This is a genomic window from Paenibacillus sp. GQ49, assembly GCF_059759055.1.
The window spans coordinates 1-57,671 of sequence record NZ_JCAXEL010000010.1 but is presented as its reverse complement, the minus strand read 5'-3'; the positions used below and the strand labels follow the sequence as shown (position 1 = coordinate 57,671).

The window sequence follows — 57,671 nt, the reverse complement described above, 5'->3', positions numbered from 1 at the left end:
CTGTTCAGTCTCGGAAATCTCAAACCAAGAACGGTGGTTTTGCCAAGTGAGCAGTTCAACAGCCGTCTGGCACCACCACCGAGCAGTACGATTCAGATCGAGTCGGCTACCAAGATTCCAAATGATTTTGCGATCTTTGATTTTGAAGTGTTAGACCGGAATACGATTATATTTAATCAGCCGGAATTTTCCTATTCAGGGCTCAAGCTGTCTCTTCTGCATCTGGATGATAAGGAAGTGAAGAACATTGCGGCTAATACGGATTACGGTGTAACGATCAGCCCGGATAACAAGAAAATCATTTACTCCCAGTATCGGGCAGGTCAGACGCAGAAGACAACGTATGAGTATATGATACAGAGCGGGGAACGTCGCAAGCTTCCGTACGACAACTCGTATTATCGAGTGTTTGTAGGGAACGAATCCTACATCGGTCAGGATGATCTGTTATTTAAACAAGTTGATCTGAGCCAGGGGACGAGTCATGTCATCTACACGTATGAAGAGTTGATGAGCATGTTCACAGGACCAGGACAAGGGAAAGGTTCGAGTGATACGTTTATCGTTATGGATGTGTTGCAGGTCAGTGAGGATCACCAACAGTTTTATATACTGGTGATGCTGAAAGACAAGTATGCTATCTATCGTGTATCGCTTGAGGATGAGCATGAAGTGAAGGCGTATGCTGCAATGGAAGACATCCAACAGTACAAGTTGCTGAAAAATGGTGACATGCTCATCCAGGGAACGATGAATAAGGTACAGGGGCTGTATCGGTACCACGCAGCAGAGGAGCAGTATGATCTGTTATTACAAGGTTCGATCTGGAGCTTCGATCTGGATGCAGATGAATCCCGAATAGCTTACTTTTTCCCGATGGACAGTCAGAATCAGAAGAATGAGTTGCATGTTGCCTACCTGAATGACAGCAAAATTTCGTCGGATACGGTGATCTATCGCAATATGGATAACTTCATCAGTCTGAAATGGAATGACGATGAATTATTTGCTGTAAGCAGCTCAGTGGATAAAAGTGAAATGTACCGCTTTAGTTTCAGAGCCTGGTAAGCTGCGGAAGGTATACGAATATAAGACCTTGGTCTGATGGAGCGATAGCTGCTCTGCGGACAAGGTCTTTTTGTTATGACATGTTACAAGTTGGATACAACTCCGGCCAGCCCCGATACATCTCCACCCTATAATAAAAGGGAATGAGCTACGCGAATCTTTACATACAAGTTCAAAAAAGACTGGTTTTCAGTACCGAGAAGATGGAATGAAGCTAGAAATGGAGTAGCGGAGCGTAGGCAAACTACGTGAGCAACGGACATTTCGGCTGAATTCTATATTCGATGTTGATGATGTCATTAGACATCCTTCGTAATCAAAAGCGGGCTTTTTTGAACAACCTCTTTACATATTTAGCAAGTAGAAAGGAAGACATGTAGCAATGCTTCAAGTTGAACAATTATCCCATTCGTTCCGCAATGGCCAGGGAACCGTGCCGGTGCTTCAGGATATCAACCTGACGATTGGAGAAGGCAAGATGGTAGCCCTGCTGGGCAGTTCTGGTTCGGGTAAATCCACACTGCTGAATCTGATGGCGGGGCTGATGAAACCGGATCAGGGCAAGATTCTAATTGCGGGACAAGATATTGTACGTTTCAGTGAGAATCGTCTGGCTGAGTTCAGGCGCAGTCACATCGGGTTTATTTTTCAATCCTATGAACTGCTGTCCAATCTTACGATCCGTGAAAATGTAGAATTACCCTTGGTGTTTATGGGGATAAGCCCTTCGAAACGCAAAGCAAAAGCATTGAAGCTGTTGGAACAGGTTGGACTGGGTGAAAAAGCAAGCTTGTTCCCGTCCCAGTTGTCGGGCGGTCAACAACAACGTGTCAGTATTGCACGTTCGCTCATTACCGAACCCTCGGTGATCTTTGCAGATGAGCCTACCGGGAATCTGGATACTGAGACGGAGGAAGAGATCATTGCGATTTTGCAGCAGCTTAACCGGGATATGAATACAACCTTTGTCATTGTGACACATGAAGCAGAGGTCGCGGAGCAGATGCAAGTTGTGCTTACCCTGCAACATGGAATACTGGTCGAAGAAGCAGTAAGGGAAGTTTGAGGCAAAAGGAGAGGAAATGTGAGAATACGGGATGTAGCACGTATGGCCTGGGGACAGATCATTCGCAGAAAAATGGTCACACTGCTGTGCATGATGGGGCTGTCCATCGGCTCTGCCGCCATGATCATTGCACTTAGTGTAGGGCAGTCCGTGCAGACCTATAGCGAGAAAACATTGAACGACAATTACAAGATGGATGAAATTACGATTACGCCCAATGAAGGCATTCGTACGGGGAACGGCAAGGGGAGTGGTCAGACATCGAAGTTTGAACGGGGAGCTTTGACGTTGGAAAAGATTCAGATTATCCAAAGACTTCCTCATGTTGTTGCCGTGGCTCCCATGTTAAAGCTGGATTCGCTGGAAATGGTGCTTCCGGATGGTCGCAGCACGTATGTTGAGGTCATTGGTACCCAGCTGGAGACCCTGGGCGGGTTTGGATACAAGTATGCTGAGGGACGTGGGGCAGAGGATGGTCGTATGGCGGTAACCAGTTATGGGGCTGCATTCGGACTCGTGGACCCCAAAGTAACTCAGAAGTTATTTGAGCAGTTGAATGCTGATCCATATAACAACGAGCTTTTGGAACAGTTTACGGAAATGTCAGCGAAGCAGGATCAGTTGGTTCAGCAGCTGGTTCAGTTCCGATATGAAGATTATGCGAATGCGAGCAAAACCAAAATGAGTGGTTCTATACGTGTGTCTGGAGAGTTGACGAAGCCTTCCAACATGGATGAGATGAGCGCTCAAAACGATAAAAAAGTATATCTGCCGCTCGATACAGCTCGTGCATTGCAGGATGAGCTTGGATTACAGCAGGCCGACAGCAGTGCGGCCAAGCATCTTAACTCGGCTCTGGTCAAGGTTGAGGATAAACGTTATGTATCCCAGGTGGAAGAACAGATTAAAAAGCTGACGTTAAACACACAGAGTAATCTGTTCCAAGAGGAAGCGATGGCAGGTCAATTGGCGATGTACCAAAAAGCGGCATTGGGGATCGGTGGTTTTATCATGCTGCTGGCCTCATTATCCATTATTGTAGCGATGATTATGTCTACGCATCAGCGTCGTAAACAGATTGGTGTGATGAAGGTGCTGGGCGCAAATCTGTGGCAGATCCGTCAGATGTTTATTACGGAAGCAGCGATGCTTGGATTAATGGGCGGCGTGGCTGGTGTGGGGATCGCCTTTGCTGCCCTCGGCGGGGTGAACAGTCTGCTGGCGAGTCAGATGGCAGATCAGATGAATGGTCCGATGACTGTCGTTATTCAGCAGTCGGCTCTGCCACTGGGCATCGTTTTTGCTGTTCTGGTTGGCATTGTATCGGGTATATATCCGGCAATCAGCGCATCTCGGACCAATGCATTAACTGTGATCAAATCGATGTAATTTTATCAGCGAAAGGGAAATTGGGCACATGAAGAAATGGATTAAAATCATCATCACCGTTGTACTTTTGGCAGGTGTAGGGTACTGGTTGTATGAAAAGTACAAGCCAAAACCGGAGGCGCCTATAGAAATTCCGCCCCCGATTACCTTTGATGTGACACAGGAAACGATGACGCAAACGATACAGGTGAAGGGGAAATCCGTATACACCGATCAGACGGATATCTTCGCTCCGTATGCTTCCAACATCAAGCAGTGGCACGTGAAAAGTGGTGAGCAGGTGAGCAAAGGCGATATCCTGTTTACCCTCGATACTTCCACGTTACAAACGGAAGTAGAACAGTTGCAGAGTGATCTGGAGAAAGCTCAGCTGGAAAACAAGATGAATCAGGTTACCCTGGATCAGGCGAATATGAGTGAGTCACTTGGCGTGACGGAAGAGGAGCGCAAGAAGGCATTTGCAGATCGGGAAGGTAAACGCCTGACGAATGAATTGAATCAAAAAGCGTTGGTCCTCAAGGAGAAGGAGATACAGAAAAAGCAGGCAGTAATAAGTAAGTCTGTTGTGTATGCTTCCGCATCCGGTATATTTCAGATGAATGAAGAGGATAGCAAGACACGTGCGGTGACGGAAGGACAGCTAATCGGGTCCATTACAAACATCAGCAAACTGAAATTTATGACGATTGTTGGTGAGGAAGAAATGTTCAGGCTCAAGGTGGGCATGCCGGTTAAGGTACGAATGACAGCGCAGAAAGACCTGCAATTCACCGGGAAGGTGAGTAAGGTGTCCAAATTCGCCCGCAAGAGTACCGATACGGACCTCAAGCAGGCTTCACAGTTTGACGTGGTCATTGATCTGAAGCCGGACGTCAGAATGTATGGAGGCGTGAGTCTGGAAGGCGATATCGAGACGATGCGGAAGGATAAAGTGACGGTTGTGTCCAGCCTGGCGATTATGCGGGATCAGACCGAACCTTACGTACTGTTAGACAAAGGCAATGGACAGACAGAGCCGCTGACCATCCAGGCTGGAATGGAATCGGGGGACAAGACGGAAGTAGTTAGCGGGTTAAAACCGGGAGACATTGTCGTTTTACCGTAGACGTAGGAAACTATGAACAAGGCATTATATGTAATGACTAGCTAGACGAGCGGTCGATTCGACCTTGAAAAACACAAGGTTCATTGTGGCATATGGCCATGATGAGCCTTTGGTGTGGTTAGGGGCAAGGGATGTCCAGATTCCTGCCTGAATTATGGAAAAAAATATAATTAAATTTATATAATTCAATTTACAGTAATATTTACATGTCGTATAATCAGAACATAAGGAGGTGACACCGAACATCATGTTTGTAGATGGATAGGCGAAGACCTTTTTTTTTAACTGTTTGAAGAAAGCGCTTACCCAATTTAGGATTCAGACATCCCATAAGTCATTTTTCACACTTCTTCATGTCTAACACACGTTCAACCACACCCACCATATTATACTCATTCACATGATTCGCCCTCACACACCATTTGTTTGCTCAAGATTCCAGTGATACAACCATTTCTTTTGGAGGTGATACAACCAACTCATCCGAACGTTCTCTTCGTGCTAAGCATCATAATGACACAGAGGATCAGACATGAGTACAACCCAATCTAACTAAAGGAAAGGTGGAACTATGAAGACTAAATTGAAAACCAAATCAAGAGGTAAGAAGATCCTGCGCAAAGGTGTAAAACAAATGCTTGCAGCAACGCTGCTCGCGGCGGGGATTTTCCCTGGACTGTCTCCAGGCTTGACTCAGGCCGCTGAAGCACATGTGGATAATCCATTTGTAGGGGCAACCGCGTATCTGAACGAGGACTATTCAGCTCTCGTGGATACGTCCATTGCACTGACCAACGATGCCTCGTTGAAGGCCAAGATGGAGACAGTCAAATCGTATCCAACCGCAGTATGGATTGACCGGATTGCTGCAATCTATGGCGGCTCGGACAACGCTGGTCGCAAAAGTGTAGAGCAACATCTTGATGCCGTTCTCGCTCAAAAGAAACCGGGTACGCCAATAACGGCTTCATTTGTTATTTACAATCTGCCCGGACGGGATTGTCATGCACTTGCATCGAATGGTGAACTTCCACTAACACAGGCAGCACTGCAGACGTATAAAACGGATTATATTGATGTCATAGCAGATATCTTTGCAGATCCGAAGTATCAGGATATTCGTATTATTGCCGTCATTGAACCGGACAGTCTGCCTAACCTTGTAACCAACCTGAGTACACCAGCTTGTGGTCAAGCCAGCTCAACAGGTATCTATGAGGCGGGTGTGAAGTATGCATTGGACAAGCTGCACGCCATTCCGAATGTGTACAACTATCTGGACATCGGCCACTCCGGCTGGCTTGGATGGGATAACAACCGTTCTGCAGCAGTCGCGCTGTATACAAGTGTTGTGCAAGGAACAGCCGCAGGTCTGAGCAGTGCAGATGGCTTCATTACAAATACAGCAAACACTACACCGCTGGGGGAGCCGAACCTGTCTAACCCTGATCTCAATATCGGTGGACAACCGATTAAATCTGCCAAGTTTTATGAGTGGAATCCTTATTTTGACGAAACCGATTTCACTGCTGCGCTGTATGCCGATTTCGTACAAGCTGGCTGGCCAAGCAGCACAGGTTTCCTGATTGATACTAGCCGGAATGGGTGGGGCGGGGTAGACCGTCCAGCATCTGCTACGGGCAGCAACATCAACGATTATGTGAATTCCGGACGTGTAGATCGCCGGGAGCATCGGGGGAACTGGTGTAATGCCAGTGGCGCAGGTATTGGTGAAGCACCTAAGGCTGCACCAGGACCAGCGCATCTGGATGCTTATGTATGGGTGAAACCTCCGGGTGAATCCGATGGCTCCAGCTCCGAAATTCCGAATAACGAAGGTAAAGGTTTCGACCGGATGTGTGATCCAACCTTCACAACTCGTGATGGTGTATTAACAGGTGCATTGCCTAATGCCCCAGTATCGGGTCACTGGTTCCATGATCAATTCGTGGCACTGGTGAAAAACGCATTCCCTGTACTTCCTGCAAGTAACGGTGGAGGCAATCCTCCGGGGGGAACAACAGCTCCGGCAGCACCAGCAGCATTGACGGCTTCTGCCGGTAACGCTCAGGTCTCCTTGACGTGGACTGCTTCCACAGGGGCTACAAGTTATAGTGTGAAGCGGGCACTGAGTGCATCAGGTCCATTCACAACAGTTGCAGCTAATGTAAGTGGAACATCTTACAGCAACACCGGTCTGATCAATGGTACAACCTATTATTATGTGGTAACGGCAACAAATGCAGTAGGTGAAAGTGTTAACTCTGCAACAGCAACAGCTACACCTGTTGCAGGGGTAACGGCGCCAGCTGCACCGACTGCTCTCACAGCAACTGCAGGCAATGCACAGGTGAGCCTGACGTGGACCGCTTCTACAGGTGCAACAAGTTATGATGTGAAACGCGCGCTGAGTGCAACAGGTCCGTTCACAACGATCGCGGCGAATGTGAGTGGTACGTCCTACACCAACACTGCCCTCACGAACGGCACAACGTATCATTATGTGGTAAGTGCAGTGAATACAGCAGGGCAAAGTGCCAATTCCGCTGTAGCTTCCGCGACACCTCAAAGTGTCGTTGTACCAACGAGTGATCTTGTCGTGCAATATCGTGCCGGAGATACCAATGCTCAGGATAGCCAGATCAAACCGTATTTCAACATCAAAAATCTGGGTAGTACTGCTGTGAATCTGAGTGATCTGAAGATCCGGTACTACTTCTCCAAAGAAGGCTCGGCTACGATGGATTCTGCCATCGATTACGCTCAAGTTGGCGGAGCCAATATCCAGCGTACCTTCACAGATTCCTATGTGGAGCTGAGCTTCACATCTGCTGCTGGCAGCATTCAGGCTGGTGGACAGACTGGAGACATCCAGCTTCGCATGTACAAAACAGACTGGTCCAACTTTGACGAGACGAATGACTACTCCTTCGATCCAACAAAAACATCCTACCAGGATTGGAATAAGGTAACACTCTACCAAGGTGAAAACCTGGTATGGGGTATTGAGCCTTAAGAGGAATCATCGGTAATCTGTAATTCGGTAATTCGGAGTATAAGATAAGCTACAAGCATGTTAACCCGTCAATAGTATGTAACATACCGCCCTTCTCCGTTGAGGAAAGTGGCGGTATTTACATTGTACAGTTGATAGAACTTTCGCCAAAACATGAACTACTCGCCAAAGAAATTTCTACATATATGCAAAATTCCCTCGGCGTATGGATAGGGGGCAACGTTGTGGTGGAATGATTTTGCCTCGGTCGTTGCATTCTGGAGAAGATATCCATGGGTAACCGTCTGAAGCATCTCGATGTCATTTCCACTGTCACCGAAGGCCAATGTATTGGACAGGAGCACCTGATTGTAATCGATCAGGAATTGCACAGCTGCTTTCTTTCCGGTTCCTGCGGGGATAAAATCAACATCATAGGCGTGCTCTGGATCACCCGCCTTGGGATTACACTCATTGATATTGATTCCAATTCCGTGATTGGTAGCCAGATGCCTGATAATATGAATATCATATTGGGTTTTGACTAAAGATTCTGCATAATAATAGTAGTTCATTTTGTAACCGGAATGACCAAATTGAGTCTGTTCGTGGAGAGTAATGTTGTATGTTGATTTCAATTCACCAATTAAATCTTCTACATCTCTACGGGAGAATCGGGATTCTCGAATGATCTTTTGCCATGAAGGAAGAGTAAGCAATTGTCCGTCATGCCGGACTTCCCATAGATCTGTCCCCAGATTGCTTGCTATAAAATGGGGGAACTGCGTCATAGCGGCCGTTTTCATTTTTGCCTGTATTTGCTGAATGCTGCTTCCGGTGACCCAGGCTACCTTTACATGATGATTTTTGGCAAGGTGCTGGATATATCTTTCCAACTCGTATACTCTTCTGAGGTGTTCAGGCGAACATTCATGTGGGTAATACGTTTCGTCAAAATCAAAAAATATCAGATATTCAGTTACAGCCGGGGTATAGGTGACTTCCATTTGTGTTATTCCTCCCTAGAGGTTGTTTTCGATATCATAGTTGCTGGGAACGTTCCCAGGTCAATACTTTTCATATGAGGTGTTTATGTTGCCCACCATAATTGATATTTCACGTGTAAGTGGTCTTTCTAAATCTACGGTATCCCGTGTGTTAAACGACCATCCTCATGTATCCATTGAAAGCAGACAAAAAGTAAAAGAAGCTATCAAGGAGCTGGGATATGTTCGCAATACGCATGGGGTTCAGTTCCGCCTGCAGGCAAGCAATCATATCGGCGTGCTTGTCCCCGATGTGGAGCATCCCTATTTCAGCCAGCTTGTTAGTGCATTAGGTCGTTCCTTAGGCTCCGTGGGGTATCGACTTGTCATCTATCAGACCGAATTATCCCGCGAGTATGAACGTGATGTGTATGCCCGATTGTTACATCGGGAGATGGATGCTGTAATTATTGCGCATTCCCATTTCTCGGAGAGAGAAATAAAAGAATGGTTAGGTTCAGGCATCGGGATCATATGCAACGAAGCGATGGACGGGGAGTTTCTCGATGTCTTTCGAATGGATGAAGAAGATGCGGTTTTTCAAGCGACCTCATATTTGCTCTTGAAGGGACGCCGTCATCTGTTTTTCTGTATGGATTACCTGACACCATTGCAAGAGAAAAGATGGAACGGGTTTCAACGGGCTCACCAACAGTTCGGCCTTCCGTGTGCGAAATCACAATGTTATGCAGGTCTGGTAACTATGGAGGATGGTTATGCCTTGGGTGAACAATTATTTATTTCTACTCCATTGCCGGATGGAATGATAACGGGTAGTGACTTTATAGCTACTGGTTTATTGAGAGCAGCAAAGCAAAGGGGAATATCCGTGCCTCAGGAAATGTCCGTTATTGGGTTTGATAACCATCCTGTCGGATTGATGACTAACCCGGAATTGACCACATTAACCAATTGTATTCCCGAAATGGTCAGGGACGTTACGGAATGTCTTACCGGGCGATTGAAGGGGATGCAATCTGCTCCTATAGTGAAAACCTATAAGACTTCGTTGATTATACGCGAGTCTACTTAGAAGAAAGTAAAAGAAAAAGAAGGATGGTGAAATCCTTTAAAGAATGCGACAGCCCGATGTATGTGAATTGGAAAAGTGTACCCCAAGTTAGTTAGTTAGTTAGTTAGTATGTGCTAATTAATTCTTTGGCGGGATAACCTCACAAACACTGAATATTAATCGTTTTGGACGGATATTTGCCTATGTCATTCCAGGCAGGGTAGCTATAATAATACCCGACGGGCAGGATGGGGCTGCTCAGAGTAAAGAGGGCAGGAAAGGGGGACGGAGCCGAGAAAGTCTGATTAGGAGAATTATTCTTTTATACTTTTGTAAGCGCATTCAGGAAAATATGAACATATGGATTATCGAACGTCTAATCATCATCGACGTGTATATGCGTTACCCATTCTGTCTCAAGGAGCGTGAAGGTGGATGAACTCAGAAACAACAGCGCCGGTACATAAGGGATCGGCTTCAGGTCTGCAATCAGGCCGCAGGAAGGCACGTATGCCACTTGCAGCCAAGGTGCTCTCTTCGGCACTTAGCGTAGCTTTGCTTGTTGGGGGAACAGCAGGAATCACTGGAGCAGAAGCTTCGAATGGGAAGGGTGCGCCGGAAGCCAGCCTGCAATCTAGCAAAGGAGGCAGTCACTTGAAAAGTATTCAACTGGAGTATCTGGATCGGGGACTGGTGGCTGCGTCGACATCCGAAGGTGTGTTTCTCAGTTGGAGATTGCTTGGTGATGAGGCTACAGGGTATAGCGACAAAGGGCTGACAGGTACGGACTTTAACGTCTATCGTGATGGCAAAAAGATCGCTACTGTCACCGACAGCACCAACTATGTAGATGCCACGGGCAAATCATCTTCCCGTTATGAAGTGGCAGCGGTGAACAAGAAGGGCAAGGAGAGCAAACGCAGTGCATCAGTCAAACCTTGGGCGAACGGGTATGTGGACATTCCACTGCAAAAACCCGCCGATGGTGTGACGCCTGCGGGAGAAGCTTATACGTATTCCGCCAATGACATGAGCGTGGGTGATGTGGATGGGGATGGTCAATATGAGTTTTTCGTCAAATGGGACCCTTCCAACGCCAAGGACGTATCGCAAAAAGGATACACAGGTAAAACCTACATTGATGCTTACACCCTGGACGGACAATTGCTGTACCGGATTGATCTTGGGGTCAATATCCGTGCAGGTGCTCATTATACACAGATGCTCATTTATGATTTTGACGGGGATGGCAAGGCTGAGATGATGTTTAAGACCGCTCCAGGCACAAAGATTATCCAATATAACAAAAAAGGAAAAGTAACATCCGAGAAGTACATCACACTTCCCAAGCAGGATCGCAAGGCAGGGTATTCGAATGAAGATGATTATCGTTTAAGTGCTGATGGGTACTACGATCACGTGGTGGATATGTTCAGAAACTGGCATAAACACGACGAGGTTGTGAAGGGGAACTGGCCTGCAACATTAGAAGAAGCTTTTGGAATCGAGAAAAAATATAATTACCCATTATCTCAGGAGGATGCCGAGAGCTTGGCCGACTACTTCATTGATGTGTACGCGGTAGAACGCAGTAACCGTAATGAGCTGCGCAAGTTCGAAGGTTTTATCGTGGATGGTCCTGAGTATGTTACGGTATTTGAAGGCAAATCAGGCAAAGAGCTGGAGACCATTCCATATGAACCCGAACGTCATGATGATGGCCTGATGTGGGGCGATTATGCAATGGCACGGATCGAACCAGGCAATCGGGTGGACCGTTTCCTGGCAGGCGTGGCGTATCTGGATGGAAAGAAACCGTCTGCAATCTTTGCACGCGGATATTATACACGTTCAACGATGGTTGCCTACAATTGGGATGGCAAGAAGCTGAAAAAGGAATGGAAAGTGGACAGCGGCTGGACACCGATGAAGAACCCATTCAATGACGGACCGCACGGCGTGGATGGTACAGATCCGCAGTACGGCTCCATTACCACCCAGGGTGCACACTCGTTCAGTGTGGCGGATGTGGATGGAGACGGCAAACAGGAGATTATTTATGGCTCCGCTACGATTGATCATGATGGCAGCGTGCTGTACAGCTCCACAGATCTGATGCCTGCCGAGAGTGCTGCACCGGGAACCATTGCCCGTCTGGGTCATGGGGACGCACTTCATGTGGCAGATATCGACCCGGATCGTCCGGGACTTGAGATTTTCATGGTTCACGAAGGTGGTCCTTGGGCGCCATACGGCTATTCCCTGCGTGATGCGAAGACCGGAGAAGTAATTTATGGTGGGTACACAGGGAAAGATACCGGTCGCGGCATGGTGGGGGATGTTGATCCGACTCGTCGTGGACTGGAGACATGGGCTGTAGGTTTGTGGACAGCTAAGGGTGAGAAAATCAGTGATCAGATGCCGGGAACGAATATGAATATCCGTTGGGCTGCCGATATGACGACACAGATCGTTGATGGTGCGATTGATGTTACCCCAACCATCAAAGACTGGAATCGTGGCACGTTGCTGACGGCAACAGGCACATTGACTAACAATCACACCAAAGGTACACCTTCTCTCGTGGCTGATATCTTCGGGGATTGGCGGGAAGAGATGCTGGTGAGAACCACGGACAGTTCAGCGATTCGTATCTATCTGAGTACCGAGAAAACGGACCGCAAATTGTACACGCTGATGCATGATGCGATGTATCGTGTGGGCATTGCCGGGCAGAACAGTGGATACAACCAGCCTTCCTATCCGTCCTTCTACATGGCATCGGATATCGACTGGTCGAAGGTAACGCTGCCCAAGTTCTACACGCCAGGTAAGGGCGGAAAGTAAGCAGGTTGATGAAATAGTAAGATAGCATAAAACTGGATCAGATTGTAACGTAAAGAAGCAGCGTCAATGGTTATGAGCAAGTTCTAAAGCATTTTGAAGTGTTGTAAAGCTCTGGATTCTCCCCTGTGTCTCGGCACATGGAGGTTTCAGAGCTTTTTTACATTTGGATCTGCGAAACAGACCTTGGCGAGTTCCCAGCCACCCATGTTACGTCATTCTTTTACATCGTTGGAGTCTAGATGCTTGGTAGAAGCGAACGCTTTAATGGTGTAATTTCCTTGATCATGGATCAATGTGGTAATGGAGCACTCCGGGATAAGTTGGTTCTGCATAGTTATAAAATCGGAATGCCAGACGTTAAGCTCACGCTCAGTAAAGGTTTGCACCAGAAAATCCGTAATGAGTCCACCATGTGCAACCACAATAATGTTACTGTTCTCTGGCTCTTCATTAGCCAGTTCGGTTAGGAGGGAGGCCAGACGTTCACCAGCCTGTTTTGCCGAGTCTCCCACGGGTGGAATGAAATCTGGGTCAGACGTACATCGATCCCACATTGCAATGAATTCTTCGAATGACTGATCTGGGGAATCGCCCCAATTGGCACGTTCGCGCAGGCGAGGGTCTTCGGTTATATGAAAACGGGTGTGGCGGGCAATCATACTTGCAGTTTCTCGGGCCCGTTGAAGTGGGCTGGTCAGGATTTTAGTAATGAGAGAGGTGGCTTTGGCAAAATGAAGTGCTGTGGCTTCGGCTTGTAAAACCCCTTCGGAAGTGAGGGGAACATCCCCGATTCGTCGTTCTTTGAGACCGTGTCTCACCAAATGAAAGGTGGTAGTCATGAGTGGAAACCTCCTTAAGTATAGACAGTTTACATAAAGGATTAGATTATATACTAATTATATATTTATCTAATTAAATAATACAATGAGGCTTTTAACGAAGACAGTTTATATCCACCCGACAGAATTGTTACAATGGTGAAAAGTGAGGATCGATCGTTGCAGGAATGGAGGTATGGATATGAGCATTACGAAGCAATGGACAGGAAGCCTATACCAGGAGGCATTACGAACAGAGGATTGCGGGCCGCGTTTTTACGCGTACTACTACAAGCAGTGGGACAACTATCGTATGTCCTATCACCATCATGATTCCACAGAGATCATGTATATTATTTCGGGAATGTGCCGGGTGGATGTGCAGATGTCGGATGGGAGTTCGGAGCAGGCTGTTTTGAAAAAAGGGCAGTTCATTATGCTCGACGCAGGTGTCCCACACCGTTTGCTGGTGGAAGATGGTGTCCCTTGCCGGATGCTCAATGTGGAGTTTGGATTCTTAGGCTCGCCTCCCGGACAGCTATCCATCCGTCAGCTCGCGCTGGAGGAGGAAGAAGTTCGCACTCTACTCACTAATGCTTCGCCATATCTGGTACTGCCTGACCCGGAAGAGGTGTATCATATTATGAAAAGTCTGGTCTTGGAACTCGACCAGCGCGGTCTGCTGGAGCAAGGAAGGTCATCTTTACCAATAGGAGTTATTCCTACAGAGGAAAGGGCACAACACCGCGAAGCCCGGAATCTCTCGTCCCCGGAACAGGGTATGCTGGTGCGTACACTGTTTATTCAGTTGCTGGTCCGTGTTGCACGTCTGCGCGGAGAAATGAGCCGGAGTGCGCCAGATCAGGCGGAGCTGTATGTCAAACGAACCATTGAATTCATGCATCACAATATGGATCGAAATATTCAGATGAAGGATATCGCGGCAGCCGTCAATCTGCATCCGGGCTATTTACATCGCATTTTTCGTCAGCACACGCAGCGAACACCGACCGATTACCTGACGATGCTTCGCATGGAGAAGGCCAAGATGCTTCTTCAGCAGACCAATATCCCGATTTCAGAGATATCCGATTATGTAGGGGTAGGCAGTCGTCAGTATTTTCATATGTTATTCAAGAAGACGACGGGCATGACTCCGATTGAATTTCGCTCCTCTATGGAACGACATGTCAGTCAGTACCCGTCCGATGAATGAGCCGATTGCAGTTATTTTGAATGCATATCGATTAGTGGAACTGGCGCGTAAAAGTTAGGATTTTTGACAACAAGATCATGAACAGGTCATGATTTTGATAACGCTTCCCTATTTGCGGTTGGTACAATGATTTCATGAAGAGAGTGATTAACCGAAGCAAAAGATTCGGATTAGGGGAGGACATAGGCATGTCGTTTAAAGTGGCGTTTATCGGGGCAGGAAGTATCGGATTTACACGGGGATTGTTAAGGGATTTGCTCACGGTACCAGAGTTTAACAACATTGAAATTGCGTTCTGCGATATTAACCAGCACAATCTGGACATGGTGACTGAGCTGTGTCAGCGGGATATCCGTGAGAATGGATTGAATATTCAGATTCAGCCGACAACGGATCGGAAAGAAGCGTTGAAAGATGCGAAGTATGTACTGTGTACGATTCGTGTCGGGGGACTGGAAGCATTTGCAACCGATGTGGATATTCCACTGAAATATGGGGTAGATCAATGTGTTGGCGATACGCTGTGTGCAGGCGGCATTATGTACGGACAACGCGGAATCGCCGAGATGCTGGATATCTGTAAAGATATTCGTGAACAGAGCGCACCCGACGTGCTGCTCTTGAACTATTCCAATCCGATGGCGATGCTGACATGGGCTTGCAACAAGTACGGCGGTGTGCGGACGATCGGACTGTGTCATGGCGTACAGCATGGTCATCATCAGATTGCGGAAGCTTTTGGCTTGAAAAAGAGTGAAGTGGATATTGTCTGTGCCGGCATCAACCATCAGACCTGGTATATCCAGGCTTCTCATGAAGGTAAAGACCTTACAGGAGATCTGCTCGAAGCCTTCGAGAAACATCCGGAGTACAGCCGCACCGAGAAAGTACGGATTGATATGCTGCGCCGCTTTGGATATTACAGTACGGAATCGAATGGTCATCTGAGTGAATATGTGCCGTGGTACCGCAAACGTCCGGAAGAGATTAACGAATGGATCGACCTGGGCAATTGGATTAACGGAGAGACAGGTGGGTATCTGCGGGTATGTACTGAGGGGCGCAACTGGTTTGAGACTGATTTTCCAAACTGGATGAAGGATGAACCGATGCAATTCATTCCGGAAAAACGGGGCGAGGAGCACGGTTCGTACATTATTGAAGGACTGGAGACGGGACGTGTCTATCGTGGACATTTCAATACCGTTAATAATGGAGTAATCTCGAATCTGCCGGATGATGCAATTATTGAGGCACCGGGATATGTGGATCGTAACGGTATCTCCATGCCACATGTAGGCGATCTGCCCCTTGGCCCGGCTGCGGTATGTAATGTGAGCATTTCCGTGCAACGTCTTGCGGTTGAGGCCGCGGTGAACGGAGACGACAAATTACTTCGTCAGGCGTTCATGATGGACCCACTCGTGGGTGCCGTGTGTAATCCAAAAGAAATCTGGCAGATGGTCGACGAGATGCTGGTTGCACAGGCCCAGTGGTTGCCGCAGTATGGTGATGCGATTGCTGCCGCAGAAGCAAGACTTGCTGGGGGGGATCTAATCCCGACCAAGGAATATGAAGGTGCAGCACGTCTTAAGGTGAAAACGGTGGAAGAAATGAAACAGGATCGCGATGCTGCCAACAAAAACGCAGGTGAATCCGATAAAGGGAAAGATAGAGAGAAAGTGCAGCAATAGATGGAGGCAAGATGTACAATAACGAAATATAAACGGAATATGGAATCAAATGAAGAAAAACGAATAAGAAATATAAAGAGTAGACGGGCCCTCCCCAGTATTGGAGGGCCTGTTTGGTTTTATTTTGATTCAACGACATGAACCACAAACGTAAAAGAAGTATCTCCCAGGCTGATCTGTGAATCTTGAGGTGGAGACCAGCGGAGAATTGCACTGTAATAATGTGTCCCTGGTTCCTTGGGAAGTTGGAAGGTCCCCTCCGTAGAAGTAATGGATTGATTGCGCTTGTTCACATATTCAGAAATATTTATCTCATCTGGGGGGATATCTATACCCATATCTATGGATAAAGTCTCACCGACAAGAACTTGGGCGGGAGTGTTGTCTTCAAAATTTAGGCTAGCGTAATCAGCGCAGGCGCCTCCCCAACAATAACTGCCCTGGATAGCGGGAATAGAGATGCCGCTTTCGCTCTGAATAGTTGGCGTAGGAAGTTTCTGAGGTAAGTTGGATTCCGATTCCTGAACCTGTTCTAATCCCATTTCGATTTCCTTTGTAACATTACTTGGAGTCGAATTACAGCCAGATAATATCAGCATAGTTGAAAGAAATACCAATGTGGTCAAGGTTCTTAACGTATTGAAGAATTTTATTTGCAAGAGAGGAATGTTGTTAAAGTTACTCTTGCGATACATATTTACCATGTGTGAAGTATTACCTTTACAGACATAGTAATATGTCTTATAGTATACGCAGGATGGAAGAAAGTCGGTGAAACTCGCAGATGGATGTGCAAGTGATTAACAGTGATCTGATTCGGGGCAATATTGACCCCATTATTCTGAGTGTACTTATACCCGCAGATAACTATGGCTACAGCATTATTAAGGAGATCTATCGCAAGAGCGGAGAGCAGTTTGAATTGAAGGAACCCACGCTTTATTCCAGTTTGAAGAGGCTGGAGAAGAGTGGATATGTGGAGTCCTACTGGGGGGAAGAGACGCAGGGAGGACGACGCAAATATTACCGAATTACAACGCAAGGCCTCGAAGCCTATAGAGAGCAGGTTCATTCTTGGCAAGCAGCCAAGGCACTGATTGATTGCATGATTGTCACTGGAGAAAAAGGAGATGAAGACCTATGAGATTGGAAGATCGCATCACTCGTCATGTGAATCGTTTGTTCGCTCACGCACAAGATACATTAGACAATCGAGAATTAAAAGAAGAGATTCACAGCAATCTCGCTGCGCGGATTGACGATTATATCTCGCAGGGGATGAGTGAAGAGAAGGCGTTTCAGACCGCCATTCAGCATATCACTGGTATGGATGAAGTGATGAGTGACCATCGAAGAGTACAACGTGTTCCTTACTGGACAGCGTTGTTGCAGTCTGCTCTGATTTATAGCCTCATAGCCTGGATCATTACCATTCCAATGAGAGTGCTGATGCAAGGCTCCGCCATAAACAACCTGCTTATGATCGTGAGTCTCATTGTTGGTGGAACGTATGTGTTGTATATCTTGACCAACAAGACGAAAGATCCTGCAACTTCTGTTAAAACCACGGTTATACGAATCCCTGCCTTAGTGCAGTGGAATCGAAGAATATGGTGGTTGTGGGCGGCATTAATACTCGTCCTATGGGGGACGCAGGCAGCGTTGCGATTCGGAAGCAACATCTGGTTTAATCGACCCATTCAGGTGGATGGACCCTATCAGTTTGCTGTGATCGTCATTGCCTTTGCCATCCCATTACTGAGTGTTATTATTCCTTTGGTTGTGCATCGGGCGTATCGGATCGTTAGTAAGTATGAAGTGAGTGATGCGTTATGAGAATTAGAAACATATGGATTATAACACTTGTTGTGTTGGGCATCATTGGCTTAGTGATTGTTGAAGGTTTCGTTAATCCGAAGATCGAGGCGAAACAGGCTCGGTACGAGGAAGAGCAGCAGAATCCGCTGACACATGATTTTGCCGCGTTAGCCGAATATCGCAGTCCCTACATGGGTGATCATTCAAACCTTAGTCATCTGAATCAGGCTTTACCTTTACGTGAAAGATTGAATGGTTACCAACTGTACCCGGAGACGTTCACGGTCCAAGTGAATTATAGCTTGGATACGCGTGAGATGGATGCAGAGGAACTTGAGCGGATACTTGTATATAATGCGGTTGCGAACTTTGTTATGATTGATAATCTGGAGCAGATCGTCTACCAGTTTGAGAATACCAGCCATACCTTATGTCGTGAATCTGCCCAACAATGGACAGGTACGGAATTAAAGGAGCTTCAGAACCCGGAGCTATGGAATTCGACTGTACGCGAGAAGCTGGTAGAACCGGCACAAGTGAAAAAGGCTTTTTCACAGATTGTTGACAATTAAACTGTATGAAATAGAAGGAAATAGGCAAGAGACTCGACTCTTCTCCCATGCTATGTTATTATAAATCTCTGATAACGTGGTAACGAACTAAAGCGTTTGGGTTTTGGTTATAGACATGGAGGGGTTCGAGAGATGAGAAAAAAAGCGATTCTACTATTATTCGTTAGTATATGTGTATTGATTGTGGCGGGTTGTTCCAGTTCCGCAAGCAAAGACGTTAACACGATTGTTGTAGGAATTGATGACAAGTTCGCTCCAATGGGCTTCCGGGACGAGCAGAATGAAATTGTAGGTTTTGATATTGATTACGCAAGAGCTGCAGCGGAGAAAATGGGTAAAGAAATCACATTCCAGCCAATCGACTGGTCTTCCAAAGAGTCAGAGCTGAACAGTGGCCGAATCGACATGATCTGGAACGGGTACACCATTACGGATGAGCGTAAAGAGAAAGTGCTCTTCACGAAGCCGTATCTGGAAAACAGTCAAGTAGCTATTACCTTGGCAGACTCGCCAATCACAAAGCTGGATGAACTCGATGGTAAAAATGTGGGATTGCAGGCGCTGTCCTCCGCGGCAGATGCACTGGCAGCAAGTCCCCTGAAGGATAAAGTGAAAGCTTCCGAATTTAAGGATAACGTGCTTGCACTGACGGATCTGAAGACAAAGCGTCTGGATGCGGTCATCATTGATGAAGTGGTAGCGAGATACTACATGTCCAAAGAAGAGGGAACATTCAAACTGATGGATGAATCTCTTGCACCGGAACAATATGGCATTGGTATCAAAAAAGGCAATGAAGAACTTCTGAATCAGCTGCAAAAAGCGTTGGATGAGCTGAATGCAGACGGAACAGCTGCTAAAATCTCCGCCCAATGGTTGGGTGAAGATAAGGTTCTGAAATAGACAGGTTACACACCTGATATATAGTTAGAAACAAAACGGACCCCGTATTCCATGCTGGAGCGATTCATGCCCCAGAGGAATGCGGGGTTAACAGATTAGAGGAGACAAAACAATGAGTTGGGATTATCTATCGACCATTTTAAAACCTATGCTAGAGGGTGCGCAGACCACCATTTTCATGTTCTTGCTAGCGATCGTGTTATCTGTACCGCTTGGATTTGCGGTCACGCTTGCGATGAGAAGTCAGATTAAACTGCTGGCGTGGATTGCTCATACGTATGTATATGTGATGCGAGGAACACCGCTACTGCTCCAAATTCTATTCTTCTGCTTTGGTTTACCGTTGCTTCCGGTGATTGGAGAGTATCTGGTGTTTGATCGTTTTGTTGCAGCGGCGATTGCGTTCATCCTAAACTATGCGGCGTACTTCGCTGAAATCTTCAGGGGCGGACTGCTTTCCATTGATAAGGGGCAACATGAAGCGGCGAAGGTACTTGGATTGACAAAGTGGCAGACGATGACCAAAGTCATTATTCCTCAGATGATTCGTGTAGTATTGCCTGCAACGGCCAATGAGTCCATTACGCTCATCAAGGATACGGCACTGCTCTATGCCGTGGCTGTGCCTGAGCTGTTGTATTACGCCCAAGCGGCGGTAAATCGCGACATACAGCTGTTACCTTTCTTCGTGGCGGCGGTTATGTATCTGCTCATGACACTCGTACTCACCGTGCTGTTCAAGGCACTTGAGAAGCGGTTTTCATTTGAATAAATTAAATCTGATCAATCAAAGGACTGTCTGCACATGACACATATAATAGAAGTAAATCAATTGAGAAAATCATTCGGTACACTTGATGTGCTGAAGCAGGTATCCTTCAACGTGGAACCAGGCGAAGTAATTGCCGTGATTGGACCTTCGGGTTCGGGGAAAAGTACGATGCTGCGCAGCCTGATTCATCTGGAGGATATTTCGGGCGGAACGATTCGCATTCAGGACCAGACGTTGGTTGATAATGGCCGTTACGCGGGTGCCGCAGATATTCGCAAGATGACGGATCGTATGGGTATGGTATTCCAGCATTTCAACTTGTTCCCGCATCTGACCGTACAAGATAATCTGGAACTTGCACCAAAAACTTTGAAAAAAGAAAGCTCAAGCGTCATTCGGTACCGCAGTCTGGAATTACTCGGCAAAGTAGGGCTGTCGGACAAGGCTGATGTCTATCCAGCCAATCTGTCCGGTGGACAGAAACAGCGTGTTGCCATTGCTCGGGCACTGATGATGCAACCGGACATCCTCCTGTTCGATGAGCCGACATCGGCACTTGATCCGGAGCTGACCGGGGAAGTGCTGCGTGTCATCAAACAACTTGCACAGGAAAATATGACCATGATGATTGTCACGCATGAGATGGGCTTCGCCCGTGATGTTGCGGATCGCGTTTTCTTCATGGATAACGGGGAAATCGCAGAGGCGGGACCGCCAGAACAAATCTTCGGCAATCCAAAGCTTGCACGTACCCGGACGTTTTTACAGCGGGTGGAAGTGGAAGGATAGAAGAGACTTCAAATCTAAGAAATGTGGAAAGAACGCAATCCTTTGAGTAATAAGGGTGCGTTCTTTTTTTAAAAAATATAGCTTATGTCCACAGGTATATGTTCCAGATCATCAATACAAGGGTCAACACGATATAAGTTACTACATTCCAACGTGTTCGCATTCGATAAGTGGTGTAACTCATGATTCCAAACAAAACAATACTAAAACATAATACAGCTACATTATTTCGATAAAGAGCAATAGGTAGAAGCATCACAATCATAAGTATGTTCATTACTTTATCGATTTTCATCGTAGTGATCCCCCAAAGATATTCAGAAAAGTATTACGACTATAATAATATCTATATGTTAGAGGTATTCTTGATTTGTATCATCACACGGATAAACGGTTCTTAAATTCATATCCTTGAAGTACAATTTATAAGCTTGTGGATGTAGGTATATGCCCGGGGATGATGAGAATAAAATAAATCTAATGGTAATTCATAATTAACACAATATGGATATTATTATTCCTAATAATCGATTATAATGAACATACTTAAAGAACAGGGAGGATTTACCTTGGAACATCACAAAAATGATGTAGATCGTTATTATAACGACACGTTGCCACCACCGCCTTATGTAGTACCAAAGACCAATAGCAAGTCGATTGTATCACTAGTTTTGGGGATTCTGTCCGTCACGATTCCTTACGTGGGAATTTTAATCGGAATCGTCGCGATTATATTTGCATCTTTAGCCTTCAAAGAGATCAGAGTTCGCATGGAGCAAGGCAGAGGATTGGCCATTGCTGGACTTGTTTGTGGAATCATCGGTACAGCGATGTATGTATTACTTATTTTGCTCGTGCTATTGTTTAGTTTCGCTATCTCAAGTTCTGAAATTTACTCTACATACTAGAAATATGAAGTTAGCAAACTTAGATTGTATCTAAAACTAGAAAAGCAAAGGCGTACCTTAGCCAACACCTCTGTTGTCCATAAGAGGGGGGCTTAGGTACACGCCTTTGCTTTTTATTTTACTTTTTACAGGTGAAGTGCGACTTCACTGCTGACGTTTTCGTTCTCCGTGGTATGAGGCATCAGGAAATACGTTAAGGTTCCTCCCAGGCCAATCACGGCGAAGATGCACAGAATACCAATCTGATCCCAAGCCACACCGAACTGTCCACTTGAGATAACTGCTTTATAACCTGTTACCGAATAGGTCATAGGCAGCCATGGATTAAACACTTTCAGCCAATTTGGAATCAGTTCGAGCGGGAAGGTGCCTGCGCTGGTGGTGAGCTGGAAGATCAGCATCAGAATCGCGAGGAATCGTCCCGGATTCTCCAGCCAAGTCACCAGTGCCTGAATGATGTACATGAAGCTTAGACTGGTAACAAAGCTGAACAAGAGGAATAATGGAACGCTCTGAACACCCAGACCCAAGCCGTACAAGACCAGCCATGAAGCAAGCAGGGACTGCACTGCACTCATGAGTGTGAAAGCCAGCGTTTTACTCACAAAACGATTCCAGCCACTTGCCTCACTAACCGTGCTGCCGCGTGTTGGCACTACCAATGTGGCAATCAATGCGCCGACAAAGAGCCCAAGTGACAGGAAGTATGGCGAGAATCCTGTACCATAGTTGGGTACCTCATTATATTTATGCTCATCGACCTGAACAGGCTCTGCATACATGGTTACGAGTTCATCGGTCTTTTTTACACTACCCGTCTGCTCAGCCGCTTCATTCAACTTGGTGGCAAGTTCGCCAGAGCCGTCTGTTAGCTTAAGGGTACCTTCTTTTAACTGACCAGCACCTTCATCCAGCTTATGTGAGCCATCTGCAAGGGTTGAGATTCCATCAGTGAACTGGCTTACACCCGCAACCAGCTTGCCTGCACCAGCATCCAATTGACTTGAACCATCCGCAAGTTTGGCTCCTCCAGCGGCTGCTTCGGATAATTTGGAATTGAATTGTTGTAGACCAGTCGCAAGCATTTCTTGTCCGGCGGATAATTGCGTAGCTCCTTGTACAAGTTGTTGTTCACCCTTTACCAACTGGCTGCTGCCTTGATGCAGTTGTTGCTGCGCAGCATATAGGTTTTGGCTGCCTGCCACCAATTGCTGCCCGCCCTGATAGACCTGCTCGCTGCCAGTGGCTACAGCCTGACTTGCTGCCAGGAGCTGCTGCACAGTTGGACTTGCTGCCAGTTCTGGACTCGCTTCGGCTAATTGGGCAAGACCTTGCGCAACGGCCTTAGCACCCTCGCTAACTTTGCCACTGCCCTCAACAGAACTTTGCAGCCCAGCAGTAAGCTTTGAACTACCTTCCTCGGAAGCCGCCAGTCCTGCATCCAGCTTAGCTGCACCTTCTTGAGCGGATTGAATCCCTGCCTGTAACTGTTTGGCACCGGCTTCAGCCTGCAACGCACCGTTACCAAGCTTCGTGCCTGCTGCTGCCAATTGGGACAATCCATCGGACAGGGCACTCGCGCCAGTATGAAGATCACCTATGCCATGGGAGAGCGTAGTCGTACCTTCTTTTAACGGAACTACGCCCGTTTCCAGCTTGTCGGTGCCTGCCGCCAGTTTGGACAGGTTCTCTTTTAATGTAGCAGCACCCTCATCCAGCGTGATCACACCATCATGAATCTGACCTGCTCCATCCCCGGCATCTGCCAAACCACCAGAAATTTTTTCGACCTGATCCAATAGCGTTTCAGTGTACGATTCTGTGACTTTGGCAGCGACTTTGGAACGAATTTGTTTGACCGCCGTGCCGCCAATCTGACCCGCGAGGAAGTTGTATCCTTCATTGGGTTCATAGATCAGATCTGCCGGCTCGGGGTGCTCATCCATCAGGGTTGTTGCTTTGGTGGAAAAGTCCTCCGGAATCACAATCGTCATGTAATACTTGTTGTCTTGCATACCTTGTTCTGCTTGTTCACGAGTCACGAATTGCCAGTTGAAATCATCACTTTTTTTCAATTCATCGACCAGATTCTGACCGACCTCCAGTGATTTGTCATTATAGACTGCACCCTGATCCGTGTTGACCACGGCTACAGGTAATTCATTCATTTTGCCATAGGGGTCCCAGAATGCGTTCAGGAACAGGCCACTATACAGCACCGGAATGAACAGTACAACGAGAATCGGAATAAATACTTTTGGTTTTTTTAAGGCGGACTTCAGATCCTGCCCAAACACGTGGAATGATTTCATCATGTTCTCTCCCTATCCTTACGCTAATCCGTGTGTTCTATCTCTATTATGTGTTGAATCTAGTGACACGTCTTTCTCTAGGTGGGGGATAAGCCATTCTTGAGAAAGAGGCCCACAAAATCCTTGATCTGATCTTTGTGCAACGTAGGATGCGCTTTGTTCCAATCCGAGGTTAAGGTGACATACAGCTTCAGCAGGACAAAAGAAACCAACTTGGGATCATCCCTGCGAATCTGCTCTAACTCCATGGCACGGCTCACCTGACGCTCCAGGTATTCAAGAATGGCTGTCTCCACTTTCTGCAAACCTTCCTTGGCCTGTGGCGTACCGAACTCGTTGACCTCCTGAAAGAGTTTGATCAACAGCTCATGTTCCTCCCGATACTCCAGCAAAGAATCCATACTCATATGCACGTTATCCAGAAAGGAGTTCTCTTCCTTCACAGTCTGCTCTGTAATCTGTCTCATATCCGCAATGATCGAGCGCAGAATCTCGCTAAACAGTTCTTCTTTATTTTCGAAAAAAGTATAGATCGTTCCCTTGCCCACATTGGCAAGTCTCGCAACCTGCTCCATCGTTGTGGCTTTGTAGCCAAACAAGGCAAAGGATTTCTCGGCAGAATCCATCACCTGTTGCCTTCGATCTATCGTTTTCATGGCATAAACACCTCCTTGTAGGTTGAAAGGATAATGGTAAGGTAAACCCTTTATTGACCGTTTTACTATTGTGGTCAGTTGGTCGTTAACAACTGTAGCACTTGAACAGGGAAGATGGATGTGATCTTTGTCATGGTATGGATAGGGCAGGTGCAAATGTGATGCTCACATGAAAACCCTGGGGGATTCGCCCTTAAGGCAACACGTAGGCATAATTTGAATGAATAATGATATGGAAAGTCATAGAATAATAGTGAAAAACCGTGTTATTAGTGGTCAAATCGTTAAGATACGTACTTTTTCGCTGTCGCACTCCGTATGGAGTGCGTGGATTGAAATATTGTCCTTAATGACCGTGTTAATGGGAAATAACTCACATTAAAGAAGTACATTGGAACGGCAAATACCTACTTATGACTGGGAAGTTTTATAATTCACATGAACATGTAAAACAGCTTTGGGCTTACATATTGACGATGAAATTACTCAGCATTAGAAATTCAATTCCAAATGACTATACTTGGAATGTGTATTACTTGATGTAAAATGTAATACTTTAACATTAAAGTATTACATTGTAGTATAGGTAATAGAGTAGGAGGTAGTAGTGTATGAGTATGTATGAATCAGGTAAGGTAACTTCGAAAGGACAGGTTACAATTCCAGTTGAGGTAAGGAAACAACTAGGTATAGCTACAGGCGACAAAATTATTGTAATTATCCAAAATGGCGAAGCAAAATTAGAAGTTAGGAAACAGAAAAAGTTAACTGATCTTGTAGGGATCTTAAAGACAGGTCAAGAACATGATCTTCAGGAAGCTAGGAAGTCAGCGATTGACTGGGTGGGGAACAGTTACAAAAAAGGGGAATAGCAATGGATTTTTTGGCTGATACAAACATACTAGTACGGTTGTTCACTCAAGACGATAAGGAGCAGTTTGAAAAAGTTTCTGAAATGCTAGATAGCGGAGATTTTCAGATAATTGTTTCATCACCAGTAATTATTGAAACATGTTTGGTCCTGAAATCACATTACAAGCATTCTAATGTTGATGTAGGAAATGCCCTGCTTAGTCTATCGCAAATTGATAACATTATCTTTGAAGAAGATTACATGAAAGATGCGTTAAGGCTGTTTGTTGAAAAAGGTAACGTTGACATTGTGGACTGTTATCTTAGCGCAAAATCAAAAACAATTAACATGCCAGTAGTAACATGGGACAGTGATTTTAAGAAGCTGGGATGCGAGTATTACAAGCCAAATCAACTTTAAATGTTGTTAGGTGATTAAAATTCTGGTAAGAGGACGAGAATGGATTTTGTATCTAACTGAGCTCCTAATTCCTGTAATAAAAACACAGATAGTTGTACTAGCTTTTGCCATTGGAGGTTCAACAATCAGTTGATGACACCGCTGTCTGTTAAATGATACTGGGAAGGTATAGAGCCTACCCTGGTAACAACAAAAAACCAAGGCTTCGAGTTAGTCACTCATGAGCCTTGGTTTTTTTACTGTGTCGTATTCTTGTTATCTGTTTCGTATTGCTTCTATTCTGCGCGTACTTTAAAGAATGAGATCAGTTCTTGCAGTTGCTCGGATACAACCGAGAGCTCATCGGAGGCACTCACAATGGCTGCCATGGAGGCTTCCTGCTCATCAATTGACTGCTCAATTTGTTTACTGCTGCTTGCTGCCTTGCTGACATTGGCAGACAGTTCATCGGCCGTAGCAGACATTTCCTGTGTGCTTGCCGAGATTTCTTCAGTAGAACTGGAGATATCCTGAATCTGGTTTGCAACTTTATTCGTAGCAGTCAGAATATTCTCGAAGAATACACCAGTCTCTTGGGTAACTTCCAAGCCTTTGGTAACTTCCTTGGAACCCAACTGCATCGCTTCGGAAGACTGCATGATATCCCGTTGAATTTCTTCAATTAACTGTCGAATTTGCTTCGCTGATTCCTGCGATTGCTCTGCCAGGTTACGTACCTCACCTGCAACCACGGCAAAACCTCTTCCTTCTTCACCTGCGCGGGCTGCCTCGATTGAAGCGTTAAGTGCAAGCAAGTTGGTTTGTCCAGCAATCTCCGTAATTACGTTAACAATGTTGCTAATCTGGTTCGAGTTATTTTCCAAAGACTGAATCGAGTTTGACGTATTTTGCACTGCACCGGAGATCAGACGCATCTGCTCAATGACTTGTTGCATCACCACATTACCCGTGCTGGAGCGCTGCTCCATGCTGAGTGCTTCATCTGCCACATCTGCTGAGCTGCTGGCGATCGTCTGCACTACCGTTGACATCTCTGTCATGGCACGTGCGTTCTCCACAGTGGCTTTGTCTTGTGACACCAGTCCAGTAGATATTTCTCGAATATTGGTGCTGATGGATTGAATGTTCGCATTATTTTTCTCGGAAATGCCTAGTAGTTGTTTGGAAGATTCCGAGAGGTGATGCGAAGTATTCTGTACTTTATAGATGGTTGTATTGAATCGATGGATCATCGCATTGAACTTCTCGTTGATGATACCCAGATCATCTCGTCCGGTATCGATGGTTACGTCGAGATTACCCGTGCTGACTTCTTCGATCCCTTTCATCAGATTGCGGATCGGAAGCAACGTTCTTTTCAGCAAAATGAATTGCAACACCATGAACAGGATCAGGAAACCGATCAGGAACATCAAACCGTACGTAAGCAGTTTGTTCAGACCTTTTGGAACGGCACTTGCATCTACATCGAAGTAAAGAGCAGCGTACATGGAGCCATCTGCGTTATTAATCGGATAGATCAGAGTGGTCCAGGTTCCGTACTCATCCGTGTAGAAATCACTGAAGGCAGGTTTTCCGTCCTTTTTCATCTGTTCCAGCACTACGACGTTATTCTGAGGCAGCGGGTACATGGCACCTGCAGGCAGATTACCTTCCTCGAATGGTTCCAACAGGTTGGTTGGAATCGCGATGATGGACGTTCCGTTTCCTTCCTCAAGTTCTGAACCAAAAATGTACGCTTGCGCGATGTTTGGATAGAATTCATGGATGGAATCGAGATAAGCTTTCATTTCCAGCTGTACAGGACCGGAGTAGCTTTTTTCCTTAGCCGCTTCTGCTACTTTAGCAGTGTCGAGATCATCGTACCATTTCTGGGTGATGACGGTAGCCTGGTCGTGCAACTGTTCAACCAAGATATTTTTTTGCAATTGATACGCGGCAGTAATCAGGATTACACCGATCAACATGATGCTGCCGAATGAAATCACCAAATTTTTGATGAAGAAAGGCATGGTACTCCAGCGAAGCTTATTTAACAAGATGGTTCACTCCTTCTACGATTGTGAAAATGCACTATACCTGGATGGGATGCTACACGCTATGTAATCTAATGAATATTTAGTGAAAAATTGTTATCGTGCAACTTCTATAATTCTGAATTTTACTGTGGTTACGTGACAATTGCTCATGCTTCAGTATGCTTCTTACATTGTTCCATGGTCTACTTCACTTATAGGACCCCCAGGTAAGTTACTTCGTAGATTATATCGTTATAAAGTCATATTAATATTAGCTTTTAGAGCAAAAATGGTTCTAAGGTACTGGTTCTGTGGGCGTGTTTTTCGTTTTAGATCTTTATTATTACGTTTGTTAATGCAAGGTTCTAGCGAGGTCCCCATTCGTATGGGGGCTTTTTGGGCTTGTTTGTCATGACCTAAAGAAAACACAAGTGAACGAAAAGACAGTCCATTGTTGCCCTTTCGCAGGAACGCTAAGATGAAGTTGTTAAAGCGTTTACATCACGTAATGAAGGGAGCTTAAATCGGATGCCAGAAATTAAGATCAGGCTGTATGAGGGCAGGACGGATGAGCAAAAGCAGGAGATAGTGGAGGTGTTCACACGCGAGCTCTCGCGTATTATCGACCGTGAGCCAGATTACATTTCCATCGAATTCAATGAAATCCCATGGGACGAGAACGTTCCTGATAACTTGAGAAGCACGCAATCACAGAAGCAGGGAGGGGAGAAGACGTGAAGCCGGCAGATATCGTGCCACCAAGCCGGGGTGCAACCGGACTTCACTCGTCTGGTCTGGGCGCTCGGCTCGGAGATGCGGGACGTTATCTGTGGCGATACCGGATATTATATCTGCTCTCCTTACCGGGTATCCTGTATTTTTTCCTCTTCAAATATGTACCTTTATTCGGTTCAGTGATTGCCTTTCAGAACTACAACATTTTCAAAGGCATTACCGGAAGTGATTGGGTAGGTCTGGAGCATTTCCAGAAGATGTTCAGCCATTATGATTTTTTAAGAATTCTCAATAACACACTTCTGCTTGGACTGTATGATCTGGTGATTGCATTCCCGGTACCGATCTTACTGGCGATTCTGTTGAATGAAGTACGGATGATTGTGTTTAAGCGTTTGCTGCAAACGATTGTATACATGCCTCACTTTCTGTCCTGGGTCGTCATTAGCGGTATCTTCATGGGTATTTTCTCGATGGATGCCGGGGTGGTCAACAAGGCACTTGGATTTCTGGGCATGCAACCGATCTACTTCCTTGGAGAAGATTCGTACATTCGTTCCATTCTGATCGGTTCCGGGATCTGGCGTGACTCCGGGTACGGAACGATTATTTTCCTGGCTGCCATTGCGGGCATCAATCCCGATCTGTATGAGGCGGCAGAGGTGGATGGAGCTGGACGTTTGAAGCAAATATGGTCGATTACTCTGCCATCCTTGCTGCCAACGATTATGATTTTGTTGCTGCTGCACATCGGGAAGTTCCTTGATCTGGGCTTTGAGCGTGTATTTGTATTCCTGAATCCGCTCAATCTGGAATCTGGCGAGATTCTCGATACGTACATCTACAAAGCGGGGCTTCTCTCACAGCAATACAGCTATACAACAGCCATCGGGTTGTTCAAGTCGGTGGTAGGCTTGATGCTTATTCTACTCGGTAACTTCTTTAGCAAAAAAACAACCGGCGAAAGCCTGTATTAGGAGGCGAGGTGGATGCGTACCCCCAGTGTCCGTTACCGTATATTTCGCATTGGAAATCTCGTTTTTCTTACGCTGCTCTCGTTGACGATGATTCTGCCTTTCATTAATGTACTGGCCCAGTCACTTAGCAGCTCGGAAGCGATCATGGGCGGAAAGGTCAGCTTCTGGCCTGTAGCTTTTACCTGGATCAATTATGAATATGTATTCGGCGATGCTGCCTTCTGGCGAGCCTTTGCGGTATCGGTTGGGGTAACGTTAGTGGGTACGCTGGTCAATCTCGCCGCAACGGCATCACTCGCGTATCCCGTGTCTCGTCCAGAGTACAAAGGTCGCTCTCTAGTTGTCATGTTTGTCCTGGTGACCGTCGTATTCTCGGCGCCGCTCATTCCGAATTTTATCCTGATGAAAGAGTTACACCTAGTCAACAATCCGCTGGTGCTGATTGTGCCAGGAGCGATTAACGCCTTTAACTTTTTCGTCATGCGTTCGTTCTTCTCACAGCTGCCGGGTGAATTGATCGACGCTGCCCGCATCGATGGCTGTGGAGAGTTTGGCATCATCTGGCGTATCGTTATTCCATTATCCAAACCGGCTATGGCATCACTCGGCATTTTCTATGCGGTGGGCCACTGGAATGCGTATTCTACCGCGCTTTATTATCTGAATGATCCGGCCTGGTGGCCGATCCAGGTTACACTCAAGAAGCTGTTTGAGAGTGACGATATTTCCGTCGATCCGGGTTCTGCCGTCTATAGCACCCTTGCACATACATCGCCGGAAGGCATCAAAATGGCGACCATCATCATCGCCACCTTGCCAATCATTATCATTTATCCTTTCCTGCAAAAGCATTTTGTAAAAGGAATCATGGTCGGCTCCGTCAAATCTTAACTACAAGCAGCATACAGATCTGACGGAAACGGGGGAATGGCGATGTTCAGAATCTTGATTACGGACGATGAACCGATGATTCGGATGGGTCTGGCGAAGATGATTGAGCAAGCAGGACTGTTTGATTGTGAGATTCGGCAGGCGGCGCATGGGGAAGAGGCCCTTCAGGTGGTGAAAGACTTTCGGCCACACATTCTGTTCACGGATATTCGCATGCCAACGATGGATGGTATTGAGCTGTGCCGACGTTTATCCGAGCAAGGCAGTACGATGCGCATTATTGTAGTCTCCGGTTATTCAGACTTTGAATATGCAAGAGCCTGTATGGATTATGGGGTAAAGCGATATCTGCTCAAGCCTGTGGGACGACAGGAGCTTCATGAACTGCTGCTCAAATTGCTGGCATCCGAAGAGGATAAACCTACGGTATCCCTTGTACCCGTGAGGGAGCTGAATGATTGGGCGATGCGTCTGGAAGAGGCCATATGGGAGTTAAGGTATTCCGATGTGACGGAGCTGCTCGCAGCGTGGTCTGAACGTTATCCTGCGTATGCCCTGATGCCTGAGCAGACATCGGAGCTTTTTCAGGAATTGTTGGAATTGATTGTGGCCCGCATGAACGCCCGTGGCAACGGAACGATGAGTACGTCCAGTGAGATAATTGTAAGCGCTTCCTCAAAAGAGTGTTTCGAGGCTCTGGGCAACGAGATCCACACGTTAATGAAGACGATCAAGGAAAAGCGCAGTGGCAAGCGCAAGCATCCAGTGGAAGAAGCAAAAGCCTATCTGGAGAAGCACTTGCGCCGTGAAGTTTCACTGGACGAGATTGCTGCCAAGTTGGGACTGAACCCGTCCTACTTCAGCCAACTGTTTAAACAGACGACAGGTCAGACCTTTATCCAATACCGGATACGCAGCAAAATGGAACTGGCCAAACGCATGCTGGAACAGCCGGGCAACCGGATTACGGATATATCCTACGAAGTGGGGTATGCGGATCATCCCCATTTTACGAAGACATTCAAGAAAATTACCGGACTGACCCCGTCCGAATATCGCAGTAAGTTGGGCATTGAATGATGAAGCGCAGCCTGTCGATCCGCCTGTTCTTTCATTTTGCCATCGTAATTACGTTGTCCCTGTCTGCCATTGGCTTGTTTACCTATACCTATGCCTCGACTGAGATGAACGATCAACTGGCGGACAACATCGCCCAAACGATGCGTAACACGGCGTACCAGACCGATCTGTATTTGCAAAATTATGATCGCGCAACCTACTCCATCCTCTCAAATGGAAGTGTGAAGCACTTCCTCGATATGAGTTCGGAGGATAGTTATGCCTATTACGAGTATAGCCGCCAGATTAAAAGGAACGTGTTCCCGCCTGTTTTTATGTTATATCCACAGATCAAGTTCCTGTATGTTATCGGGGAGAACGGGCGGGTTGTCATCGATGACAACCAGAATTCAGCGGGCATACCCGATATCGATGCTGCACAGCAGTATAAGGAGTTGCTCGCTGCAACCCCTGCGAATGGTGAATCGACTCTGCTCACCCGCAGTATTCGCAGTGGACAGAATGCAAACGTCATTACGATTGCGCGCCGGATCAGGGGGGTATCCTCCTATACACCAAACGGAGTGCTGGCGATGGAAGTGAATGTGCTGGAACTTGACAACATCTGGGGTGAACTCGACCTCGGTCAAGGGGGCTATCAGTATGTGATGGATCAGAACGGAAATGTCATCTACACTCCTGGGGACGAGGAGGCGCAGACCGTGATGTCGTCCAGCACCGTGGACAGACTTATGCACATGGAGGCAGGGTCACTGGAACAGAACACGGATGGCACCAAACGGCTGTTTATATCGGAGCTGTCTGCCTATTCGGGCTGGCGGTTTGTTGCTTCCGTGCCGCTGTCGGAGCTTCAAAGGCCGATTGCAACGATCCGCTCAGCTACATTATGGGTTGGTGCAGGGACCTTGCTCGCTGCGCTTGTGGTGGCCTACCGGATCGGAGCATCTCAAGTAGAACCGATTCGGGTGCTGATGAACGGAATGAGACAGACGGAGAAGGGAATCTGGAACAAGGTGGAGATGAAGGAAAGGCGCGATGAGATCGGAGTGCTGATTCGCAGCTATAATCTGATGGTCAGTCGTTTGTCGGACATGATTGAGAGTGTATATGAGTCGGAGCTGCGCCGCCAGAAGTCGGAAATTGAGCTACAGCAGGAAGCGTTGGAACGACACCGTGCGGAATTTCAGGCGCTCCAGTTGCAGATCAATCCGCATTTTCTATACAACACATTGGAGACGATCAAATGTTATGCCGTCGTACAGGATTCCGAAGAAATTACACAGATGGTGGAATCGATGGCTCATATGCTCCGTTATTCCATTCAGACCAATCTGGAGGAAATTACGGTTGCCAATGAGTTGAAGCATGTGCTGGCCTACCTTTCCATCATGAAACATCGTATGGATCGGGAGCTTGAAGTTGAGGTCATCATTGCACCGGATCTATTGTTGGAAAAAATGGTTCGTCTCACCCTCCAGCCCCTGGTGGAAAATGTGCTACAACATGCGTTTCCACGGGGCATGGAACCGGGTCATTTTATCCGTATCGATGCTCGGCGTCTGGATGATCGATTTCTTGTCATCGTTCAGGATAATGGTATGGGCATGAGCAAGGCACGTCTGGAGAAACTGCGTCGCCGTCTGGAACTGAACCGTCTGGCAGGTGAAGACACCGATGATGTTTATCATCGCGGGGGCATCGGACTTATGAATGTACATCGCCGGATTCAGCTCGTATTTGGGGAGACGTACGGCTTGATGATGGAGAGTGAGGAAGGTATGGGAACGACCATTACGATGGCGCTTCCGGCGGACCAGCACAGCAAGCGAATTTAATTCAAACCAATAACAAGGAGGAAGATAAAACATGAATATCAATTTACAGAACAAAATCGCATTGGTAACAGGTTCCAGTGGAGGGATTGGTGCTGCTATCGCTGGAGCGTTGGCTCGTTGCGGGGCGAAGGTTGCTGTGAATGGCCTGCATAATATGGATCGGGCGGAGGAAGTCGTGGCTACAATCCGGGATGCTGGTGGCGAAGCGGCGGCATTTCAGGCAGATGTGACGGATACGGATGCCATCAGAGCGATGGTTGAAGAGATTACACTCCGTTTTGGCGGTCCAATTGACCTGTTGGTTAACAACGCGGGACATCTGGTGGAGCGAAGCCCCATTGAAACGATGAGTGAGGAGCTGTACAGCCGGATTATGGATGTCAATCTAAAGAGCACCGTTTTTGTCTCCAAAGCAGTCATTCCTGGCATGAGGGCGGCTGGTGGCGGACGAATTATCAATCTGACCTCTGTAGCGGCTCATAATGGAGGCGGGCCGGGTGCAGCGATTTACGCAGCATCCAAGGCGGCTGTCATGGCGTTAACCAAAGGGCTTGCCAAAGAGCTTGCCCCTGGCGGGATTACGGTGAATGCGCTCTCCCCAGGCTTCATCGGACAGACGGCATTCCATGCTACGTTCACCTCGGCGGAAGGTCGATCTTCTGCGTTAAGCAGCATCCCGCTTGGACGGGAAGGGACTCCCGATGATGTCGCAGGAGCGGCGGTGTACCTGTGTTCCGATCTGGGTTCTTTTATTACCGGAGAGACGCTTGAAATCAATGGCGGCATGTATATGCGTTGATGTTACAACATTGTGATAAGGAGGGGACAAAACGATGGAATTGAAGCGAAAGCTTGCAGAAAGATCGTTGTATCAACCCATCACCGGGCCGTTCCATGTGCACTATGCCCCTGACGAGCATACCGTTCTGGCAGAGAATCCGCCAAGGTTTACCTGGATGGCGGCACAGCAGGAGGATGAGAATGCCTATCTGCTGCAAGTGTCGGCGAGCCCTTCTTTTCAGGAAGAAGAGACGATGACCTTTGCGCCGCTCCCGTATAACTTCTTCACGCCAGACCGGGTGTTTGAACCTGGGGATTATTATTGGCGATATGCGCTGCTTCTAGACCATCCAGTGCAGCAAGGGAGCGAATCCGAAGCGGCTGTCTCACAGGAGAAGCAAGGGAGTGAAGTCGAAGGGCATGCCTCGCAAGGGAAGCAAGGAGAAATGTCGGCTTGGAGTGAGGTGCGGCGGTTTACGGTGTCAGCGGGATTACCGGAAACACCGCTGCCTTCCCGGGCACAGCGATATGTTTCCACAGACACGTCTCACCCACGGCTGTGGCTTGGTGAGCGTGGGCTGAATGCACTTGCGGATGCCATTGCGTCAGATGCTACATACTGCGGCTGGGATGCGTTTATGGCAAATTCCGTGGAACCGTGGGCCAAACGTGAGCCCATTCGTGAACCGCAGCCCTACCCGGAGAACAAACGTGTCGCCGCACTGTGGAGGCAAATGTACATTGACTGTCAGGAGGTGTTATATGCGATTCGTCATCTGAGTATCGCTGGGCGAGTGCTTCGAGACGAACGGCTGCTCGAAGCGGCGAAAACCTGGCTGTTACATGTAGCAGCTTGGGATACGGAGGGAACGACCTCCCGTGATTATAATGACGAGGCGGCTTTTCGGGTTGCCGCTGCGCTCGCTTGGGGTTATGACTGGCTGCATGATGAGTTGAACAGTGAAGAGCAGGAAGTGGTCAGGCGCAGTTTGCTGCGGCGGACAGAACAGGTAGCCCAGCATGTGATGGTTCGCTCGAAGATTCATCATGTGCCCTATGACAGCCATGCGGTGCGTTCATTATCCTCCGTGCTTGTACCTTGCTGTATGTCCTTGTTGCATGAGGAGCAGCAGGCTGCAGAGTGGCTGGATTATGCAATCGATTATTATGCCTGTCTGTACTCCCCATGGGGAGGCAGTGATGGAGGTTGGGCCGAAGGTCCGATGTATTGGACAACAGGCATGGCCTATGTGACCGAAGCGATGAATTTGCTGCGAAACTATGCGGGCATCGACTTTTTCCGTCGGCCATTCTTCCAGCGTACCGGAGATTTTCCGTTCTACGTCTATCCGCCTGATGCACGGCGCGCCAGCTTTGGGGATCAGTCTACGCTGGGTGACCCGGTAAACCTGAAAACAGGTTATCTTGTCCGCCAACTGGCCGGGGTTACAGGGAACCGCTGGTACCAATGGTACTTTGAGCGTGTACGCCAATCCGATCCGGGGACAGAGGGAGCTTTTTATAACTACGGTTGGTGGGACTTTAACTTTGACGACTTGGTATACCACCATGATTATCCACAGGTGGAGGAAGAGTCGCCTGTGGACATCGAGCCGCTGAAGTGGTTCCGTGATGTGGGATGGGTAGCCATGCATCACCGGATGGACGATCCGGATGAACATATGATGCTTCTGCTCAAGTCGAGCCGTTATGGCTCCATCAGCCACAGTCATGCGGATCAGAACAGCTTCACTTTGCATGCATTCGGTGAGCCACTCGCCGCGGATACCGGCTATTATATCGCGCACGGAAGCTCCTTTCACCGGGAATGGCGCAGGCAGACACGCTCCAAAAACAATCTGCTGATTGGCGGAGAAGGGCAGTATGCCGAGAATAATAAAGTGCTGAATATGGCTGCAACCGGACAGATCGAAGAGGCCTATTGGCGGGATGGCGATGGTTATGTGCGCGCGGTTGCGACCGATGCCTATGCCAGCACCGTCCCCCATGTGAAACGTGTTGTACGGGAGATTCATTTTCTGCAATCATCCTACTTCGTCATTGTAGACCAGATTGATCTGGAGAAACCGGACAGCATTCAATGGCTGTTCCATGGACTGCACCCGCTACAGTTGAAAGGGCAGAGCTTCCGCCTGAACGGTACTAAGGCGGGGCTTGAGGGGACATTTGTATATGCTTCCTCAGGTGAGCTAGAGCTTAGCCAGACGGATCAATTTGCAGAGGTGGACCCGGCAGAGTACGAAGGGTTGGACCGACATTATCATCTGAGCGCGGAAACGCGGTCTGCCACCAGTCATACAATTGTTACGCTGCTTGTACCATATAAGATCGAGGAGCCGAAGTATGTCCCTTATTTCATCGATGACCAGGATCACGGTATCCATCTCTATTTTACCGACAACGGTGTAACAAAGAAGATCGAGGTATCCAAGACGTACTAGATAAGTGCTGACCTAAAGAAAACGCAATCTCATCTAAAACATCCCCATTGTTGCAGGCGGTGGGGATGTTTTATCATCTTCATGAAAGCGCTTCATATATAAGTGGTACCTAAACCTAAATCAGGATGAAAAGAGGGGTAGCATGAAAAAGTGGATGGTCACAGGCATGGCGCTATTGCTGGCGGCAACCTTCATGGCGGGATGCAGCAAGGGAAGCGGGGCGGAATCCGGTGAGAATGGGGGAGACGGCAAGACGAGATTCTCCATGTCATTGCGAACGTTGGCGTATACGTATGTTGAGAAGTCACCGGACATCAACCAGGATAAATGGGTGAAAAAGCTGGAGGAACTGACCAATAGTGATCTGAAGATCGTGCTTGTGCCTCATAAGGAATATGAGCAGAAAATGGTCCAAATGTTTGCCACCAATGATATTCCTGATGTGGTGCAGGGTGATGGTGGTGTCAACGGCAAGGAGATGGCCGGCTCGGTTGAAGCCGGAGTATTCCAGCCGCTGGATGAGCTGTTGCAGCAGTATGGGCAAGATTTGCTCAAAGCCGTGCCGAAGGAAGCCTGGGACCAGGTCACCCATAACGGCCAGATCTATGCCATCCCCGAATATTTATCCAATCCATCCCGCCGGGCAACCTGGATTCGTAAGGATCTGCTGGATCAAACGGGATTGTCGGTGCCTACCACGGTGGAAGAAACATTGGAAGTGCTGCGCGCCTTTAAAAAGCTTGGCGTGGAGAATCCATATATGGGGCGTGAAGATTTCAAATATGCGGATACCTTCTTTGGTGCCTATGATGTGCAGCAGTTCCTGTCCATGATGGAGCAGCAAGGCGACCAGATTGTACCCAAGTTCATGGATAACGAGAATATGCAGCAAGCCCTGACGGTTTATAAGACGATGTATGAAGAAGGGCTGATTAACAAAGAGTTTGCGACCATTAATTCGACCGTCTTCAAAAATACGATTCTCTCCGGCAAGGCGGGCATGTGGTCCATGAACGCCAACGAACTGATTCAATGGGAGAAGCAGATTAAAGCGTCGGTTCCCGATGCCAAAATCGAAATTATCCCTTCCCCTGTCGGTCCCGACGGAAAGGGTGGTTATTATCTGTACGGTCCGGTGACACGTGCCTACTTTATCAATAAGGATGCGGCTGATCCGACTTCCATTATCCGTTTTTTTAACTGGATGGTTTCCGATGAAGCGGAGAAGTTTTTCACGTACGGCACGGAAGGAGAAACTTACACTGAGGATAATGGCGTGATTTCATACACCGCTCCAACGGATTCCGCTGGCGTGGATGAAGAGCGTTACCGTCAGTCGTTCTTATGGTTTGTACAGGACACAACGTACAATAAAGGATCGTTATCGCTGACAGAAGAAGGCAGGAAACTGATGAATATTTACGATACGATTTTAGCCAAAGAAGGCCGGGATGGCATCAACTTTGATCCGCGGTTGGAGGCCTTTGTGCAGAATCCCGAGATTGCTCCCAATTCGGATACACCTCCTCAAGTATTGCTCACACACATGATCAAGATGGTTTATGGTAAGGAGCCCATCTCCGATTGGCCAAAAGTGGTTGAGGAATGGAAATCCAAAGGCGGCGATCAGGCCATCGAGGAAGCTACGGAGAAATTTAAGAAGGGTGAGGGAGTGTCAGCCCCGCGTCGCTAGAATAGCAGAATGAGTGACTGAAAGCAGTGCAATGAGTCAGTTGAATACGGAGGGGATACAAGTGAAGGACTTGTTCAAAACGTGGACGAAGCGGGCTGTACTTGTTGCCATATCTTTCATACTCATTACCGGTATCGCCATTCCTGTGCATGAAGTCCGGGCGATGGAAGACGATATTCCTCATTCTGTTATCAATGCTGCTGCACAGGAAGAAAATATCCCGGAACCCGAGGGGCCCGAGCTGGAGATTTACGCGGAAAACTTTGATGATCCCGACAATTTTGGCTCTACGGGCGGAATTGCATTGAAGGCACCATGGCGTCAGGATGGTGCGGGCGGGAGCAAGGCCAAAACGTCTTCTTCAACAACCGCACCATCCCAACCCAACATGGTCAAGATAGATGGAACCGATGCACTCGCGCTGCCACTTGATCTGACCGGGTACGGAAACATCCGGCTAAGTTACTACACAAGAGCTTCATCCTATATAAGCGGAAGCGTGATTATTGAATGGTCGAAGGATGGAGGCAGTTCCTGGACGACGTTGGAGACGTTTGAACTTCCTCCAGGAACTCCAGATATGAAGAATAAGGAAGGCAATACCTTAAAAAGCTGGACGCTGGGTTCCGAAGCGAACAATAACAGTACAGTGAATATTCGATTTCGGACAGGAGATGCCATGCAGGCCAACATGTATATCGACAATGTTGCCATTTACGGTCAGGCCATTCCGGGTATAACGCCTGCTCCTTCCCCAGTGCCGCCTGGAGAAGAGGATACTGAGTTTACGCCACCACAAGGAGTGACTTTATACGAGGATGTGGAGATTGGCATGGCTGGTGGGCGGGCGATGTATTCATCCATTGCCGTTCCCGAGACAGCGGCAGCTGAACCGATGCCAGTCATGATCTATATTCACGGAGGTGGGTGGAATCACGGGGATCGGAAGCAGGCATTGAACTCCATATGCAATTATGTACTCAAACGCGGTTACATCGGTGTATCTCTGGACTACCGGCTCACGCCTGAGGCGCCTTTCCCTGCCCAGATTCAGGATGTCAAACTTGCTATTCGATATTTGCGGGCCCATGCCGCCCAGTACAATCTGGACCCAAGTCGTATCGGCGTCTGGGGATCATCTGCAGGTGGTCACCTGGCCGCATTACTCGGGACCACGGGGGACTTGGTCGCTGGTGATCCCGTCGTGCTTGATACAGGAGTCACGGTAGAGGTACCGGATCTCGAAGGTTCTGGTGGATGGCCTGAGTATTCGGACAAAGTGCAGGCGGTTGCCGACTGGTACGGACCCGCTGATTTTACGACGACATTTGCCAATAATTATAGCTCGGTCACGGCTCTGCTTGGCGGTCATCGCGCATTGGATGTACCGGAACAGGCTAGACTTGCGATGCCGGGCACCTATGCTTCACCGGATGATCCACCGTTCTGGATTCGTCACGGGGACGCTGACGCCACCATTCCATACACGGACAGTGTTACTTTTGCAGAGCAGCTTCAATCTGCGGGTGTGCCGATTGTGGATGTGAAGATTGTACCTGGTCAGGGCCATGGATTTACAGGTGCAGCTTCTGAGAATGCCAATGCGGAGGCATGGGCCTTCCTGGATGAACATGTGAAGAACCGGATCGTTACGGAGCCCATTATTTTCAAAAGCAACTCCGAAGATACTTCATCTGGCGAGGGCGAAGATGAAGAAGAACGACCGTTGATGGAGAAGGTCATCGCCAGCAAGTTGCCAACCGACGATGCGGCGATTGATAGCAGCAAGCCTGATCTGAATCTCAATCAAGCTACAGGTTCCAGCACCGGATTACTAAGTATTTCTTCGACTACTTCCACCAAGAAGTATGTTTATTTCAAATTTGATATGACCGGAAATGAGCCAGAAGGAGATCGTTATCGATTACGGATTGCGGCCAAGAAAGGCACTTCAAATACCGATACGGAGTTGTCCCTTTACGGTTTGGATGCTACAGACTGGAATGAATCATCATTAACCTGGTCGAATGCCCCCGTACAAAGTCTGAGCGAAGCTTCGTTGCTGGGAAAATTCCAGGTCACGGCAGATCGGAATGGAAGTCCGGCAGTCTATGAAGTGGATGTAACCGATTATGTGAAGGAACGTGCAAATGTTGGGCAAGTGGCATTTCTGCTCGCGGATGCGGGAGCAACAGGCGTCTCTGTAAACGTCTATACTAAGGAAGCCAACGGAACGAGCAATCCACGTCCACAGTTATCGGTCATTGCTTTAATTGAAGAGGGAAGTGACACGCATTCACCCGAATGGGAGCAGGGAGCCGAGCTGGAGATTCGCAACTGGGGAACGGATTTTGCGGAACTGAGATGGCCCGCTGCCAGTGACGATACGGCTGTATCTGCTTACCGGATTTATCGGGATGGCGTTCTGCTGAGCGAACAAGGTAAGCAGTCATTCCGGGACAGCGGACTTGCAGCTGAAACATCGTACACCTTTCAAGTGAGGGCGATTGATGAGGCCGGCAATGTCAGCACTGCTTTATCAACCGAAATGACAACCCTTGACGTCCCGGTATCGTCCCTGCCTGTGGCTTCCGTCACGGCAAGTGGCAGCGACGGCAACCTTGCTACCAATACCCTCGACAATAACAGCTATACACGCTGGTCTGTTGCAGGAGAGGGGCAATGGATTACATTTGATCTGGGGCAGGTACAGCCAGTGGGTTATGTTGGGATTGGTTTTTACAAAGGGGATATCCGAAAGACATTTTTGGAGATGGAATCGTCTGTTGACGGTGAGCAGTGGACCCAGATATTTAACGGCGAAAGCAGTGGGGATACAACTGAAATGCAGGCGTTTGATATCCCGGACATATCTGCACGTTATGTGCGAATCACCGGACGGGGCAATTCCGATGCAAGTATTTACACAAGTCTGACCGATGTGCATCTGTATGCCCCTTTTGCAGGGGGAGGGACACCTGTGGCTCTGATTCCATACATCGTGCCACAACCACCTGAAGGGACGATGCCCTTTATCGCCCCAGGTCTGACGGAAACAGATGGCACACCACATGTTGTCCATGCTCCACATGCTGTGACTGGACGTACAATTGATGTACGGGATTATGGAGCAGATCCTGCTGACAACACGAGTGATGACCGCCCTGCTATACAGGCTGCGATGGACGAGGCCAACGTTGGGGATGAAGTGTTTTTGCCTGATGGGGTGTACAATTTGTTATCCGGGCCGGATGGCAGCACCAATCTGATGCTCAAATCCGGGGTGAATCTGAGAGGTGAGAGCCGTGAAGCAACCGTGCTCAAGACATCGCTGGATCAGGTGACGGGAAGTGCCGTTCTGAAAGCATCGGCTCAGCATAGCATACTCGTATCCAACATGACCATCACTTCATCCTGGTCCGGTAGCTACACGACCGATCATCAATCCAATAACCCCTCCGCTGGGGGCCCGGATAGCATGATCCACATCGCCAATTATGGCGAGGCACCATCGTATGACATTACGATTGACGGCGTGATTGTGGAAAAGTTCAAACGAATGGCGATCCGCATTGAGCACAGTCGCGATGTTGTTGTGAAGCATGCAACCTTCCGCAATGCAACAGATCTGGGCCCTGGAGGTTCAGGTTACGGTGTGTCCATTCAGGGGACTGCCAAAACCGATCGACTCGGATTTGACAATGATACGTTATGGAATGTGGTGGAGGATAGCGTGTTTGAGGGGCCTTATCTGAGACATGGAGCGTTGATCCAGTTTGTGGCCCATAATAACGTACTGCGTGGCAATACTTTTAGCGGAACAATGTTGGACGCCATCGACCTTCATGGTGAACTGGAGTATTTAAATGAAATTTCCGGCAATGTCATTACGGACGTATTGACAGGTGCAGGGGTTGGGCTTGGCAATACCGGGGGTTCGGCGCCCAGCAACCACAGCAAGTCTGGCAAAGGGAACTACATTCATGACAACACAATCACGAACAGCCGAATCGGTATTTCGGTAACCATGGGTACCCCCGATACCCTAATTGAGGATAATCTCATCGAGAATACCACTATGATTGCAGAGGCAGCAGGGATCAAAGTGTTGAACGGACCGGGCACGGTGATTCGCGGCAATGTAATTCGTAACAATACGGCGAGCAGTTACTGGGGTGTGAGGCTTGAGCGCGACAAAGGTGATGCCGGAGCAGGCAATGTCGGCGAAGGGGACCCTGAGAATGTGTGGATTGAACATAACCTTATTGAAGGGAATACAAACGGAGTCGGCCTCTTTGCCGGAGTAAACATTCTAATGAAGGCCAACATTCTAAACAATGTAGATGAGGACTACTACAAAGCAGCAGGTGTTACAGTTACCGAGTTATAAAGAATCAGAACAAGTAGCCTGGCAGGCGTCTATATAAGTTGAAGCTCAATATTACACCATACTGCAATCGGAGTGATAAGGTGTAACATTTATAGTTCAACTTATATAGCCTGATAGGCTACTTTTTGTTATGAATCCTTAATTTAAGATTCACCCTAAAGGTTCGTCCTATTCACAACAGGCTGCCGATTCTGTCCATGAACAGCTCAAGTCGGTAGAGCAGATCAAGGCATCTGCGACTATTTTGTCTGATGTGTCGACAGAGCTCCAGACCTCACTTAGTCCGTTTAAGATATAATATCTGTTACAATAGGGAAAAGGAGGGACTACAATATGGCCCCTGATAAAACAAAGCTTTTCCCGAATGAGAATATTCGTACGGTGTGTTACATTCAAAACCTGCCGCCGCGTTCCAACGTGGACATCGGTGATTATACGTATTATAGCGATAACACGAATCCGCCAGAGCAATTCTATGACCGGATACAGCATCATTATGACTTTATTGGTGATCGCCTGGTCATTGGGAATTTCTGTGCAATTGCGGAAGGTGTGACCTTCATTATGAATGGTGCGAATCATCGGATGGAGGGTATGACCACGTATCCGTTCAACATTTTTGGTGGAGGATGGGAGCGTGTGACACCTACACTGGAACAACTTCCATATAAGGGTGACACGGTACTGGGGAACGATGTATGGCTTGGACAAAATGTAACGATCATGCCTGGTATCACGATTGGAGATGGGGCAATCGTTGCCTCCAATTCAACCGTTGTTAAGGACATTGAACCCTATACGATTATTGGTGGTAATCCAGCCAAGACTATTAAAATGCGTTTTGACGAAGAGACGATTGCACTGCTGCTGGAATTGAAGTGGTGGGATCAGGACGAGGAATGGCTGGATACGCATTTGGAACGTCTTGTCTCTACATATGATCTACAGATCTTGCGCGAACTTCTGAACAGCACATAGGATGGTTGTGCACAAAAGACAAAAAAAGCTGGTTCCTGACAGAGCCGGCTTCCAAGCAAATCAGGCCCTGGACCGTTTTGAGCGGATCAGGGCCTCTTGTTGTCCAAGATGAAATGTTAATTTAGCGGGTGGATGGTCGTAGGTTGCAATCAGACTGTACTGATGGGGGCTTTAAATGAGTATGAGCTTCTGCATGATCCGAGTTTGTCTGTTTGCCTGAGTAAAAGTTAATAATATCATCAACGGTAGTAAACACGACATTTAAATCCATATTATCATTGTGTGTTTGAATAAAAACCTCTTTTCAATGGGTTGTTACGTGGTTTAATTTAAAGCTTCTTTCATACTTAAGCCTGCTGTGAATACAGGAACTTTACCTGCAGGTAGTTGAATTTCTTTGCCTGTTTTCCGGCTTTTTCCTGTTCTTGCCTCACGCTTCTGTACTTCGAATTTCCCAAATCCAACAACTTGAACTTCTTTGCCTTCTTTGAGAGCTTCGAGAATCGAGTCCAGTACAACGGTTACAGCTTTTTCAGCATTCTTCTTGGAGAAACCGCCAGCCTTAGCTACTTCTGTGATCAATTGTTCTTTATCCATGGGGAATACCTCGCTTTCAATCTTGGGATGTGAAATCTTTTCTTTACTGTGCAACATATGTGTAAATAAAAAGCTGCCTTATTAATAAGGCAGCTTTCATATAATTAAAGTTTAGTAACGTTCTCAGCTTGTGGTCCACGGTTACCTTGAGTTACTTCAAATTGAACGCGTTGACCTTCGTCCAAAGATTTGTAACCTTCACCTTGAATTGCACTGAAATGAACGAATACATCTGTTCCTTCTTCAGTTTCGATAAAGCCGAATCCTTTATCCGCGTTGAACCATTTCACTGTACCTGTTTGCATGTGATTCCTCCAAAAAATAAGTTTTTAGCCGATCATTATGACGAGTATAATTTAAAATTGACACTCACCTGGTGCATTTAAACCACGAACTTGATGTCCGCTAATGTATCGATTAATATGATAATACCATGTCCGCTAATATAAGTCAAGATTTGGAGGTATTTTCTAATGAATCAGTCATCAGGGATTTCGGTGCAGCGGGAACCGACGATAGAGGAATTCGTACATATGCTTGCCAATGAGGGAGAATTGCATCCCAAAACCGTGAAGGAATATACAAGTGATCTGAAACACTTTATCGAATGGTACAAGGAAAGCACCATGCTCAACGAAGAGTTCTCACTGCGAATTGAAGATGTGGATACATCCACTTTAGTCAGTTATCGTGAAAATGCTCACAACGTTATGTTATTGAAACCAGCCACCATTAACCGGAGGTTGATTACGCTGAAGCGTTTTTTCAAATGGGCTGTCTTGGAATCCAGGCTCAGTCATGACCCTTCCAAACCATTAAAATTCATTCCGGAAGACAAAGTAAGTCCACGCCGAATGACATTTGAAGAAGAGCAGGCATTCCTCGCGGCAGTGGAGTACGGTAATTCCCTTCGTGATCAGACGATCCTGACCCTAATGTTTCACACAGGCTTGCGAACGATGGAGGTATGCAACCTCAAGCCTCAGGATATCGAACTTGGTAGACGAAGCGGTCACCTGACAGTGAGAGCCGATAAACGCAACGTGCAACGTAAGATCCCTTTGAATATACAGTGTGTTGTCATGTTGAATCAGTACTTATCCGATCTTGCTACCAATCCTGCTTACCTTTTTCCTTCAGAGAAGACAAACGATCGTTTAACGGAGAGAGCATTGCGACACCTGATTAAAAAAGTAATGATAACAGCAGGGCTGGAAGGATTGAGTTCACACGATCTGCGTCATCGTTTTGGCTACGCCATGGCTGAGCATACGCCACTGCACCGTTTGGCCGAGATAATGGGACACACCAACCCAGATACAACCATGATTTATTTTAAAGCATTAAGTACGAATCATCGTAAAGAACAAGAATGAAGACTGAATTATAGTCAGAATCAAAACACCTCTTATTAGAAGTACTTCGAAATTTCCCGTGTTTGTATTACTTTAACCTACCTTTAGCATTCATATACGATCCTTCACATTTCACTTAGGCACTGCCCGACAGGGTTGCCTTACCTCCAATAAAGAAAGCGATTACATATCCCTGATAATATTGTATATTATGATGGCAACCTTGGAACAGATCAACGCTGAGCCTTTGCATTTTGCTTCAATTCGTTGAGCAATAAGAAATCAAATGGATTCACAATGCTACATATATATTCGTTTATATTCGTTGGTAGGGCATAAGGCAGGCATTAAAAGGGAGGAATCCAAACGTGTACCGGGTACTGCTGGTGGATGATGAAGAAGATGTGCGTGAAGGACTTGTTGTAGAGGTCGATTGGGAAGCGCTCGATCTGCGGATAGTCGGTTTGGCTGAGAATGGGCGGGAAGCATTGGAGATGGCGGAGAGGGTAGAGCCGGACATTGTGGTGACGGATATCAGCATGCCATTCATGAATGGTCTGGAACTCGCACAAAGATTGAGGAAGCGTAATCCACTCGTGAAGGTGGTCATTTTGACTGGTTATGATGAATTTGATTATGCGAGGCAAGCCATCTCGTTAAGTGTGGATGAATATCTGCTGAAGCCTTTCTCGGCAGGACATCTCACCGAACTGCTCACAAGATTGCGCGCCCAGATGGCGGCTGAAGTGGCTGAGCGTGAAGATGTACAGCAGCTGCGTGAGCACTATCATACCAGTTTGCCTTTATTACAGGCAGATCTGATGGCGACCTTGCTCCATCGGCAGAAATCCTCGACATATATTCATAGTAAAGCCAAACAATGCGGATTGGAGCTGACAGGAGAACGTTATGGTGTGTCCGTATTGACACTGCATATGGAAGGAGATGTGCAGAAGGAGAAGTCTGAGGGAGTATTCAGCGAGCCTTCACAGCGACATAACAAAACAACATCCGAGGTAGCGGATCAGTCTGAGATATCCATTCCCGGAGGTTCCTTGCGTCAATCTGAGGATGCTGAACTGAAACGCTTTGCTGCACTTAACATTGCGGCAGAAGTTTGGGCGGAGCATGGGGCTGGTCATGCCTTTATGCATCAGGAGACGATTGTCCTGCTCTATGTGGATCGTACGGGCGGTACAGATGGAGCGAAGCGGCAACAGAAGGCATTGGAAAATGTGATGCGCAGCATCAACCACTATTTACGTATCCCGGCTACGGTGGGATCTGGTCAGATTGTCGATACACTCGCGGATGTGAATCATTCCTATGAAGATGCCCTGCTGGCGTTGGATTATCGGCTTGTACCCGGGACAGATTCAATCATATACATTGCGGACGTGGAGAGACAGACGGCGGGCAAGCTGCGATTCGACGAGTTGAAGCAGCAGACGCTGACACGTTGTCTCAAGGCGGGTACACAAGCAGAGCTGGAGGAAGCACTTGCGATCATTTTCCGGGAAATTAACGTGGAACACGGGCGAAGTGATATTCAGCTCTATTTAATTGAAGTATTAACAACAGTATGGAAGGCTGCACAGGCATCAGGAGAAGCGATGGAAGACATCTTTGGTGCAGGATTCCAGTTGTATGCGGATTTGTTCCGACTGCCGGGACTCACTGAGGCACAGAAGAAGGTACAGGAGGTCTGTCTACTCGTGCAACATCGCATTGCGAGCGGACGCCAGCATGTATATAAGGATATTGTCGAGCAGGCGTTAGTCTTCACCAAGGAGCATTATGCCGACCCGGACCTGTCCATTCAGAAGGTGTGCGGGCATTTGCATATCAGCTCCGGTTATTTTTGTGGCATTTTCAAAAAAGAGGTGCAACTTACCTTCCTGCAATACCTGATGCAGATCCGAATGGAGGCAGCGCGTGAACTGCTTCGCTCGACAGAGCTGAAGTCGTTTGAGATTGCGGAGCAAGTTGGCTTTGCCGAACCAAATTACTTCAGTTTTTGTTTCAAAAAACATATTGGCGTCTCGCCGAAAGAATATCGTAAACAGGCTTCCCAGGCGGCAAGTGAAGGTTCGATCCGATGAAGTTCTTGTCCAGATGGGTGAAGTCCATGGGACCTCAATTACGCTCTCGTCTGCGTTCGTCCAGAGTCAGCAGTATCCGGTTTATTATAACGTGGTCCTTTTCCGTCTTCATCGTCTTGGTGCTGACCATCATGGCGATGCTTCTGCATGACAAGTTCACGCAGGCTGCCGAGCGAAGTGCGGAACTCACAACGAGACAGATTGTGGATCAGGTCAGTTATAACTTGGAGGATTACGTCCGCAGTATGTCTCATCTGTACCGTGCCATTGAGGAACACATGCTGCGTGACGGGACATGGGAAGGGGAACTGGTGGACAAACAGCTCGACACACTGCTCAGCAGTCGTGAAGATATCATCTCGATTACTCTGCTTGATTCCACGGGGAAATTGCTCAAGAACCGACCTACAGCCGAATTAAAACCAAGTGCCCATGTGACACAGCAAGGGTGGTTTCAGTCTGCGCTTCGTGTGCCGGATCACCTGAGTTTCTCGTTACCTCATATTCAGAACATGTACACAGGCCCATATAAATGGGTCGTTTCCATGAGCAAAGGCATAACGATACGGCAGAATGGTCAGGATCGGCAGGTTATTTTGCTGGTCGATATCAATTTCAAACAGATGGATGAACTGAGCCGCCGGGTCAGCCTGGGGCAACGGGGATATGTCTACATCATCGATGAGAGTGCGGGCAATATCGTGTACCATCCGCAGCAGCAATTGATGTATATGGGACTCAAAAGCGAGAATATCGAACAGGCTTTGGTGGCTTCCGGCAGTTACGAAGATGAAGCAGATGGGCAGAAAAGGCTGAATACCGTAAAGTCCGTTGCCAATATCGGGTGGAAAATCGTCGGTGTTGCTTATCTGGATGAGATTATGACCACTCGTCAAGAAGTGAACGGATATCTCATTCGTGTACTTGTCGTTGTACTGGTGCTGGTCATTCTCGTATCGCTGTTTCTTTCCTCCAGTCTGACTCGTCCGATCCGGCGAATGGAACGTAAGATGAAGGCCGTGGAGCGCGGAGATTTCACCGTGGAGTTGCCTACTACTGGGCCGCTTGAAGTAGAACGTTTATCCCGTCGCTTCAACCTGATGGTCAATAAAATTCGCACCTTGATGGATGAGATTATCCATGAACAGGAACAGAAGCGGCGTCTGGAGCTGGAAGCCTTGCAGGCCCAGATCAATCCGCATTTTTTGTATAATACGCTGAATTCCGTCGTGCGCATGGTAGGCATGAGCCGCAATGAGGAAGTGATCACGATGATCACGTCTCTCTCTCGCCTGTTCCGCATCAGTCTAAGTCAAGGTAAAACGATCATTACGATCAGGGAAGAGTTGGAGCATGCGCAGCATTATTTGACGATTCAGCAGATGAGGTTCAAGCGCAAATTCAACTTTACGATTAAGGCCGATGATACGCTTCTGGATTGCCTGACATTAAAGCTGGTGCTTCAACCCCTAATTGAGAACGCCATTGTTCATGGCATCGAGTACCACATGGACGAAGGAAGTATTGAGGTTGATGTTTATCGTGAGGACAACAAGCTGGTGTTTCGCATTACAGATAATGGGGTCGGCATGACGGAAGAACAGATGTCGGGATTATTGAGTGGCAGTCCGGTTGTCAAAAGCGGTGCAGGATCAGGCGTAGCTGTACGCAACGTACATGACCGAATCCGGCTCTATTATGGGGAGGCATATGGCCTTGAATTTGCAAGTGAGTTGGAAGAAGGCACCACGGTCTGGGTTCGGATTCCCATTCAATGGCAGCAGAAGGAGGGCGAGCCTGATGACAGACAACCAAGTGAATAGGAACGATGCCCATAGAGTTAAAGGATTGAATATCCGTAAGTTTTGGAAAAAGGTTGCTACGAGCTTCCCTGGAATCCGGAAACATCGGTTAGTAACCCAGACAGCTGCAAGCTGCTGTCTGCTCATATGCAGCGCCTGTGGCCTATCGAGTCCCGATGCTACGGCAGCACCGCCACGTATCGCGCTGATTACGCCAGCTGGGACAGGGGAACTTGCGGAAGCTATCCGGCTTGGCGCCGAAGCGGCTGCCAAAGAGAGTGGAGCTGAACTGATTACCGTGGAAGCATACCCTTCCGATGGTGATGTGTACACGCCTGCCATTCTGGACTCTGTGGGTAGTCAGTTACAGGTTAAGCAGGCCAAAGTGGGACGTGTAACGTTGTCTCGCAGTGCGCGAGAGCAGGCTCAAGTGGAGGCCGCCGCATCGGCTCTGAAGCAGGGGGCATCAGCTCTATTGGTTGATCCCCTAAGTGAGAAGGCCCTTAGTGACATCATTCAGGAGGCACAGACAACAAATTCCGATGGAACCATTGTTCCTGTCATTGTGCTTAACGATGAATTCCCCGTGAAAGGCATCACCAGTTTCATCTCGATGGATAATGTTGAGGCGGGAAGACAGGCCGGCCAGGCTATGGCGGAGCTTCTGGAAGGGAAAGGGCATGTGGCCTTATTGGGCCCCGATCCTCTTAATTCTGGTCTGATTCAGAGAGAGCAGGGAGTTATGGAAGCCTTGGTACAGTATCCTAATATTCAAGTGGAACCCAAATCGATATGTAATACACGGGATGGATGTTGGCAGACTGCGAAGCAATTGCTGGACCAGCAGGAGGTGGATGGCTTCATTACTCTTCAAGAACCTGCTTCTCTGGGGGCAGCTGATGAACTGAATCGACGAAAATCTGCGGACAAGGTAAGGATTGTTGGATTCGGCAGTGAACAACAGCAACTGGAGCAATTGCAAGAAGGGGTCTTTGATCATCTCATCGTCCAGAATGGATACAGTGCAGGTTATCTGGGATTGAATCAAGCCGTTGCGCGGCTGAACAATCAACAGGTGCAAGCGAGAGTGTTACTTGAGACCAAGCTGGTTAGTACAGACAATATGTTCTGGATGGATAACCAGAAGCTGTTGTTTCCTTTTGTACAATGAACCAATGCCGGAACGAATGCTGAATGAAGAATTAAGGTGTTTGTTAACTTGAGGAAGATTTCGATAGAACAGGTGAAGATATTGTATTCGAATTTAATGTAAACCCTTTCATAATAAAGACATCGGTGAAGCCGAATGAACTTGGGGGAGGTCATTAGGATATGAAGAAAACATGGATGACACTGTTGATTACGGCATGTATGGTTGTGGCGGCGGGGTGTAGCAGCGGCGGAGACAGTGCAGGTGGAAGTACGGGAACAGATACAGGAGGCCAGACAGCAGCCGGTACGGAAACGCCGAAGATTGGTGTTGCCATCTACAAATTTGATGATACATTCATGACGGGTGTACGTAATGCCATGACCGCAGCAGCGGAAGGTGTTGCGACTCTGGATATCGTGGATAGCCAGAATGCACAGCCGACCCAGAATGAGAAAGTGGATCTGTTTGTGTCCAAGAAATACAATGCAATGGCCGTGAACCCGGTGGACCGGACGGCGGCAGGTGTCATCATTGACAAGGCCAAGGCAGCGAACATTCCGGTGGTATTCCTCAACCGTGAGCCAGTAGCTGAAGATATGAACAAGTGGGATAAAGTGTACTACGTAGGAGCAAAAGCGGAGGAGTCGGGTACGATCTCTGGACAGCTAGTTGTGGATTACTGGAAAGCACATCCGGAAGCGGACAAAAACGGCGATGGCAAACTGCAATACGTCATGCTGAAAGGGGAACCGGGTCACCAGGATGCAGAGCTTCGGACCAAATATTCGGTTCAGGCGATCCAGGATGCCGGTATCGAAGTGGAAGCACTGGCGGAAGACACGGCGATGTGGGATCGGGTGAAAGGTCAGGAGAAAATGCAGGCATTCCTGGCTTCGCATGGTGACAAGATCGAAGCTGTTCTCGCAAACAATGATGACATGGCCTTGGGAGCCATTGAGGCATTGAAGGCAGCCGGTTACTTCAAAGATGGCAAATCCATGCCGGTTGTAGGTGTGGATGCAACAGCTCCAGCCATTCAGGCTCTCCAGGATGGCACAATGCTGGGCACGGTGCTTAATGATGCCAAGAATCAGGGTGCAGCCACGGTGGCACTGGCTTCCGTACTTGCCAAAGGTGAGACACCAACAAAGGAAAATACCAAATACGACATTACAGATGGTAAATACGTCTGGATTGCATACAAGAAGATTACAAAAGACAACATCGCCGACGCCCAATAACAGCACGAGACAGGGACGTCCGACATTCGGGTAGCGTCCCTTTTTTGCCGGTCATATGGAAGGGAGGAACCAAGATGGAGTCACCTTACCTGCTGGAGATGAATGGAGTTTCCAAAGCATTTCCGGGTGTGCAGGCACTAAGTCAGGTCACATTGAAAGTGAAGCCGGGGACGGTTCACGCCTTGATGGGAGAGAATGGAGCGGGGAAATCCACACTTATGAAATGTCTGTTCGGCATGTATCACCCGGATGAAGGAACGATACGTATCGAAGGAAAGAATGTGGATATTCCGAATTCCAAAGCGGCACTTCAGCAAGGCATATCCATGATTCATCAGGAGCTGAATCCGGTCCCGCATCGTCCGGTGATGGAGAATATCTGGCTGGGTCGTTTTCCGATGAGGGGAATACTGGTGGACGAGAAACGGATGTATACCGATACGCTGGCCCTGTTCAAGGACTTGAACCTGGATATTGATCCGAAGGCTCAGGCTGGAACACTGTCTGTCTCCAAAATTCAATCCATGGAAATCGCCAAGGCGGTCTCTTTTCAATCCAAAGTCATCGTCATGGATGAGCCAACTTCTTCCCTGACAGGCAAGGAAGTGGATCAACTCTTCGCCATTATTAATGAACTGCGCAGTCGCGGCGTATCCATTATCTATATTTCACACAAGATGGAGGAGATCCTGACGATCTCGGATGAAGTGACGATCATGCGTGATGGTTTCGTTGTAGGAACTTGGGATGCTGCAGATTTAACAACAGATCTGATCATTACACGTATGGTTGGCCGTGATCTGGACGAACGTTTCCCGGAACGGACGAACGTACCCAGTGAAGTGATATTAAAAGCCGAGGGTCTGACATCAAGCCAGTCCAAGTCGTTTTGTGATGTATCTTTTGAGCTGCGAAAAGGAGAAGTGCTTGGCATTGGCGGCCTGGTTGGAGCACAGCGGACAGAACTGATTGAGTCCTTGTTTGGACTGCGCGGACTCGCTTCAGGTACGATTTCGATTCATGGGCGCAAGGTGAAGATTAACTCCCCCGCAGCAGCGAAGCGTCATAACATTGCGTTGCTTACGGAAGAACGAAGGGTTACAGGGATATTCCCTGTGTTGTCGGTGTATGAGAACACGATCATTGCCAGTCTGGGGCGCTACCGAAATCGTGTGGGCTTGCTGGACGAGAAAAAGGGCCGCGAAGAGGCACGTGAGCAAACGCAGAAGTTTAGAACCAAAACGCCTTCAGTTAACACGCTGATTCGAAACCTGTCTGGCGGTAATCAACAGAAAGTTCTGCTAGCGCGCTGGTTGCTGACCGACCCGGAGATTCTGTTGCTGGATGAACCGACACGTGGAATCGATGTAGGGGCCAAGTTTGAGATTTACACCATTATTACGGAACTGGCTCGTCAGGGCAAAAGCATTATCATGATTAGCTCGGAGATGCCCGAACTGCTGGGTATGTCGGATCGCATTATGGTGATGAGCGAAGGGCGTCTCACTGGGATAGTGGACGGAGCCGAGGCAACTGAGCAGGATATTATGAGGCTGGCCGCGCAGCAGCGGATGGCTTAGTCAGGAGGGAAACAGATGAACACACAGATGATCAATCAAGTGAAACAATATGTAACACAGCGCGCCATTTTTATCGTACTGATCCTGCTCATTATTGGTATCGCGATTGCCGATCCGAATTTTCTGGCCTTCTCCACACTGCGGGACATCTTGCAGCAGTCCTCCACACGGGCCATTATTGCGCTCGGTGCAGCCTTTATCCTTGTCACGGGCGGGGTCGATCTGTCCGCTGGACGGGTGGTTGGTCTGACGGCGGTTGTATCGGCATCGATGCTGCAAATTGACGAGTATGCCAATCGCTTCTTCCCCGATCTGCCCCAGTTGTGGGTGGGTCTGCCGATCCTTGTCGGGATTACCGCGGGTCTATTCGTGGGATTGGTAAATGGACTCATTGTCGCCAAATTACATGTGCCACCTTTTATCGCAACGCTGGGTACGATGGTTGCTGTGTACGGACTCAACTCCATTTATTTTGATACGGAACCCAACCAGTCACAGCCGATCGGAGGATTGAGACCCGATTTTACCGTCATTGGCTCTGGATACATTGATCTGGGCGGAGGTTATTCCATCCCGTATATTGTCCTCATTGCGATTGCGGTGGCGTTAATCTGCTGGGTGATCTTTAACAAAACCCGGCTCGGCAAAAACATGTACGCGATTGGTGGCAACATTCAGGCGGCGCATGTATCCGGGATTCATGTGGCACGCAACCTGGTTGCCCTGTATGCCATTGCGGGTGCACTGTACGGTTTGGGTGGTGTGCTTGAGGCAGCACGCACAGGTGGAGCAACAAACAATTACGGTAACATGTATGAGTTGGATGCGATTGCCGCATGTGTTGTAGGCGGCGTATCAACGGCGGGAGGTATTGGAACGGTACCTGGGGTTATGGCGGGTGTGCTGATCTTCGGGGTCATTAACTATGGTCTGACGTTTATTGGTGTGAGCCCATACTGGCAGTTGATTATCAAAGGATTGATCATTGTTGCTGCGGTGGCTTTTGATATCCGTAAGTATATGGCGAAAAAATAAGATGAGCCTCAAGAGGTTACACCAGTCACTCCGATGACAGAACAACCTTCTGATCGCTGTTATCCCCAGATTTTTTTGATTCCCTTCTAAAGAAGTGAAAATCCGGGGATAGCCTATGCTTCCGATGCAGCTTTCTTTCAGAAAGCTTTTAGGCGAACGCTCCGCTTCTTCAGGTTATTTCTGTCCTCTACGTTATCGTGTAAATAATTTGTTCATCTTATATGGAAAAGCAGCAAAGAAGCCAGCTCTCGGGATATAGAGAGCTGGCTTTAATTGTTTAACCATTGACCATCCAATCGATAACGGGGATAACTGGTCCAATGATGCATAAGAGCAACATAAATCCGGCGACGTTATAAGATACACTTGTACCGAAATGCGCACGATATTTTTTGGCGATCAAGAAGGCTGGAATCCAGAAGAGGGCTGCTACTACAAAAGGAATGTGAAGTCCTTGAGTTCCGTTGCTATAAATAGGTATGTTTATTAAGTTTAAAAGATAATGACTGATCATAAAATTTGTTTTGCCCCATTGGAAGTTAAAGGCAAGACCCATCAATAGTACGAGTAGAGAGAGCGTTCCGGGGCCCAGTGGTTTTCGTTGTGTTGTCATGTAATATCCTCCATAACCAAGTATTTATCCTAAATTAATCCATTAATGTATTGTACCACAATAATGATCTATGCGAAGAGGAATTGTTTCACTTTTGTTGATTACAATTACATCATATGTCCTATTGCCTTCATAATTTATACATTCGTGCGAATTTGACGAGCCTCCACTAATCGACAACATCAGCTAATCATAATCGATATAATACATGTACATAAGTTGTTTGATGTGAGTTTTATGTCAAAGGGGGCGAGGCTGTTTGCTTAGTTACACGATGAAAATGGTGATATTCCCGCTAGGTTGTCTGCTTGTCATTCTGTCCTCTTATGTTCTCAGGCTTACCCCTAATATGGCAATAATGTCACTTTCGGCGACATTATTGGTAGCAAGTATTTATGGGGAGAGACGATATCCTGTGCTGCGAAAATTTCAGTGGGTTTTTCTCGGGATATTCCACTATTTCAGTGAACTGAACTGGTGCAACATGCTGTATTATATGCTCATTATTTCAATGATCCAGGACAAACCAAGGTTGGCACAGAGCTTGCCGATTTCGTTGCTGCTTATGCTGCAATATACGTTGATTCGGCTTTCGTATGTGCCTGTAGATACATATGCTTTGCTGGTTTCATTATTTGACCTGTTAACCTCGGTTGTTATCATTTTTTTGTATCATACCTTAATCAACAGTGAGGTCGAGAAGCGCAGGCTTCGGGAAAAGAATCGGTTCCTGACCCTGCATGATCCGCTTACCGGACTGTTGAATTACGAAGGTTACATGGAGATGTTACATAAGACAGTAGAAGAGCAACGGTCTTTTTTGCTTGTCCTTTTGAACGTCAATAACTTTAGCGGCTTTAAAAAAGATTCAGAAGATCCTTGGTGTACGGTGATCACAGGTACAGGCCAGATGATCAGCAATCATTTCACCGAGGCCTATGGCATATCCCGGTATGCAGGAGACCGATTTGCAGTCGTTTTGCCAGAGATACAGGATGTGGAAGAACGAATGTCGTCACTGTTATCCGTGCAGCTTCAAGGACTCCAGGTAAGCTACAGCATCTCCCTGTACCCGGAAATGTCGGATTCGTTGCAGCACTTTATGACGGTTGCTGAAGATAGGCTGCTTCAACAACAGCGTAGCAAATGGCTGAAAAATGAAGAAGAAGTATTTCGTTCCGAAAGACTAAGGGCTGTGGGTGAACTGGCCGCAGGTATGGCTCACGAAATTCGAAATCCGCTTACCGCAATTCGGGGATTCCTGCAGTTGTCACGTGGACAAGCGTTTAATATCGCGCCATGGTATGAAGTGATTATGGGTGAGGTGACAAGAGTAACCGATCTGACGGCTGAATTTTTGCAGTTTTCCAAACCACATGCGAATCACATGAAGCCTGAACATTTGGGTCTCTGCCTTGAACGAGTGATGTCTTTGACCGAGTCAGATGCGGCATCCCGAGGGCATCAAATTACGCTTGAAATGACTGATGAGCCAGTTGTAATCATCATGGATCGAGATAAAATTGTGCAGGTATTGATCAATCTGATTCGTAACGCTTTTGAAGCAATGACAGACCCTGGTGAGGTTCATATGGATTTGTTGCAGGACGGAGACGCAGTACTCATTTCAATTACAGATACAGGAAGCGGCATTCCGGAAAATTCGCTATCCACCATCTTTAATCCATTTTATACAACCAAAGAAGAAGGTACGGGACTTGGACTTGCACTCTGCCAGAAAATCGTTCAGGATCACAATGGTAAAATTACCGTCCATAGCGAAATGGGGGTGGGTTCCACCTTCACGCTTCATCTGCCAATGGAGACGTAAATCATATAACTTACCCAGAGATAGCAATTAAGTAGTCATTAGACAAAATAAAAAAACGCCGTATGGGTCCTGAAGAACCCCATGCGGCGTTTAATATTTCGATTAACCTAATGTGCGGAGACCACATCGGTTCAGATCAGACTATATTGGGTTGAACTAATCATTTACACGTAACGGAGAGGACAGAAAAAACTTGAAAAAGCGGAGCTGAAGGGGCTGTCCCATAAGTCATAAAAATGGCTAGGGACAGACCTGTTTTCA

45 protein-coding genes (1 of these 45 running past the window's edge) are annotated in these 57,671 nt (G+C 47.5%); 36 read left to right on the top strand and 9 right to left on the bottom strand.

Translation table 11 applies throughout. The annotated features are described in order from the left end of the window. The 5 genes from AC6CIF_RS18210 to AC6CIF_RS18190 all read left to right on the top strand — a co-directional run. On the top strand, positions 1-1,068 hold the 3' portion of the coding sequence (locus tag AC6CIF_RS18210; RefSeq protein WP_498200888.1) for a hypothetical protein. 96 nt of this gene lie to the left of the window's left edge; only the last 1,068 of its 1,164 coding nucleotides appear in the window; the start codon falls outside the window, past its left edge; it ends in the stop codon at positions 1,066-1,068. Positions 1,069-1,450: 382 nt separating this feature from the next. Next, entirely contained in the window at positions 1,451-2,134 is a 684-nt protein-coding gene (locus AC6CIF_RS18205; protein ID WP_047841819.1) for an ABC transporter ATP-binding protein, read from the top strand. An 18-nt stretch (positions 2,135-2,152) separates the two neighbouring features. Next, positions 2,153-3,523 (top strand): ABC transporter permease, encoded by a 1,371-nt coding sequence (locus AC6CIF_RS18200; RefSeq protein WP_498200886.1) that lies wholly within the window; start codon positions 2,153-2,155, stop codon positions 3,521-3,523. 28 nt (positions 3,524-3,551) lie between these two features. Next, positions 3,552-4,628 carry an efflux RND transporter periplasmic adaptor subunit gene (locus tag AC6CIF_RS18195; protein WP_498200885.1) on the top strand — a complete coding sequence of 359 codons (1,077 nt, stop codon included), beginning with the start codon at positions 3,552-3,554 and terminating at the stop codon, positions 4,626-4,628. Positions 4,629-5,199: 571 nt separating this feature from the next. Continuing rightward, the gene (locus AC6CIF_RS18190; protein ID WP_498200883.1) at positions 5,200-7,644 is read left to right on the top strand and encodes a glycoside hydrolase family 6 protein; all 2,445 of its coding nucleotides are present in this window, start codon (positions 5,200-5,202) and stop codon (positions 7,642-7,644) included. A 158-nt stretch (positions 7,645-7,802) separates the two neighbouring features. Here the strand turns inward: AC6CIF_RS18190 and AC6CIF_RS18185 are convergent, their stop codons facing one another. Next, positions 7,803-8,630: an HAD-IIB family hydrolase gene (locus AC6CIF_RS18185; protein ID WP_498200882.1), complete on the bottom strand. Its 828-nt coding sequence runs from the start codon at positions 8,628-8,630 to the stop codon at positions 7,803-7,805. An 85-nt stretch (positions 8,631-8,715) separates the two neighbouring features. Here AC6CIF_RS18185 and AC6CIF_RS18180 point away from each other — a divergent pair, with 85 nt between their 5' ends. Continuing rightward, positions 8,716-9,702 carry a LacI family DNA-binding transcriptional regulator gene (locus AC6CIF_RS18180; protein ID WP_498200880.1) on the top strand — a complete coding sequence of 329 codons (987 nt, stop codon included), beginning with the start codon at positions 8,716-8,718 and terminating at the stop codon, positions 9,700-9,702. Positions 9,703-10,191: 489 nt separating this feature from the next. After that, positions 10,192-12,528: a rhamnogalacturonan lyase gene (locus AC6CIF_RS18175; RefSeq protein WP_498201050.1), complete on the top strand. Its 2,337-nt coding sequence runs from the start codon at positions 10,192-10,194 to the stop codon at positions 12,526-12,528. A gap of 212 nt (positions 12,529-12,740) precedes the next feature. Here AC6CIF_RS18175 and AC6CIF_RS18170 read toward each other — a convergent pair whose 3' ends face one another. Beyond that, the gene (locus AC6CIF_RS18170) at positions 12,741-13,367 is read right to left on the bottom strand and encodes a histidine phosphatase family protein (protein WP_498200878.1); all 627 of its coding nucleotides are present in this window, start codon (positions 13,365-13,367) and stop codon (positions 12,741-12,743) included. A gap of 181 nt (positions 13,368-13,548) precedes the next feature. On the opposite strand from AC6CIF_RS18170, the gene AC6CIF_RS18165 reads away from it, so the two are divergent. Next, positions 13,549-14,562, top strand: coding sequence for an AraC family transcriptional regulator (locus tag AC6CIF_RS18165; RefSeq protein ID WP_498200876.1), 1,014 nt, complete (start codon positions 13,549-13,551; stop codon positions 14,560-14,562). Positions 14,563-14,750: 188 nt separating this feature from the next. Continuing rightward, positions 14,751-16,256, top strand: a complete 1,506-nt coding sequence (locus AC6CIF_RS18160; protein ID WP_498200874.1) for an alpha-glucosidase/alpha-galactosidase — start codon at positions 14,751-14,753, stop codon at positions 16,254-16,256. A 119-nt stretch (positions 16,257-16,375) separates the two neighbouring features. On the opposite strand, the gene AC6CIF_RS18155 is transcribed toward AC6CIF_RS18160, so the two are convergent. Beyond that, the gene (locus AC6CIF_RS18155; protein ID WP_498200872.1) at positions 16,376-16,960 is read right to left on the bottom strand and encodes a hypothetical protein; all 585 of its coding nucleotides are present in this window, start codon (positions 16,958-16,960) and stop codon (positions 16,376-16,378) included. Positions 16,961-17,040: 80 nt separating this feature from the next. Here AC6CIF_RS18155 and AC6CIF_RS18150 point away from each other — a divergent pair, with 80 nt between their 5' ends. The 7 genes from AC6CIF_RS18150 to AC6CIF_RS18120 all read left to right on the top strand — a co-directional run bounded on the left by AC6CIF_RS18150 (position 17,041) and on the right by AC6CIF_RS18120 (position 22,021). After that, entirely contained in the window at positions 17,041-17,400 is a 360-nt protein-coding gene (locus tag AC6CIF_RS18150) for a PadR family transcriptional regulator (protein WP_498200870.1), read from the top strand. Next, positions 17,397-18,092, top strand: coding sequence for a permease prefix domain 1-containing protein (locus tag AC6CIF_RS18145; RefSeq protein ID WP_498200869.1), 696 nt, complete (start codon positions 17,397-17,399; stop codon positions 18,090-18,092). Before AC6CIF_RS18150 ends, AC6CIF_RS18145 begins: the two co-directional genes overlap by 4 nt. After that, on the top strand, positions 18,089-18,646 hold the full coding sequence (locus AC6CIF_RS18140; RefSeq protein ID WP_498200867.1) for a DUF4825 domain-containing protein: 558 nt from the start codon (positions 18,089-18,091) through the stop codon (positions 18,644-18,646). The genes AC6CIF_RS18145 and AC6CIF_RS18140 overlap by 4 nt, the downstream gene beginning before the upstream one ends. Positions 18,647-18,778: 132 nt before the next feature. Then, positions 18,779-19,549: an amino acid ABC transporter substrate-binding protein gene (locus AC6CIF_RS18135; protein ID WP_498200866.1), complete on the top strand. Its 771-nt coding sequence runs from the start codon at positions 18,779-18,781 to the stop codon at positions 19,547-19,549. 112 nt (positions 19,550-19,661) lie between these two features. Then, entirely contained in the window at positions 19,662-20,321 is a 660-nt protein-coding gene (locus AC6CIF_RS18130) for an amino acid ABC transporter permease (RefSeq protein WP_433751206.1), read from the top strand. A 33-nt stretch (positions 20,322-20,354) separates the two neighbouring features. Beyond that, positions 20,355-21,110, top strand: coding sequence for an amino acid ABC transporter ATP-binding protein (locus tag AC6CIF_RS18125; RefSeq protein ID WP_458460064.1), 756 nt, complete (start codon positions 20,355-20,357; stop codon positions 21,108-21,110). Between the two features lie 569 nt (positions 21,111-21,679). Then, positions 21,680-22,021 carry a DUF4190 domain-containing protein gene (locus tag AC6CIF_RS18120; RefSeq protein ID WP_498200863.1) on the top strand — a complete coding sequence of 114 codons (342 nt, stop codon included), beginning with the start codon at positions 21,680-21,682 and terminating at the stop codon, positions 22,019-22,021. 125 nt (positions 22,022-22,146) lie between these two features. On the opposite strand, the gene AC6CIF_RS18115 is transcribed toward AC6CIF_RS18120, so the two are convergent. Both AC6CIF_RS18115 and AC6CIF_RS18110 read right to left on the bottom strand, forming a co-directional pair. Next, positions 22,147-24,333 carry a YhgE/Pip family protein gene (locus AC6CIF_RS18115; RefSeq protein ID WP_498201048.1) on the bottom strand — a complete coding sequence of 729 codons (2,187 nt, stop codon included), beginning with the start codon at positions 24,331-24,333 and terminating at the stop codon, positions 22,147-22,149. A 77-nt stretch (positions 24,334-24,410) separates the two neighbouring features. Further along, positions 24,411-24,989: a TetR/AcrR family transcriptional regulator gene (locus AC6CIF_RS18110; protein ID WP_062837398.1), complete on the bottom strand. Its 579-nt coding sequence runs from the start codon at positions 24,987-24,989 to the stop codon at positions 24,411-24,413. A 611-nt stretch (positions 24,990-25,600) separates the two neighbouring features. Here AC6CIF_RS18110 and AC6CIF_RS18105 point away from each other — a divergent pair. Both AC6CIF_RS18105 and AC6CIF_RS18100 read left to right on the top strand, forming a co-directional pair. After that, positions 25,601-25,861, top strand: coding sequence for an AbrB/MazE/SpoVT family DNA-binding domain-containing protein (locus AC6CIF_RS18105; protein WP_100528578.1), 261 nt, complete (start codon positions 25,601-25,603; stop codon positions 25,859-25,861). Positions 25,862-25,863: 2 nt separating this feature from the next. After that, a complete protein-coding gene (locus AC6CIF_RS18100) occupies positions 25,864-26,262 on the top strand; it encodes a type II toxin-antitoxin system VapC family toxin (RefSeq protein WP_498200862.1) in 399 nt (132 codons plus the stop codon). A gap of 275 nt (positions 26,263-26,537) precedes the next feature. Here the strand turns inward: AC6CIF_RS18100 and AC6CIF_RS18095 are convergent, their stop codons facing one another. Continuing rightward, the gene (locus AC6CIF_RS18095) at positions 26,538-28,274 is read right to left on the bottom strand and encodes a methyl-accepting chemotaxis protein (RefSeq protein WP_498201047.1); all 1,737 of its coding nucleotides are present in this window, start codon (positions 28,272-28,274) and stop codon (positions 26,538-26,540) included. A gap of 534 nt (positions 28,275-28,808) precedes the next feature. On the opposite strand from AC6CIF_RS18095, the gene AC6CIF_RS18090 reads away from it, so the two are divergent. From AC6CIF_RS18090 to AC6CIF_RS18045, 10 genes are all read left to right on the top strand, one after another. Further along, complete coding sequence (locus AC6CIF_RS18090) at positions 28,809-29,018, top strand: tautomerase family protein (protein WP_498200861.1); 210 nt, start codon at positions 28,809-28,811, stop codon at positions 29,016-29,018. 56 nt (positions 29,019-29,074) lie between these two features. Next, the gene (locus AC6CIF_RS18085) at positions 29,075-29,992 is read left to right on the top strand and encodes an ABC transporter permease (RefSeq protein WP_237176915.1); all 918 of its coding nucleotides are present in this window, start codon (positions 29,075-29,077) and stop codon (positions 29,990-29,992) included. 12 nt (positions 29,993-30,004) lie between these two features. Next, the gene (locus AC6CIF_RS18080) at positions 30,005-30,883 is read left to right on the top strand and encodes a carbohydrate ABC transporter permease (protein WP_074093756.1); all 879 of its coding nucleotides are present in this window, start codon (positions 30,005-30,007) and stop codon (positions 30,881-30,883) included. Between the two features lie 42 nt (positions 30,884-30,925). Beyond that, a complete protein-coding gene (locus AC6CIF_RS18075; RefSeq protein WP_498200859.1) occupies positions 30,926-31,963 on the top strand; it encodes a response regulator transcription factor in 1,038 nt (345 codons plus the stop codon). After that, the gene (locus AC6CIF_RS18070) at positions 31,960-33,798 is read left to right on the top strand and encodes a cache domain-containing sensor histidine kinase (RefSeq protein ID WP_498200857.1); all 1,839 of its coding nucleotides are present in this window, start codon (positions 31,960-31,962) and stop codon (positions 33,796-33,798) included. Before AC6CIF_RS18075 ends, AC6CIF_RS18070 begins: the two co-directional genes overlap by 4 nt. 31 nt (positions 33,799-33,829) lie before the next feature. Then, on the top strand, positions 33,830-34,597 hold the full coding sequence (locus tag AC6CIF_RS18065) for an SDR family NAD(P)-dependent oxidoreductase (RefSeq protein ID WP_498200856.1): 768 nt from the start codon (positions 33,830-33,832) through the stop codon (positions 34,595-34,597). 34 nt (positions 34,598-34,631) lie between these two features. After that, the gene (locus AC6CIF_RS18060; RefSeq protein WP_498200855.1) at positions 34,632-37,040 is read left to right on the top strand and encodes a DUF4962 domain-containing protein; all 2,409 of its coding nucleotides are present in this window, start codon (positions 34,632-34,634) and stop codon (positions 37,038-37,040) included. Positions 37,041-37,182: 142 nt separating this feature from the next. After that, positions 37,183-38,733: an extracellular solute-binding protein gene (locus AC6CIF_RS18055; RefSeq protein WP_498200853.1), complete on the top strand. Its 1,551-nt coding sequence runs from the start codon at positions 37,183-37,185 to the stop codon at positions 38,731-38,733. A 13-nt stretch (positions 38,734-38,746) separates the two neighbouring features. Further along, on the top strand, positions 38,747-43,123 hold the full coding sequence (locus tag AC6CIF_RS18050; RefSeq protein WP_498200852.1) for an alpha/beta hydrolase fold domain-containing protein: 4,377 nt from the start codon (positions 38,747-38,749) through the stop codon (positions 43,121-43,123). A 333-nt stretch (positions 43,124-43,456) separates the two neighbouring features. Further along, a complete protein-coding gene (locus AC6CIF_RS18045; RefSeq protein WP_498200851.1) occupies positions 43,457-44,101 on the top strand; it encodes a Vat family streptogramin A O-acetyltransferase in 645 nt (214 codons plus the stop codon). 324 nt (positions 44,102-44,425) lie between these two features. Here the strand turns inward: AC6CIF_RS18045 and AC6CIF_RS18040 are convergent, their stop codons facing one another. Further along, entirely contained in the window at positions 44,426-44,698 is a 273-nt protein-coding gene (locus tag AC6CIF_RS18040) for an HU family DNA-binding protein (RefSeq protein ID WP_076214360.1), read from the bottom strand. 104 nt (positions 44,699-44,802) lie between these two features. Further along, positions 44,803-45,003: a cold-shock protein gene (locus tag AC6CIF_RS18035; protein WP_017690333.1), complete on the bottom strand. Its 201-nt coding sequence runs from the start codon at positions 45,001-45,003 to the stop codon at positions 44,803-44,805. 168 nt (positions 45,004-45,171) lie between these two features. Here AC6CIF_RS18035 and AC6CIF_RS18030 point away from each other — a divergent pair, with 168 nt between their 5' ends. From AC6CIF_RS18030 to mglC, 7 genes are all read left to right on the top strand, one after another. Continuing rightward, positions 45,172-46,074, top strand: a complete 903-nt coding sequence (locus AC6CIF_RS18030; protein WP_076214363.1) for a tyrosine-type recombinase/integrase — start codon at positions 45,172-45,174, stop codon at positions 46,072-46,074. 347 nt (positions 46,075-46,421) lie between these two features. Then, positions 46,422-48,155 (top strand): response regulator, encoded by a 1,734-nt coding sequence (locus tag AC6CIF_RS18025; RefSeq protein ID WP_498200850.1) that lies wholly within the window; start codon positions 46,422-46,424, stop codon positions 48,153-48,155. Positions 48,156-48,181: 26 nt separating this feature from the next. Next, a complete protein-coding gene (locus AC6CIF_RS18020; protein WP_498200849.1) occupies positions 48,182-49,978 on the top strand; it encodes a sensor histidine kinase family protein in 1,797 nt (598 codons plus the stop codon). Further along, the gene (locus AC6CIF_RS18015; protein ID WP_498200848.1) at positions 49,956-51,128 is read left to right on the top strand and encodes a substrate-binding domain-containing protein; all 1,173 of its coding nucleotides are present in this window, start codon (positions 49,956-49,958) and stop codon (positions 51,126-51,128) included. The genes AC6CIF_RS18020 and AC6CIF_RS18015 overlap by 23 nt, the downstream gene beginning before the upstream one ends. A gap of 161 nt (positions 51,129-51,289) precedes the next feature. Then, entirely contained in the window at positions 51,290-52,351 is a 1,062-nt protein-coding gene (locus tag AC6CIF_RS18010) for a galactose ABC transporter substrate-binding protein (protein ID WP_498200847.1), read from the top strand. 74 nt (positions 52,352-52,425) lie between these two features. Beyond that, on the top strand, positions 52,426-53,931 hold the full coding sequence (locus tag AC6CIF_RS18005) for a sugar ABC transporter ATP-binding protein (protein ID WP_498200846.1): 1,506 nt from the start codon (positions 52,426-52,428) through the stop codon (positions 53,929-53,931). A 15-nt stretch (positions 53,932-53,946) separates the two neighbouring features. Further along, a complete protein-coding gene (gene mglC, locus AC6CIF_RS18000; RefSeq protein WP_036606383.1) occupies positions 53,947-54,966 on the top strand; it encodes a galactose/methyl galactoside ABC transporter permease MglC in 1,020 nt (339 codons plus the stop codon). A 277-nt stretch (positions 54,967-55,243) separates the two neighbouring features. On the opposite strand, the gene AC6CIF_RS17995 is transcribed toward mglC, so the two are convergent. Further along, complete coding sequence (locus AC6CIF_RS17995) at positions 55,244-55,579, bottom strand: hypothetical protein (RefSeq protein WP_498200845.1); 336 nt, start codon at positions 55,577-55,579, stop codon at positions 55,244-55,246. Between the two features lie 415 nt (positions 55,580-55,994). Between AC6CIF_RS17995 and AC6CIF_RS17990 the strand changes: the two genes are divergently transcribed. Further along, the gene (locus AC6CIF_RS17990; protein ID WP_498200844.1) at positions 55,995-57,410 is read left to right on the top strand and encodes an ATP-binding protein; all 1,416 of its coding nucleotides are present in this window, start codon (positions 55,995-55,997) and stop codon (positions 57,408-57,410) included. Positions 57,411-57,671 lie beyond the last annotated feature (261 nt).

What these genes read in the sequence shown, in the direction of transcription:
- AC6CIF_RS18165 (WP_498200876.1), top strand. Translation starts at nt 13,549, where the DNA reads ATGAGCATTACGAAGCAATGGACAGGAAGCCTATACCAGGAGGCATTA.
- AC6CIF_RS18125 (WP_458460064.1), top strand. Translation starts at nt 20,355, where the DNA reads ATGACACATATAATAGAAGTAAATCAATTGAGAAAATCATTCGGTACA.
- mglC (WP_036606383.1), top strand. Translation starts at nt 53,947, where the DNA reads ATGAACACACAGATGATCAATCAAGTGAAACAATATGTAACACAGCGC.
- AC6CIF_RS18070 (WP_498200857.1), top strand. Translation starts at nt 31,960, where the DNA reads ATGATGAAGCGCAGCCTGTCGATCCGCCTGTTCTTTCATTTTGCCATC.
- AC6CIF_RS18170 (WP_498200878.1), bottom strand. Translation starts at nt 13,367, where the DNA reads ATGACTACCACCTTTCATTTGGTGAGACACGGTCTCAAAGAACGACGA.
- AC6CIF_RS18080 (WP_074093756.1), top strand. Translation starts at nt 30,005, where the DNA reads ATGCGTACCCCCAGTGTCCGTTACCGTATATTTCGCATTGGAAATCTC.
- AC6CIF_RS18065 (WP_498200856.1), top strand. Translation starts at nt 33,830, where the DNA reads ATGAATATCAATTTACAGAACAAAATCGCATTGGTAACAGGTTCCAGT.
- AC6CIF_RS18115 (WP_498201048.1), bottom strand. Translation starts at nt 24,333, where the DNA reads ATGAAATCATTCCACGTGTTTGGGCAGGATCTGAAGTCCGCCTTAAAA.
- AC6CIF_RS18185 (WP_498200882.1), bottom strand. Translation starts at nt 8,630, where the DNA reads ATGGAAGTCACCTATACCCCGGCTGTAACTGAATATCTGATATTTTTT.
- AC6CIF_RS18190 (WP_498200883.1), top strand. Translation starts at nt 5,200, where the DNA reads ATGAAGACTAAATTGAAAACCAAATCAAGAGGTAAGAAGATCCTGCGC.
- AC6CIF_RS18030 (WP_076214363.1), top strand. Translation starts at nt 45,172, where the DNA reads ATGAATCAGTCATCAGGGATTTCGGTGCAGCGGGAACCGACGATAGAG.
- AC6CIF_RS18100 (WP_498200862.1), top strand. Translation starts at nt 25,864, where the DNA reads ATGGATTTTTTGGCTGATACAAACATACTAGTACGGTTGTTCACTCAA.
- AC6CIF_RS18135 (WP_498200866.1), top strand. Translation starts at nt 18,779, where the DNA reads ATGAGAAAAAAAGCGATTCTACTATTATTCGTTAGTATATGTGTATTG.
- AC6CIF_RS18155 (WP_498200872.1), bottom strand. Translation starts at nt 16,960, where the DNA reads ATGGTAAATATGTATCGCAAGAGTAACTTTAACAACATTCCTCTCTTG.
- AC6CIF_RS18175 (WP_498201050.1), top strand. Translation starts at nt 10,192, where the DNA reads ATGCCACTTGCAGCCAAGGTGCTCTCTTCGGCACTTAGCGTAGCTTTG.
- AC6CIF_RS18035 (WP_017690333.1), bottom strand. Translation starts at nt 45,003, where the DNA reads ATGCAAACAGGTACAGTGAAATGGTTCAACGCGGATAAAGGATTCGGC.
- AC6CIF_RS18195 (WP_498200885.1), top strand. Translation starts at nt 3,552, where the DNA reads ATGAAGAAATGGATTAAAATCATCATCACCGTTGTACTTTTGGCAGGT.
- AC6CIF_RS18145 (WP_498200869.1), top strand. Translation starts at nt 17,397, where the DNA reads ATGAGATTGGAAGATCGCATCACTCGTCATGTGAATCGTTTGTTCGCT.
- AC6CIF_RS18130 (WP_433751206.1), top strand. Translation starts at nt 19,662, where the DNA reads ATGAGTTGGGATTATCTATCGACCATTTTAAAACCTATGCTAGAGGGT.
- AC6CIF_RS18055 (WP_498200853.1), top strand. Translation starts at nt 37,183, where the DNA reads ATGAAAAAGTGGATGGTCACAGGCATGGCGCTATTGCTGGCGGCAACC.
- AC6CIF_RS18010 (WP_498200847.1), top strand. Translation starts at nt 51,290, where the DNA reads ATGAAGAAAACATGGATGACACTGTTGATTACGGCATGTATGGTTGTG.
- AC6CIF_RS18005 (WP_498200846.1), top strand. Translation starts at nt 52,426, where the DNA reads ATGGAGTCACCTTACCTGCTGGAGATGAATGGAGTTTCCAAAGCATTT.
- AC6CIF_RS18205 (WP_047841819.1), top strand. Translation starts at nt 1,451, where the DNA reads ATGCTTCAAGTTGAACAATTATCCCATTCGTTCCGCAATGGCCAGGGA.
- AC6CIF_RS18060 (WP_498200855.1), top strand. Translation starts at nt 34,632, where the DNA reads ATGGAATTGAAGCGAAAGCTTGCAGAAAGATCGTTGTATCAACCCATC.
- AC6CIF_RS18045 (WP_498200851.1), top strand. Translation starts at nt 43,457, where the DNA reads ATGGCCCCTGATAAAACAAAGCTTTTCCCGAATGAGAATATTCGTACG.
- AC6CIF_RS18040 (WP_076214360.1), bottom strand. Translation starts at nt 44,698, where the DNA reads ATGGATAAAGAACAATTGATCACAGAAGTAGCTAAGGCTGGCGGTTTC.
- AC6CIF_RS18095 (WP_498201047.1), bottom strand. Translation starts at nt 28,274, where the DNA reads ATGCCTTTCTTCATCAAAAATTTGGTGATTTCATTCGGCAGCATCATG.
- AC6CIF_RS18150 (WP_498200870.1), top strand. Translation starts at nt 17,041, where the DNA reads ATGGATGTGCAAGTGATTAACAGTGATCTGATTCGGGGCAATATTGAC.
- AC6CIF_RS18160 (WP_498200874.1), top strand. Translation starts at nt 14,751, where the DNA reads ATGTCGTTTAAAGTGGCGTTTATCGGGGCAGGAAGTATCGGATTTACA.
- AC6CIF_RS18140 (WP_498200867.1), top strand. Translation starts at nt 18,089, where the DNA reads ATGAGAATTAGAAACATATGGATTATAACACTTGTTGTGTTGGGCATC.
- AC6CIF_RS18015 (WP_498200848.1), top strand. Translation starts at nt 49,956, where the DNA reads ATGACAGACAACCAAGTGAATAGGAACGATGCCCATAGAGTTAAAGGA.
- AC6CIF_RS17995 (WP_498200845.1), bottom strand. Translation starts at nt 55,579, where the DNA reads ATGACAACACAACGAAAACCACTGGGCCCCGGAACGCTCTCTCTACTC.
- AC6CIF_RS18180 (WP_498200880.1), top strand. Translation starts at nt 8,716, where the DNA reads ATGTTGCCCACCATAATTGATATTTCACGTGTAAGTGGTCTTTCTAAA.
- AC6CIF_RS18110 (WP_062837398.1), bottom strand. Translation starts at nt 24,989, where the DNA reads ATGAAAACGATAGATCGAAGGCAACAGGTGATGGATTCTGCCGAGAAA.
- AC6CIF_RS18105 (WP_100528578.1), top strand. Translation starts at nt 25,601, where the DNA reads ATGAGTATGTATGAATCAGGTAAGGTAACTTCGAAAGGACAGGTTACA.
- AC6CIF_RS18090 (WP_498200861.1), top strand. Translation starts at nt 28,809, where the DNA reads ATGCCAGAAATTAAGATCAGGCTGTATGAGGGCAGGACGGATGAGCAA.
- AC6CIF_RS18075 (WP_498200859.1), top strand. Translation starts at nt 30,926, where the DNA reads ATGTTCAGAATCTTGATTACGGACGATGAACCGATGATTCGGATGGGT.
- AC6CIF_RS18020 (WP_498200849.1), top strand. Translation starts at nt 48,182, where the DNA reads ATGGGACCTCAATTACGCTCTCGTCTGCGTTCGTCCAGAGTCAGCAGT.